At 69.1% G+C, this 56,595-nt stretch carries 49 protein-coding genes and 1 riboswitch; of the genes, 23 read left to right on the forward strand and 26 right to left on the reverse strand.

Annotation, left to right across the window (positions count from 1 at the left end; genetic code table 11):
* Window positions 1–867: 867 nt before the first annotated feature.
* The 4 genes from ACSSVZ_RS18625 to ACSSVZ_RS18640 all read right to left on the reverse strand — a co-directional run bounded on the left by ACSSVZ_RS18625 (window position 868) and on the right by ACSSVZ_RS18640 (window position 6,320).
* A complete protein-coding gene (locus tag ACSSVZ_RS18625) occupies window positions 868–1,512 on the reverse strand; it encodes a sarcosine oxidase subunit gamma (protein WP_453972230.1) in 645 nt (214 codons plus the stop codon).
* The gene (locus ACSSVZ_RS18630) at window positions 1,505–4,621 is read right to left on the reverse strand and encodes a sarcosine oxidase subunit alpha family protein (protein WP_453972231.1); all 3,117 of its coding nucleotides are present in this window, start codon (window positions 4,619–4,621) and stop codon (window positions 1,505–1,507) included. The genes ACSSVZ_RS18625 and ACSSVZ_RS18630 overlap by 8 nt, the downstream gene beginning before the upstream one ends.
* Complete coding sequence (locus tag ACSSVZ_RS18635) at window positions 4,618–4,992, reverse strand: sarcosine oxidase subunit delta (RefSeq protein ID WP_453972232.1); 375 nt, start codon at window positions 4,990–4,992, stop codon at window positions 4,618–4,620. Before ACSSVZ_RS18635 ends, ACSSVZ_RS18630 begins: the two co-directional genes overlap by 4 nt.
* A gap of 77 nt (window positions 4,993–5,069) precedes the next feature.
* Window positions 5,070–6,320, reverse strand: coding sequence for a sarcosine oxidase subunit beta family protein (locus tag ACSSVZ_RS18640; RefSeq protein ID WP_453972233.1), 1,251 nt, complete (start codon window positions 6,318–6,320; stop codon window positions 5,070–5,072).
* Between the two features lie 306 nt (window positions 6,321–6,626).
* Between ACSSVZ_RS18640 and ACSSVZ_RS18645 the strand changes: the two genes are divergently transcribed.
* Complete coding sequence (locus ACSSVZ_RS18645) at window positions 6,627–7,616, forward strand: serine hydrolase domain-containing protein (protein WP_453972234.1); 990 nt, start codon at window positions 6,627–6,629, stop codon at window positions 7,614–7,616.
* 27 nt (window positions 7,617–7,643) lie between these two features.
* On the opposite strand, the gene ACSSVZ_RS18650 is transcribed toward ACSSVZ_RS18645, so the two are convergent.
* Window positions 7,644–9,317: a formate--tetrahydrofolate ligase gene (locus ACSSVZ_RS18650; protein ID WP_453972235.1), complete on the reverse strand. Its 1,674-nt coding sequence runs from the start codon at window positions 9,315–9,317 to the stop codon at window positions 7,644–7,646.
* 264 nt (window positions 9,318–9,581) lie between these two features.
* Here ACSSVZ_RS18650 and ACSSVZ_RS18655 point away from each other — a divergent pair, with 264 nt between their 5' ends.
* The 3 genes from ACSSVZ_RS18655 to ACSSVZ_RS18665 all read left to right on the forward strand — a co-directional run bounded on the left by ACSSVZ_RS18655 (window position 9,582) and on the right by ACSSVZ_RS18665 (window position 11,636).
* Window positions 9,582–10,586 carry a GlxA family transcriptional regulator gene (locus tag ACSSVZ_RS18655; RefSeq protein WP_453972236.1) on the forward strand — a complete coding sequence of 335 codons (1,005 nt, stop codon included), beginning with the start codon at window positions 9,582–9,584 and terminating at the stop codon, window positions 10,584–10,586.
* A gap of 114 nt (window positions 10,587–10,700) precedes the next feature.
* Window positions 10,701–11,099, forward strand: a complete 399-nt coding sequence (locus ACSSVZ_RS18660; protein ID WP_453972237.1) for a hypothetical protein — start codon at window positions 10,701–10,703, stop codon at window positions 11,097–11,099.
* A gap of 45 nt (window positions 11,100–11,144) precedes the next feature.
* Complete coding sequence (locus tag ACSSVZ_RS18665) at window positions 11,145–11,636, forward strand: GFA family protein (protein WP_453972238.1); 492 nt, start codon at window positions 11,145–11,147, stop codon at window positions 11,634–11,636.
* Between the two features lie 70 nt (window positions 11,637–11,706).
* On the opposite strand, the gene ACSSVZ_RS18670 is transcribed toward ACSSVZ_RS18665, so the two are convergent.
* The 5 genes from ACSSVZ_RS18670 to ACSSVZ_RS18690 form a co-directional block, all read right to left on the reverse strand.
* On the reverse strand, window positions 11,707–12,381 hold the full coding sequence (locus tag ACSSVZ_RS18670; protein ID WP_453972239.1) for an NADPH-dependent F420 reductase: 675 nt from the start codon (window positions 12,379–12,381) through the stop codon (window positions 11,707–11,709).
* A gap of 203 nt (window positions 12,382–12,584) precedes the next feature.
* Window positions 12,585–13,391: a DUF1194 domain-containing protein gene (locus ACSSVZ_RS18675; protein ID WP_453972240.1), complete on the reverse strand. Its 807-nt coding sequence runs from the start codon at window positions 13,389–13,391 to the stop codon at window positions 12,585–12,587.
* Window positions 13,392–13,631: 240 nt separating this feature from the next.
* Window positions 13,632–16,142, reverse strand: a complete 2,511-nt coding sequence (locus tag ACSSVZ_RS18680) for a GcvT family protein (protein WP_453972241.1) — start codon at window positions 16,140–16,142, stop codon at window positions 13,632–13,634.
* Between the two features lie 209 nt (window positions 16,143–16,351).
* Window positions 16,352–16,756, reverse strand: a complete 405-nt coding sequence (locus ACSSVZ_RS18685; RefSeq protein WP_453972242.1) for a DUF1398 domain-containing protein — start codon at window positions 16,754–16,756, stop codon at window positions 16,352–16,354.
* 29 nt (window positions 16,757–16,785) lie between these two features.
* Window positions 16,786–17,247, reverse strand: coding sequence for a MarR family winged helix-turn-helix transcriptional regulator (locus ACSSVZ_RS18690; protein ID WP_453972243.1), 462 nt, complete (start codon window positions 17,245–17,247; stop codon window positions 16,786–16,788).
* A gap of 251 nt (window positions 17,248–17,498) precedes the next feature.
* Here ACSSVZ_RS18690 and ACSSVZ_RS18695 point away from each other — a divergent pair, with 251 nt between their 5' ends.
* On the forward strand, window positions 17,499–18,086 hold the full coding sequence (locus ACSSVZ_RS18695; RefSeq protein WP_453972244.1) for an NAD(P)H-dependent oxidoreductase: 588 nt from the start codon (window positions 17,499–17,501) through the stop codon (window positions 18,084–18,086).
* Between the two features lie 73 nt (window positions 18,087–18,159).
* On the opposite strand, the gene ACSSVZ_RS18700 is transcribed toward ACSSVZ_RS18695, so the two are convergent.
* From ACSSVZ_RS18700 to ACSSVZ_RS18720, 5 genes are all read right to left on the reverse strand, one after another.
* Window positions 18,160–19,551, reverse strand: coding sequence for an NAD(P)(+) transhydrogenase (Re/Si-specific) subunit beta (locus tag ACSSVZ_RS18700; protein ID WP_453972245.1), 1,392 nt, complete (start codon window positions 19,549–19,551; stop codon window positions 18,160–18,162).
* 13 nt (window positions 19,552–19,564) lie between these two features.
* On the reverse strand, window positions 19,565–20,044 hold the full coding sequence (locus ACSSVZ_RS18705; RefSeq protein WP_453972246.1) for an NAD(P) transhydrogenase subunit alpha: 480 nt from the start codon (window positions 20,042–20,044) through the stop codon (window positions 19,565–19,567).
* Complete coding sequence (locus ACSSVZ_RS18710) at window positions 20,041–21,207, reverse strand: Re/Si-specific NAD(P)(+) transhydrogenase subunit alpha (RefSeq protein ID WP_453972247.1); 1,167 nt, start codon at window positions 21,205–21,207, stop codon at window positions 20,041–20,043. The genes ACSSVZ_RS18705 and ACSSVZ_RS18710 overlap by 4 nt, the downstream gene beginning before the upstream one ends.
* 306 nt (window positions 21,208–21,513) lie before the next feature.
* On the reverse strand, window positions 21,514–21,684 hold the full coding sequence (locus tag ACSSVZ_RS18715) for an aa3-type cytochrome c oxidase subunit IV (RefSeq protein ID WP_453972248.1): 171 nt from the start codon (window positions 21,682–21,684) through the stop codon (window positions 21,514–21,516).
* A gap of 187 nt (window positions 21,685–21,871) precedes the next feature.
* Window positions 21,872–22,816, reverse strand: a complete 945-nt coding sequence (locus ACSSVZ_RS18720; protein WP_453972249.1) for a LysR family transcriptional regulator — start codon at window positions 22,814–22,816, stop codon at window positions 21,872–21,874.
* Window positions 22,817–23,034: 218 nt separating this feature from the next.
* On the opposite strand from ACSSVZ_RS18720, the gene ACSSVZ_RS18725 reads away from it, so the two are divergent.
* The 12 genes from ACSSVZ_RS18725 to ACSSVZ_RS18780 all read left to right on the forward strand — a co-directional run bounded on the left by ACSSVZ_RS18725 (window position 23,035) and on the right by ACSSVZ_RS18780 (window position 37,597).
* Window positions 23,035–24,531 (forward strand): FAD-linked oxidase C-terminal domain-containing protein, encoded by a 1,497-nt coding sequence (locus ACSSVZ_RS18725; RefSeq protein ID WP_453972250.1) that lies wholly within the window; start codon window positions 23,035–23,037, stop codon window positions 24,529–24,531.
* 7 nt (window positions 24,532–24,538) lie between these two features.
* Entirely contained in the window at window positions 24,539–25,759 is a 1,221-nt protein-coding gene (gene glcE, locus ACSSVZ_RS18730) for a glycolate oxidase subunit GlcE (protein WP_453972252.1), read from the forward strand.
* A gap of 87 nt (window positions 25,760–25,846) precedes the next feature.
* A complete protein-coding gene (locus tag ACSSVZ_RS18735) occupies window positions 25,847–26,221 on the forward strand; it encodes a DUF4870 family protein (protein WP_453972254.1) in 375 nt (124 codons plus the stop codon).
* A gap of 66 nt (window positions 26,222–26,287) precedes the next feature.
* Window positions 26,288–27,682: a glycolate oxidase subunit GlcF gene (gene glcF / locus ACSSVZ_RS18740; RefSeq protein ID WP_453972255.1), complete on the forward strand. Its 1,395-nt coding sequence runs from the start codon at window positions 26,288–26,290 to the stop codon at window positions 27,680–27,682.
* 61 nt (window positions 27,683–27,743) lie between these two features.
* Complete coding sequence (locus ACSSVZ_RS18745; RefSeq protein ID WP_453972256.1) at window positions 27,744–28,901, forward strand: lytic transglycosylase domain-containing protein; 1,158 nt, start codon at window positions 27,744–27,746, stop codon at window positions 28,899–28,901.
* A gap of 209 nt (window positions 28,902–29,110) precedes the next feature.
* Window positions 29,111–30,412, forward strand: a complete 1,302-nt coding sequence (locus ACSSVZ_RS18750; RefSeq protein WP_453972258.1) for a M24 family metallopeptidase — start codon at window positions 29,111–29,113, stop codon at window positions 30,410–30,412.
* A gap of 35 nt (window positions 30,413–30,447) precedes the next feature.
* Complete coding sequence (locus ACSSVZ_RS18755) at window positions 30,448–31,485, forward strand: thiamine pyrophosphate-dependent dehydrogenase E1 component subunit alpha (protein WP_453972259.1); 1,038 nt, start codon at window positions 30,448–30,450, stop codon at window positions 31,483–31,485.
* Complete coding sequence (locus ACSSVZ_RS18760) at window positions 31,473–32,450, forward strand: alpha-ketoacid dehydrogenase subunit beta (protein WP_453972260.1); 978 nt, start codon at window positions 31,473–31,475, stop codon at window positions 32,448–32,450. The genes ACSSVZ_RS18755 and ACSSVZ_RS18760 overlap by 13 nt, the downstream gene beginning before the upstream one ends.
* Before the next feature lie 94 nt (window positions 32,451–32,544).
* Entirely contained in the window at window positions 32,545–33,996 is a 1,452-nt protein-coding gene (locus ACSSVZ_RS18765; protein WP_453972262.1) for an NAD-dependent succinate-semialdehyde dehydrogenase, read from the forward strand.
* A 31-nt stretch (window positions 33,997–34,027) separates the two neighbouring features.
* A complete protein-coding gene (locus ACSSVZ_RS18770) occupies window positions 34,028–35,413 on the forward strand; it encodes a dihydrolipoamide acetyltransferase family protein (protein WP_453972264.1) in 1,386 nt (461 codons plus the stop codon).
* 10 nt (window positions 35,414–35,423) lie between these two features.
* Window positions 35,424–37,001, forward strand: a complete 1,578-nt coding sequence (locus ACSSVZ_RS18775; RefSeq protein ID WP_453972266.1) for a phytoene desaturase family protein — start codon at window positions 35,424–35,426, stop codon at window positions 36,999–37,001.
* A gap of 158 nt (window positions 37,002–37,159) precedes the next feature.
* Entirely contained in the window at window positions 37,160–37,597 is a 438-nt protein-coding gene (locus ACSSVZ_RS18780; RefSeq protein WP_453972268.1) for a GFA family protein, read from the forward strand.
* 18 nt (window positions 37,598–37,615) lie between these two features.
* On the opposite strand, the gene ACSSVZ_RS18785 is transcribed toward ACSSVZ_RS18780, so the two are convergent.
* Window positions 37,616–38,749: a LacI family DNA-binding transcriptional regulator gene (locus tag ACSSVZ_RS18785; RefSeq protein ID WP_453972269.1), complete on the reverse strand. Its 1,134-nt coding sequence runs from the start codon at window positions 38,747–38,749 to the stop codon at window positions 37,616–37,618.
* Window positions 38,750–39,200: 451 nt separating this feature from the next.
* On the opposite strand from ACSSVZ_RS18785, the gene ACSSVZ_RS18790 reads away from it, so the two are divergent.
* A complete protein-coding gene (locus ACSSVZ_RS18790) occupies window positions 39,201–40,175 on the forward strand; it encodes an NAD(P)-dependent oxidoreductase (RefSeq protein WP_453972390.1) in 975 nt (324 codons plus the stop codon).
* 97 nt (window positions 40,176–40,272) lie between these two features.
* On the opposite strand, the gene ACSSVZ_RS18795 is transcribed toward ACSSVZ_RS18790, so the two are convergent.
* Window positions 40,273–41,094 carry an alpha/beta fold hydrolase gene (locus ACSSVZ_RS18795; protein ID WP_453972271.1) on the reverse strand — a complete coding sequence of 274 codons (822 nt, stop codon included), beginning with the start codon at window positions 41,092–41,094 and terminating at the stop codon, window positions 40,273–40,275.
* Window positions 41,095–41,339: 245 nt separating this feature from the next.
* Between ACSSVZ_RS18795 and ACSSVZ_RS18800 the strand changes: the two genes are divergently transcribed.
* A complete protein-coding gene (locus tag ACSSVZ_RS18800; protein ID WP_453972272.1) occupies window positions 41,340–41,798 on the forward strand; it encodes a MarR family winged helix-turn-helix transcriptional regulator in 459 nt (152 codons plus the stop codon).
* Window positions 41,799–41,955: 157 nt separating this feature from the next.
* Here the strand turns inward: ACSSVZ_RS18800 and ACSSVZ_RS18805 are convergent, their stop codons facing one another.
* The 6 genes from ACSSVZ_RS18805 to ACSSVZ_RS18830 all read right to left on the reverse strand — a co-directional run bounded on the left by ACSSVZ_RS18805 (window position 41,956) and on the right by ACSSVZ_RS18830 (window position 47,661).
* Complete coding sequence (locus ACSSVZ_RS18805; protein ID WP_453972273.1) at window positions 41,956–42,738, reverse strand: glutathione S-transferase family protein; 783 nt, start codon at window positions 42,736–42,738, stop codon at window positions 41,956–41,958.
* 9 nt (window positions 42,739–42,747) lie between these two features.
* On the reverse strand, window positions 42,748–43,797 hold the full coding sequence (locus tag ACSSVZ_RS18810; RefSeq protein WP_453972274.1) for a branched-chain amino acid ABC transporter permease: 1,050 nt from the start codon (window positions 43,795–43,797) through the stop codon (window positions 42,748–42,750).
* A complete protein-coding gene (locus ACSSVZ_RS18815; RefSeq protein ID WP_453972275.1) occupies window positions 43,790–44,668 on the reverse strand; it encodes a branched-chain amino acid ABC transporter permease in 879 nt (292 codons plus the stop codon). The genes ACSSVZ_RS18810 and ACSSVZ_RS18815 overlap by 8 nt, the downstream gene beginning before the upstream one ends.
* A gap of 10 nt (window positions 44,669–44,678) precedes the next feature.
* Entirely contained in the window at window positions 44,679–45,410 is a 732-nt protein-coding gene (locus tag ACSSVZ_RS18820) for an ABC transporter ATP-binding protein (protein ID WP_453972276.1), read from the reverse strand.
* Window positions 45,403–46,170 (reverse strand): ABC transporter ATP-binding protein, encoded by a 768-nt coding sequence (locus ACSSVZ_RS18825; RefSeq protein ID WP_453972277.1) that lies wholly within the window; start codon window positions 46,168–46,170, stop codon window positions 45,403–45,405. Before ACSSVZ_RS18825 ends, ACSSVZ_RS18820 begins: the two co-directional genes overlap by 8 nt.
* A 219-nt stretch (window positions 46,171–46,389) precedes the next feature.
* Window positions 46,390–47,661, reverse strand: coding sequence for an amino acid ABC transporter substrate-binding protein (locus ACSSVZ_RS18830; protein WP_453972278.1), 1,272 nt, complete (start codon window positions 47,659–47,661; stop codon window positions 46,390–46,392).
* 303 nt (window positions 47,662–47,964) lie between these two features.
* Here ACSSVZ_RS18830 and ACSSVZ_RS18835 point away from each other — a divergent pair, with 303 nt between their 5' ends.
* From ACSSVZ_RS18835 to ACSSVZ_RS18845, 3 genes are all read left to right on the forward strand, one after another.
* Window positions 47,965–49,038 (forward strand): alpha/beta hydrolase family protein, encoded by a 1,074-nt coding sequence (locus ACSSVZ_RS18835; protein WP_453972279.1) that lies wholly within the window; start codon window positions 47,965–47,967, stop codon window positions 49,036–49,038.
* On the forward strand, window positions 49,031–50,095 hold the full coding sequence (locus tag ACSSVZ_RS18840) for an alpha/beta hydrolase family protein (RefSeq protein WP_453972280.1): 1,065 nt from the start codon (window positions 49,031–49,033) through the stop codon (window positions 50,093–50,095). The genes ACSSVZ_RS18835 and ACSSVZ_RS18840 overlap by 8 nt, the downstream gene beginning before the upstream one ends.
* Window positions 50,096–50,150: 55 nt before the next feature.
* Window positions 50,151–50,255, forward strand: a riboswitch (SAM-I-IV-variant riboswitch).
* Window positions 50,256–50,293: 38 nt separating this feature from the next.
* Window positions 50,294–51,223, forward strand: a complete 930-nt coding sequence (locus tag ACSSVZ_RS18845) for a homoserine O-succinyltransferase (protein ID WP_453972281.1) — start codon at window positions 50,294–50,296, stop codon at window positions 51,221–51,223.
* A 90-nt stretch (window positions 51,224–51,313) separates the two neighbouring features.
* On the opposite strand, the gene hemA is transcribed toward ACSSVZ_RS18845, so the two are convergent.
* On the reverse strand, window positions 51,314–52,528 hold the full coding sequence (gene hemA / locus ACSSVZ_RS18850; RefSeq protein ID WP_453972391.1) for a 5-aminolevulinate synthase: 1,215 nt from the start codon (window positions 52,526–52,528) through the stop codon (window positions 51,314–51,316).
* A 308-nt stretch (window positions 52,529–52,836) separates the two neighbouring features.
* Window positions 52,837–53,619, reverse strand: a complete 783-nt coding sequence (locus ACSSVZ_RS18855) for an enoyl-CoA hydratase-related protein (protein ID WP_453972282.1) — start codon at window positions 53,617–53,619, stop codon at window positions 52,837–52,839.
* A 165-nt stretch (window positions 53,620–53,784) separates the two neighbouring features.
* On the opposite strand from ACSSVZ_RS18855, the gene ACSSVZ_RS18860 reads away from it, so the two are divergent.
* A complete protein-coding gene (locus ACSSVZ_RS18860; RefSeq protein WP_453972283.1) occupies window positions 53,785–55,305 on the forward strand; it encodes a 3-hydroxyacyl-CoA dehydrogenase in 1,521 nt (506 codons plus the stop codon).
* A gap of 147 nt (window positions 55,306–55,452) precedes the next feature.
* Here the strand turns inward: ACSSVZ_RS18860 and ACSSVZ_RS18865 are convergent, their stop codons facing one another.
* Entirely contained in the window at window positions 55,453–56,526 is a 1,074-nt protein-coding gene (locus tag ACSSVZ_RS18865) for a hypothetical protein (RefSeq protein WP_453972284.1), read from the reverse strand.
* Window positions 56,527–56,595: the final 69 nt, after the last annotated feature.

Here is a 56,595-nt window from a genome sequence, read left to right on the forward strand (position 1 = left end):
CGGGGTCCGACTGCTTTGGCTGCCTGCTCCGAGGTCCGAGTTTTCTCCGCTCATTCCAGCGAAGGCTGGAATCCAGTTGCTGAGTTGCAGCAGGCTGGAGGCGGGTTGATGCGCGGGGCGGGGCTGCGCGCGCCAGCCGGCTTATTGATCTGGAGCTTCCGCCGTTTCTGGATTCCAGCCTTCGCTGGAATGAGCGGAGGTTGGGGTGGGGCTTTGGGGGATTTCGGCAGGTCTTGGACCGGCGGAGATTGGGCTGCTCCCGAGAAACCTCTCATACCTCCTGAGCCATCTGGCCGGCCCTATGGATCCCCGCTTTCGCGGGGATGAGCGGAGTAAAAGGCACGCAGGGAGCAAACTGGCTCTATCCGCATTGCGCCACCAGCGCGCGACGGCGCGCCGCCCGATCAGGGCGCCCTCGCGGAGCCGATGCGCGCGAGCGCATTCGGCGTGAGCGGACCAAAATCCGGCTGCGGCCTGAGGCCCTGGATCCCCGCTTTCGCGGGGATGAGCGGAGTTTGGCGGTACTCCCGCGAGCACGTCAGAGGCCTGTCTGGATCCCACCACCAGCGCGCGACGGCGCGCCGCCCGGTCAGGGCGCCCTCGCGGTGCCGGTGCGCGTAGCGCACTCGGCGTGAGGTGACGAAAATCCGGCTGCGGTCTGCTGCCCTGGATCCCCGCCTTCGCGGGGATGAGCGGAGGATGGGGTGGACGGGCGAGGAGCAATACACGTCCGAGGATGGGGAGAGCCCCGGGCAGGCCTCGCCGCATCACGCCCACCAGCACGCGACGGCGCGCCGCCCGGTCAGGGCGCCCTCGCGGAGCCGATGCGCGCGAGCGCATTCGGCGTGAGCGGACCAAATCAACACCTCAGGCAGCGCTGCTTTCCAGGGCGCCGCGCAGGCGCTCGCCGGCGCGGGGCTGTTGCGGCGGGCAGCCGAACTCGCGGCCGGATTCGGCCAGCAGGCACCAGAGATAGTCCGCCATCGACCAGCGGACGATCAGGTCGAACACCGGCCCGGCCGCCGCACTCTCGTCGCGCAGCCAGATGAGGATGTTCGCCGATGCGGCCAGCGTGCCGACGACGCGACCCTTCGCGAAGTGCCGGGGGTGGAGGTCGATGGTGACGAGCCTGGCGAGCACGTCGCGGCCGCGCGGCCCCGTCAGGGTGATGACGGTGTAGTAGTCCGAGACGTCGACCGCCTGGGTGTGCGGGCCGGTGAGCCCGTCGGTGAGGGCTGCTTCCAGCGCGACCGCCTCGCCGTCGGGGGCGATCAGCATCCACTCGTCCGGCCCGAGCCAGAGCAGAGAGCGCTCGCCGGCGGTGGCGCTGCTGCAGGCCTCGGTGGGGAGCGCCACCCCGGTCGCGCCTTCCACGGCGCCGGCATCGCGGCCGGCCTGGCAGCGCAGGATCAGCTTGGCGAGGAACGGCCATTCGGCGAGGCTGACGGCGCCGCTGTCGGCGCGGATCGGCATCCGGTGGGCGAGCGGCGAGCGGCGGCGCGGGTCAAGCATGGCCGGTCTCCTTCAGGGAGAGGAAGTCGATCTCGGTGACCGTGGCGCCGATCGGCGCGCCGCCGCCGAGCCGGGTGACGTACACGGTGTCGCCCATGCGGCTGCCGCCGTCCTTGATGAGCGCCATGGCGATCGAGCGGCCGAGGGTCGGCGAGAAGTAGCTGGAGGTGACGTGGCCGAGCATCGGCACCGGCGGGGCGGGCTCGTTCGGCGTTTCGATGACGTGGGCGCCCTCGGTCAGCACCGTCTGCGGGTCCTGTGTCAGCAGGCCGATCAGCTGGCGGCGGCCGGGGCGGTCGGTGTCGGAGCGGGCGAGCGAGCGCTTGCCGATGAAGTCGCCCTTCGCCTGGGAGATCATCTTGTCCATGCGCAGGTCGACCGGCGTAGCCGTGCCGTCGGTGTCCTGGCCGACGATGATGAAACCGGCTTCGGCGCGCAAAAGGTGCATGGCCTCGGTGCCGTAGGGGGTGATCCCGAAGGGGGCGCCGGCCGCCATGATCTTCTCCCAGAGCCACGCGCCATAGCTGGCCGCCACGTTGATCTCGTAGGAGACGCCGCCGGTGAAGGAGATGCGGAAGACGCGCACCGGCACGCCGTCAATGTGGGCCGGCATCCACGACATGAACGGGAAGGTGTCCGGGTCCGGATCGAGATCGTCGAGGAGGGCGGCCATCAGCTCCGGCGTCTTCGGGCCGGAAAGCGAGGCGACCGCCCACTGCTCGGTGACCGAGGTCAGCCGCACGTCGAGGTCGGTCCATTCGGTCTGCAGGTAGTCCTCCAGCCACGACATGACGCTGGCGGCGCCGCCGGTCGTCGTCGTCATGTGGAAGTGGTCGTCGGCGATGCAGGTGGTGACGCCGTCGTCCATCACCATGCCGTCCTCGTTGAGCATCAGCCCGTAGCGGCAGCGGCCGGGGGCGAGCTTCGACCAGGCGTTGGTGTAGACGCGGTTGAGGAAGGTGCGGGCGTCGGCGCCCTGGATGTCGATCTTGCCGAGCGTCGAGGCGTCGAGGACGCCGATGGCCTGGCGCGCCGCAAGCGTCTCGCGCTGGACAGCGGCCTCCGGGGTTTCGCCCGGGCGGGGGTAGGTCCAGGCGCGCAGCCAGTCGCCGGAGGTCTCGAAGATCGCGCCGTTGGCGACCTCCCAGTCGTGCATGGGCGTGGTGCGGCGGGGGCGGAAGTGGCCGCCGGCGTGGGCGCCGGCCAGGACGCCGAAGGTGACCGGCTTGTAGGGCTGGCGGAAGGTGGTGGTGCCGACCGCCGGCAGCTTCAGCGACTGCCTGTCGGCGAGCACGGCGAAGGCGTTGAGGTTCACCGTCTTGCCCTGGTCGGTGCCCATGCCGGTGGTGGTGTAGCGCTTGGCGTGCTCGACGGAGGAATAGCCCTCCTGCACGGCGAGCCGCAGGTCCTTCACGGTGACGTCGTTCTGGAGGTCGATGAAGGTGCGGCCGGTCTTGGCCGTGGGGAGAACGGCGCGGGCATCGAGGCTGCCGGGGGCGAGCGCGTCGTCCTCGACGGCCGGGGCGGGACCGGGATCGGTGCCGAAGCCGGCGGCGGAGGCGGCCTCCGCGCCGGCCGTGGCGCCCTCGGCGAGGCAGGTTGCGAGGTCGAGCGTGCCGGCGCAGGCACCGGCCGAGCGCTCGCGCTGGACGGAGCGGCCCGGCACGAAGGCGCCGAGGGCCTCGTCGTAGCGGAGCTGGCCGCGCGACTGGGAGAACAGCGCGACGTTGGGCGAGAAGCCGCCGGCGACGGCGAGGGCGTCGCAGGCGATGGTGACGGGGCGGTCGGTGGGGGATCCGTCCGGGCCGAGCGTGCGCACGGTGACCCGCGCGATGCGCGTGCGGCCGGCGGTGGCGACGATGGCGGTGCCCCGGTGGACCGGGATGCCAGCCGCGGAGGCGCGTTCGGCCGCGCCGACGCCGGTGGCGGGGCGCTGGTCGATCACCGCGACCACCTCGGCGCCGGCGGCCTTCAGGCGGCAGGCGGCGTCATAGCCGGTGTCGTTGTTGGTGGCGACGGCGATGCGGCGGCCGACGAGGACCCCGTAGCGCTCGGCGAAGGTGAGGGCCGCCGAGGCGGTGACGATGCCGGGCCGGTCGTTGCCGGGAAACAGCAGCGGCCGCTCCAGCGCGCCGGTGGCGAGGACGACCTCGGCCGCGCGGATGCGCCAGTTGCGCTGGCGCGGCAGGGCCGGATCCCGGTCGGCGGGAAGCTGGTGGTCGGCGAGCTTTTCCCAGAGGTTCACCTGGTTCTCGGCGTAGTAGCCGTAGGCGCAGGTTCGGGTGAGGACGCGGACCTCGTCGTGGGTGCGCAGTTCCGCTTCGGCGGCGGCGATCCACGCGGCGGGCGCGAGGCCGTCGATGCGGGTGGCGGGGTCGGCCGACAAGAGCCAGCCGCCGAGCTCGGCGGTCTCCTCGCACAGCACCACACGGGCGCCGGTGCGCGCGGCGGCGAGCGCCGCCGACAGGCCGGCCGGGCCGCCGCCAACGACGAGCACCTCGCAGTGGTGGTTGACGTGGTCGTAGCGGTCGGGATCGGGCGCCTTCGGGGCGCGGCCGAGGCCGGCGGCGGCGCGGATGATCTTCTCAAAGCCCATCCACGACCCCGGCGGGCCCATGAAGGTCTTGTAGTAGAACCCCGACGGCAGGAAGCGGTGAAAGACGTCGTTGAGGACGCCGACGTCGAAGGCGAGCGACGGCCAGGCGTTCTGGCTCGTCACCTCCAGGCCCGGGTAGATCTCCTGCTCGGTGGCGCGGGTGTTGGGATCGGTCGACGCGGCGTCGCCGCCGATCTGGACGAGGCCGGCCGGATCGTCGGAGCCGGCGGTGAGGATGCCGCGCGGGCGGTGGTACTTGAAGCCGCGGGCGACGAAATGGATGCCGTTGGCGATCAGCGCCGAGGCGACGGTGTCGCCGGCGTAACCGGTCACCGGCTTGCCGTCGAAGGTGAAGTGGATCGGCTTCGAGCGGTCGATGCGGCCGCCCGCGGCGCGCCGGAGCGGCTGGCGGGAGGCGGCGCGCAGGGCGGTGCGGTCGGAGGCCGCCCCGGCACTGCCGTCGGCGCGGAAGGCGAACGATCCGCCCTCGGGGGCGCTTTCCGACAGGGTCATGGCCGTGCTCCTTGCTGCCCGGGCGCCGACACCAGCTTGACCGCATCGTTGCCTGAGCCGACGACCTCGCCCGACGGCGTCGCCGGCCGGTCGCCCTCGATGGCCGGCGGCGGCGTGCCGATCGCGTACGCCGCATAGATCCGGTCGGAGGCGGTGGAGCGCAGCACGTTGAACCAGCGCCGGCAGCCCGACGCGTGGTTCCAGCGCTCGGCGAACAGGCCCTTCGGGTTGTCGCGGAAGAACACGAACTCGGCCCACTCGGCGTCGGTGAGGGAGGCCGGATCCTTCGGCCGCGCCACGTGGGCCTGGCCGCCATAGGCGTACTCGGACTGGTCGCGGGTGCCGCAATAGGGGCAGGGGATGAGGAACATGGCTTTGCCCCTTGGATCAGGTTTTTCTGGAGCGGGGTGCGGGCGGAAAACCGGTAGCCACTTTTCCTGACCCCGCTCTAATGCGCGACGGCGGCCGCGCCGTGCTCGGCGACGAGCTTGCCGGTCACGAAACGGTCGAGGGAGAAGGGCGCGGCGATGCGGTTGGGCGCGCCGTTGGCGACGAGGTCGGCGAAGGCGTGGCCGGAGCCGGGCGTCGCCTTCCAGCCGCCGGTGCCCCAGCCGCCGTTGAGGAAGAATCCCTTCACCGGCGTTGCCGTGACGATCGGGCTGGCGTCCGGGCTGACGTCGACGATGCCGCCCCACTGGCGCAGCATGCGCAGCCGCGAGAAGATCGGGAAGACCTCCTTGATCGCCGCGATCTGGTGCTCGATCAGGCCGATCTGGCCGCGCTGGGTGTAGGAGTTGTGGTGGTCGATGCCGGCGCCGATGACCAGCTCGCCCTTGTCGGACTGGCTGCAGTAGGCGTGCACGGCGTTGGACATCACCACGCAGTCGAGGACGGGCTTGATCGGCTCGGAGACCAGCGCCTGCAGCGGGTGGCTCTGGATCGGCAGCCGCACGCCCACCATGCCGGCGATCACGGAGGAATGGCCGGCGACGACCGAGGCGACCTTCGGCGTGCGCACGGTACCGCGCGAGGTCTCCACCGCGGTGACGGCGCCGGCCTCGACGCGGATGTCCAGGACCTCGGTCTGCTCGACGATGTCGACGCCCAGCGCGCTGGCGGCGCGTGCGAAGCCCCACACCACGGCGTCGTGGCGGTTGACGCCGCCGGAGCGCTGCAGGCTGGCGCCGATGACCGGATAGCGGGCGGTGGGCGACATGTTGACCACCGGGCAGAATTCGGCGACGTCCTTCGCCTCCAGCCATTCGGCGTCGACGCCGTTCAGCCGGTTCGCCTCGACCCGGCGCTTGATCTGCCGCGCCTCGTGCTCGTCGTGGGCGAGGTTGAGCACGCCGCGGTGGCTCATCATGATGTTGAAGTTGAGCTCGCGGCCGAGCGTCTTCCACAGGCTCAGCGCGTGGTCGTAGATCGCGGCGGATTCGTCGTTCAGGTAGTTGGAGCGGATGATGGTGGTGTTGCGGCCTGAATTGCCGCCGCCGATCCAGCCCTTCTCGATGACCGCGATGTCGGTCATGCCGTGCACCTTGGCGAGATAGTAGGCGGTGGCCAGCCCGTGGCCGCCGCCGCCGATGATGACGGCGTCGTAAGCGTCCTTGAGGCTCGCCTTGCGCCAGGCGGGATCCCAGCCGGTGTGGCCGGCAAGGCCCTCGCGGACGAGACGGAGGAGAGAGTAGCGCTTCATCACGAGGCCGCCCTTCGCGGAATGGCCGGCGCCCCGCCTGCCTGGCGGATCGGCCGGTCGTCCATGGTTCGGCCCACAGTATCGCGCGAGACCGGGTGTCGTCGCCGTCCCATCAGCGCCGCACGATGTCGCAATGGGTCGTGTCCGACATGCATTTGAGATCATCTTAGCCGACACATGGTTTTCACCAGCCTGGATCGACCGACGGGGGGCTTGATGATCTCAAAGAATGCCGTTTGTTTGAGCTTGGCAATGGCCGCCGTGTTCGCTGCGGCATGCCCGCTTCGGGCACAGGAGGCTCCGCCGTTGAATGACCCGTTGAACCGCGCCTTCGCGGCTGGCGAGCTGGCCGGCCTGCACGCCGTCTATGTGAAGCATCGCGGCGAGACGCTCGCGGAGGCCTACTTCGACGGATCCGACGAGCGCTGGGGCGAGCCGTTGGGCAATCGGCTGCTTGGCCCCGGCGACCTCCACGACCTGCGGTCGGTGACGAAATCCATCGTCGGCCTGCTCTACGGGATTGCGCTGGCCGAAGGCAAAGTGCCGCCCGTCGACGCGCCGCTGATGGCGCAGTTTCCCCAATATCCCGATCTCGCCGCCGATCCGGAGCGCGCGAAGATCACCGTCGCAGACGCGCTGTCGATGACCATGGGGACGGCGTGGAACGAAGACGTGCCCTATACCAGCTCCGAAAACAGCGAAGTCGCCATGGAGATGGCCGCCGACCGGTACCGGTTCGTGCTCGATCGGCCGATGGTCGCTGCGCCCGGCGAGACCTGGACCTACAACGGGGGGGCCACCGCGATCATCGGCAAGCTGATTGCCGATGGCGTCGGCGAACCGATCGACACCTACGCCGGAAGCCATCTGTTCCGTCCGCTCGGGATCACGGAATTCGAGTGGATCGCCGGGGCAGACGGGGTCCCCTCCGCCGCCTCCGGACTGCGTCTGTCGCTCCGCGACCTCGTCAAGATCGGAGAGCTCGTGCTGGCGGGCGGTCAGGTTGATGGCAAGCAGGTGGTGCCGAAAGCGTGGCTCGAGGCGTCCTTCGCCCCCCATGCCAAGACATCGGAAGGCCTGCGCTACGGCTATTTCTGGTGGCTGGCGTCGTGGGGGGATCCGCCGGCCTGGGCCGCGGGCTTCGGCAACGGCGGCCAGCGGCTTACCGTCCAGGCGGGCCATGACCTCATCGTCGCCGTGCTGGCCGGCAACTACAACCAGCCCGACGCCTGGAAAATCCCGGTCAAGATCATCGAGGGGTTCGTGGTGCCGGCGGTGCAGGCGCGCGCGAAGTAGAACGCCGCGCCCGCATCGGACGGCGCTCTAGAACAGCCCCTCGATCCAGCCTTCTTGCGAGAGGCCGATCTTTTCGGCGGCCGGATGGCGGGGGAGGCCGGGCATGGTCATGATCTCGCCGGTCAGCGCCACCACGAAGCCGGCGCCGGCCGACAGTCGGACCTCGCGCACCGGAATGACGAAGCCGGTCGGGGCGCCGCGGGCGGCCGGATCGGTGGAGAAGGAATACTGGGTCTTCGCCATGCAGACCGGCAGGTTGCCGTAGCCGGCCGCCTCCCAGGCGGCGAGCTGGGCGAGGACGCGGCTGTCGGCGACCGCATCGTCGGCGCGGTAGATGCGCCGGGAGACGGCGCGGATCTTCTCCCACAGCGGCATCTCGTCGGGATAGATCGGCGCGAAGTCGGCGGTGCCGCCTTCCACCGCCGCGACGACGGCGTGGGCCAGCTCCTCGGTGCCCTCGGAGCCCTTCGCCCAGTGCTCGCACAGCACGGCGGTGGCGCCCATGGTCGCGCAGTAGGCCTTCACCGCGGCGATCTCGGCCTCGGTGTCGGTCAGGAAGCGGTTGACGGCGACGACGACGGGCACGCCATAGCCCTGGACGTTCTCCACGTGGCGGGCGAGGTTGGCGGCCCCCCGGGTGACCGCCTCGACGTTCTCCTTCGCGAGCTCCGTCTTGTCGACGCCGCCGTGCATCTTCAGCGCCCGGATGGTGGCGACGACGACGGCGGCGGCCGGCTTCAGCCCGCCCTTGCGGCACTTGATGTCGAAGAATTTTTCCGCACCGAGATCGGCCCCGAAGCCGGCCTCGGTGACCACGTAGTCGGCGAGCTTCAGGGCGGTCCTGGTGGCGACCAGGGAGTTGCAGCCGTGGGCGATGTTGGCGAACGGGCCTCCGTGGACGAAGGCCGGGTTGTTCTCCACCGTCTGCACGAGGTTCGGCGCGAAGGCCTGGCGCAGCAGCACCGTCATGGCGCCGTCGGCCTTGAGGTCGCGGGCGGTGACCGGGCCGCCGTCGACGGAATAGGCGACGACGATGTCGCCGAGCCGGCGTTCCAGGTCGGCGAGGCTTTCCGACAGGCAGAAGATCGCCATGATCTCCGAGGCGACGGTGATGTCGAAGCCGGATTCCCGGGTGAAGCCGTTGTTGGCGCCGAGGCCGATGACGATCTGGCGCAGCGCCCGGTCGTTCATGTCCATCGCCCGCTTCCAGACGACCCGGCGCGGGTCGATGCCGAGCGCATTGCCCCAGTAGAGGTGGTTGTCCACCATGGCGGAGAGCAGGTTGTGGGCGGTGGTGATGGCGTGCAGGTCGCCGGTGAAGTGGAGGTTGATGTCCTCCATCGGCAGCACCTGGGCATAGCCGCCGCCGGCCGCACCCCCCTTCATGCCGAAGCAGGGCCCGAGCGAAGGTTCGCGCAGGCAGATGGCGGTGCGCTTGCCGATTCGGTTGAGGCCGTCGCCGAGGCCGACGGTGGTCGTCGTCTTGCCCTCGCCGGCGGGCGTCGGGCTGATGGCGGTGACCAGCACGAGGTTGCCGTCCGGCCGGTCGGCGAGCGACGCGATGTAGTCCAGCGACACCTTGGCCTTGTCGTGACCGAAGGGGACGAGGCTTTCGTAGGGGACGTCCAGCCTGGAAGCGATCTCGGCGATCGGCTTCAGCGTGGCGGCCCTGGCGATCTCGATGTCGGATTTGGGTGTCATCGGTCCCGGAAAACGGTCGGAGGCAGGAGGGGGCCCCTTTTCTAGTCAGAGCTGATCGACGACCACAACCCCCGCCATGGCCCGGGTGGCCCGAAGTGCGGAAAAAGACGGCCAAAATGCGCCGCAAATGCCCGGCGGAAAGGCAGGCGGGGCCTGCATTCTGACATTGCGGGAACTTCGCCGGACAATTAGTCTTGCCGCTTCGAGTGCAGTGCTTCGGGGTCCGCTTTCGGGGGCGACGTCGAATGCGGAGCGGCGGCGTAGATGACCAATCAGTCGCGTCAGTCACAGACGATCGTTTTTCTGCTTCTGCCGAACTTCTCCATGATCGCCTTCGCAACGGCGATCGAACCCTTGCGGCTGGCCAACCGCCATCTCGGCCGGCCGTTCTACAAGTGGCGGCTCGCCTCCGAGCATGGCGGCACGGAGACGGCCAGCAACGGCTGCACCATGGCGGTGCAGACCTCGCTCGCCGAGGAGCGCCGGTTCACCGGCTCCGACCGGCCCGACATGGTGCTGGTCTGCTCGGGCATCGGCGTGGAGGCGCTGGACACGCGGCAGGTTCGGCCGTGGCTGCGCCAGCTGCACACCGCCGGCATCACCATCGGCGGGCTGTGCACGGCGGCCTGGGTGCTGGCCGATGCCGGCCTGCTCGACGGCAAGCGCTGCGCGATCCACTGGGAGAACCTGCCGGCCTTCTCCGAGCGTTTTCCGGAGGCCAACGTCTTCGCCGACCTGTTCGAGGTGTCCGACAACATCTACACCTGCGCCGGCGGCACTGCGGCGCTCGACATGATGTTCTCCATCATCCACGCCGACCACGGCGAGAACGTCGTCAACCGGATCTGCGAGCAGTGCCTCGCCGACCGGGTGCGCAACCCTCACGACCGCCAGCGGCTGCCGCTTCGGGCGCGCCTGGGTGTCCACAACACCAAGCTGCTGTTCATCATCGAGCTGATGGAGGCGAACATCGACGAGCCGCTGTCGCTCGTCGACATCGCCGGCTATGTCGGCCTGTCCAGGCGGCAGATCGAACGGCTGTTCCGCACCGGCCTCGGCATGTCGCCGGCGCGCTACTATCTGGAGATCCGCCTCGACCGGGCCCGCCACCTGCTGCTGCAGTCCAACATGGCCATCGTCGACGTGGCGATCGCCTGCGGGTTCGTCTCCGCCTCCCACTTCTCCAAGTGCTTCCGCGAGATGTACGGCATGTCGCCGCTGGCGGCGCGGATGGAGCGCGACGCGGCGCAGCTGGTCGCCGCAGAATAGGCGCGCGGCCGGCGATGTCGGCAGCCGCATGGGACTCGCCTTGGCTTCTCCGATCCCGTTAAGATGGCGTTAACGTTTGGGGTCTCGACGGGATCGAGATGGCGGAGGTGTGTCATGACACGTGGATGGCGTCTTGCGGCAATGGCGGCGGCGATCGCCGCGACCGGGCTGGTTTCGTCCCTGGCCCAGGCCAAGGAGTTCTATGTCGAGGACAGCAGTCCCGCCGCCCAGAAGTGCTACGTGAAGGCGTTCGTGCCGGCGAAGGTGCACGTGAACACCGAGGGCCAGCTGGTGCGGCCGCAGAAGCAGCAGTGGGTGGTCACCACGGTCGGCACGGTGGAGAAGTGGACGCTGGTCACCCAGCCGGCGGTCTACGTGGAGACCCGCGAGGTGGTCGAGGCCGCGCACTACACCCTGCGCCCCGTCGACTGCGCGGCGTACACGGCGCCGCCGAAGCCGACGCCGTCCTGCTACAAGACCGGCGGCGACCGGATCATCTGCGCGCCGTACTGAGCGGGAGCCCTCCGCAGGGCCGGACGCTGGAACGGGGGGCGACGCGTGAGCAAGCCATTCGAGCCGCTGGTCGGCAGCTGCCGCTGCGGGCGGACCGAGTTCGAGGTGAGCGCGCCGCCGCTGATCACGGCGGCCTGCCACTGCCGCGGCTGCCAGCGCATGAGCGCCAGCGCGTTCTCGCTGACCGCGATGGTGCCGAGCGCGTCGTTCCGGGTCCGCGCCGGAGAACCCGTTCCGGGCGGCGTGCAGGGCAACGGGCTTGCCCACTTCTGCTGCCCCGACTGCAAGTCGTGGATGTTCACGCGGATCGACGCGGCGCCGGAGTTCGTCAACGTGCGCCCGGCGATGATCGGCGATCCGGCGTGGTGCGACCCGTTCATGGAGACGATGACGTCGGAGAAGCTCTCCTGGGCGCGCACGCCGGCCCGGCACAGCTTCGCGACGTTCCCGACGATGGACGAGCTGCCGGGGCTGATGGAGGCGTTCGCCGCGCACCTGCAGTCGATCGGGGCGGGCGGCGCCGCGGATCCGGCTTAGGCCGGGCCGCAAACGGGGCCCGTCCCGGCCCGGGGTGAGCCGCAGGTGCCGTCGCGCCCGCGCCGCGCGCTTACGGTCCGACGCGGGGCTGGCGGCGCCACGAGCCGTGCGGCAGTTCGCTGTCGCGGTCGGCGGCGGCGAGCGCCGCGCGCAGCTCCTCGGCGTTGAAGGGAATGCAGTAGGCCGGCTTGGCGCGCTCGAAGCGCCAGCTTTCGGCCAGCCCGCCGGCGTCGACCACGTCGAACCCGATCTGGTCGTGCAGGTCGGCGGCGATCGCCTTGGCGTCGGCGTCCTCGCCGGCGATCGGCAGGGCGCGGCGGCCCGAGGTGATCGGCGACCGGCCGTCCAGCGGCAGGTCGTAGGACAGGATGGCGTTGAACGCCTTGACGATCCGGGCGCCCGGAAGACGGGCCGCGACGATCTGGCTGGTGGTGGTCTCGTGGGCGTCCATCTCGCGGATGGCGCCGTCGCGGGCCGGGTAATAGTTCATCGTGTCGAGGACGACCTTGCCGGCGAGCGGGGCCGGCGGGATCACGTCCAGCGCGTTGAAGGGCAGGGCGGCGATGACCAGCTCGCCGAACCGGCAGGCCTCGTCCACCGTGCCGGTGCGGTAGCCGCCGGCCGCGGCCGCCTCAGCCAGCGATTCGGGATGGCGCGAGCTCACCATCACGCGGTGTCCGGCGCGGGCGAACAGCCCGGCCAGCGTGCCGCCGATCTCGCCGGCGCCGAGAATGCCGATGTCCATGGGGGGTCCTTTCGGGTGAAACGCATCTCGGCGGACCCTAATTCCCCGTCGTCCGAGATTCTATGCAGCTCTTGTGATGCCGACTGGAAACGGGCGGTTTCGAATGGCCGGCCGCCTCACCGGCAGGGCGGCTTTCTGCCCGTTCTCACCGGTTGGATGGCCGGCGCGTTGGTGCGTGAGCGGCGCGCGCGGGGCGCCCGGCCTTACTCAGCGCCACCCCGCCAGCGCTGCCAGAGCTTCTCGCCGATCAGGCAGTCGATGCGCGGGGCGGCGGACTGCAGCTGGGCGGGGACGACGCGGGGGCGGGCGGCCGCGATCTCCATGATCAGCTTGCGCCGGATGGCGCCGGCGAACTCGTCGGCGTCCTTGACCACCACCATGAACGAGCCGTAGCCGCCGATCACGCAGTCCTCGTAGTAGACGTCGAGGTTGTTGATCTGGAAGAACGGGTCGTAGGACGAGCGCCGGATCATGATCGGCAGCCCGTTCACGGTGACGCCCGCCTCGATGAGCTTGTCGCGCTCGTCGGTGACCGGGCCGCCCATGTTGTTGGGGCCGTCGCCGGAGATGTCGATGACGCGGCGGAAGCCCTCGAAACCGTTGCCGTCGAACAGCGTGCCGGAAAAGGCGAGCGCGCTCGAGATCGAGGTGCGCCGCAGCCTGGCCATCGGCGCGGCGGCGAGCTTCGCGGCGAACGCCTGCGCCGTGTCGGGGCCGTCCACGACGGTCCACGGCACCTGCACCATCTGCAGGCCGGAGCCGGCCCATTCGACATAGGTGACCGCGATGCGGCCCCAGTCGCCGCTCTCGATGGCGGCGATCACGTCGGGATGCAGGAAGGCGCCCGCATAGCCCTGACGCTGCAGGAGCTGCTCGTCGTGGTCCATGGACCACGACACGTCGACGGCAAGCACCAGCTCGATGTCGACCACGTCGTCGACCTGCGCCGCACCCGCCTGCAGGGGGACAAGGGCCAAACACGTCGAGATCGCCAGCACCAACCACCGCATCGCGCTAGTTCCTTCCGCCATCCCCCTGTGCCGCCGGGCCGCCCGAAGAGAGCGCTCCTTTTGGAAAGGTAGGGCGGGCAACCCGCGGTGGCGAGATCAAAGCATGGGCATCGAAGGGCGCAATGCTGGGCAGGCCGGGAAAGGCTGGCGCGACCGGACGGACCGCCGGATCACTTCTTGTCGATCAGGCGGCGCTGCCTGATCGACGAGGCGCTTCGGGTGAGGCTGGCACACCCGCGATCAGGCCCTGAGGCGGAGGTTGTCGGCGTCGAACGGCGATTCCGGCACGACGGTCGCCATGTGGCGCTTGCCGAGGATGGAAATCTCCAGCTCCGTGCCGATCTCGGCGAAGTCTGGCCGGACCATGCCGAGCGCCAGGCTCTTGTCGGTCCGCCAGCCGAAGCCGCCGGAGGTGGCGCGGCCGATCAGCCGGCCGTTCACGTACAGCGGTTCGTTGCCGCGCGCATCGGCCTCGGAGACGTCGTGGACGTCGAGGGTGGCGAACGCCCAGTCGAAGCCGGCCTGCTGCTTCTCCACCAGCGCCTCGCGGCCGATGAAGCTCGCCTTGTTGAGGTGGACGAAGCGGTCGAGGCCGGATTCCAGCGCGGCGTATTCGATGGAGAGCTCCCGGGGGATGAGCCGGTAGGACTTCTCGATGCGGAGCGCGTCCATGGCGCGGATGCCGAACGGCTTCAGCCCGTGCGGGGCGCCGGCCTCCATCAGGAGATCGAAGATGGTGTTCTGCATCTCGATCGGGTGGTGCAGTTCCCAGCCGAGCTCGCCGACGAAGTTGACCCGGAGCGCCTTGGCGGTGGCGTGGCCGACGTTGATGGTCTGGCCGGTCAGCCACGGAAAGGCGGCGGTGGAGAGGTCGGCGTCGGTCAGCTGTTCCAGGATGGCGCGCGACTGGGGCCCGGCCAGCACCAGCACGCCGTACTGGGTGGTGACCTTCTGCAGCATCACCGAGCCGTCGGTGGGCAGCAGCTTCGCGAGCGTGTCGAAGTCGTGCCGCTCATAGGCGCCGGCCGAGACCAGATAGAAGCGCTGCGGCCCCTCGCGGTAGATGGTGAACTCCGAGCGCACGCCGCCGGATTTCGTCAGCAGGTGGGCGAGGCCGATGCGGCCGATCTTCTTGGGGATGCGGTTGGCGACGAGGTGATCGAGCCAGGCCTCGGCGCCGGGCCCCCAGACCTCGAACTTGGCGAAGGCGGACAGGTCGAGCAGGCCGGCCTGCTCGTGGACATGGCGCGCCTCGCGGCCGACCTGGTCGAAATAGTTGGAGCGGCGGAACGACCAGAGTTCCTTCACCTTGCCGTCGGCGCCGACGGGCGGGTGGTTGTGGTTGAGGAGCACGTCGGGCTTGTCGAGGGCGCTCTCGTCGATGCCGAAGCCTTCCGGCGCGAACCAGTTCGGCCGCTCCCAGCCGTAGACCGAGCCGAACACGGCGCCGAGCGCCTTCATGCGGTCGTAGCAGGGGGCGCGCTTCAGCGGCCGGCCGCCGGGGCGTTCCTCGTCCGGGTAGTGGACGGTGAAGACGTTGGCGTAGGTCTCCTCGTTCTTCGCCCGGAGATAGCCGCGCGTCGCGTAGGGTCCGAAGCGGCGGGGATCGACGCCCATCATGTCGATGGACGGTTCGCCCTCGACGATCCATTCGGCGAGCTGCCAGCCGGCGCCGCCGGCGGCGGTGACGCCGAAGGAGTGGCCTTCGTTCAACCAGAAGTTCTTCAGGTCCCAGGCCGGGCCGACGATCGGCGAGCCGTCCGGAGTGTAGGCGATGGCGCCGTTGTAGACCTTCTTGATGCCGACCTCGCCGAACGCCGGGACGCGCGCGATGGCAGTCTCGATGTAGGGCATCAGCCGGTCGAGGTCCTCCTGGAAGAGCTCGTATTCGGAGCCGTCCGACGGCGCGTCGACGTAGCAGCAGGGCGCGCCGACCTCGTAGGGGCCGAGCAGCAGCCCGCCGGCCTCCTCGCGCATGTACCAGGACGAGTCCGCCTCGCGCAGCACGCCCATCTCCGGCAGGCCCTGGGCCTTGCGCGCCTTGATGGCGGGGTGGGCCTCGGTGACGATGTACTGGTGCTCGACGGGGATGACGGGGATGTCGAGGCCGACCATGGCGCCGGTCTTGCGGGCGAAGTTGCCGGTGGCCGAGATCACGTGCTCGGCGGTGATGTCGCCCTTGTCGGTCTTCACCAGCCATTCGCCGGAGGCGAGCTGCTCGATGGCGAGCACGGTGGTGTAGCGGTTGATCTCGGCGCCGCGCGCGCGGGCGCCCTTGGCCAGCGCCTGGGTCAGGTCGGCCGGCTGGACGTAGCCGTCGTCGGGATGCTGGATGGCGCCGAGCAGCCCGTCGGTCTCGCACAGCGGCCAGATCTCCTTGACCTGATGCGGCGTGAGGATGTTGACGTTGACGCCGATGGTCTCGGCGATGCCGGCGTAATATTGGAACTCGTCCCAGCGGTCGCGGGTGCGGGCGAGGCGGATGTTGGAGACCTTGCGCAGGCCAACGTCCTGGCCGGTCTCCTCCTGCAGGCGCTGGTAGAAGGCGACCGAGTATTTGTGGATCTGGCCGACCGAGTAGGAGACGTTGAACAGCGGCAGCAGGCCGGCGGCGTGCCAGGTCGAGCCGGAGGTCAGCTCCTTGCGCTCGATCAGGACGACATCGTTCCAGCCCTTGGCGGCGAGATGGTAGAGCGTCGAGACGCCGACCACACCGCCCCCGATGACGACCGCGCGCGCATGGGTTCTCATCTCGACCATCTCCCCTGAGAGCACAGCCCCGCGGATCGTCGCGATCCGGGGCTGTCCAGGGTCGAGTATGCGCCGCCGCGGGGCCGGCCGATTTCGCAGATGCGACAGCGGAGATGCCGCGCGGCGACACCGGGAGGACGTTTCTACCGATCAGTCCGACGAAAGGCGTTGGTCAGATGGTCTCAACGGCCGAGACGGCCGATCGCCGACTATGGATTGGGAAAGTGCTCGACGTGGGTTTCGGCGGTCCGGCCGATATAGAGGGCGCGGCGACCGGAGAAGGACACGATATAGCCGCCGCACCCGGCCGAAACGGCCTTCTCGCAGAAGCCCTTGTAGGTGTATCCGGGCACCAGCTGCTGCGCTTGCCGGATCGCCGCCTGCAGGCGCGCGACATCGAACGTCGGCGCGAGGGCGGCATCGACGCGGTGGGCGGGCAGTTCGATGCTTTCGCCGTCAGCCAGATAGTAGGTTGCGGTCGCCCGCCGGAAGTCGATTCCGTAGCTTTCGAACCCGGCCTCCATCAGCGTCCCGACGATCTGCGGGAAGGTCATGGTGTTGCCCTCGGCTCCTTCGAGACAGGTCCGGGCGGCGGCTTTCTGCTGGTCGTTCATATGCCCTCCACAACGTGGTTCGATCGCGTTCATGCGATCGGGGTTGCCGTCATGTGGCCTCGTTCGGCCAGGTTCTTCAGAAGACGCGCCAGCGTTTCCCGTTCGTCCCTCGTGAGACATTCGAAGAACTCGGCATCGTTGCGATCGGCGAGCGCGGCCAGATCCGGGACGAGGTCCCGGCCGCGATCCGTCAGGGCGAGCGTCTGTGCGCGCCCGTCGTTCGCGCTGGCCTTGCGCATGATCAGCGACTTCGCGATCAGCCTGTCGGCGAGCTTGGTGATCGCGCCCCTCGTCATGCCCATATCGTCCGCGAGCCGGCTGGGCGGCGTGGGCTCCTTGCCGTAGAGCGCGCGCATCAGGCTCCATTCGGCGACCGTCACCTGCTTGTCGGCGAGCTTCGCCGCGAAGGCATGGGACACGTGGTTGGACACCATGCGCATCCAGAAGCCGAGATGCGCGGTGAGGTCGGAGACGGGCTGGATCGACGACATGGAAACCCCTTTGATTGACTAGGAAACTACACCCAAGATGATTTCCTAGTCAACTGGATTTATCTCGCGCCGCGGGGGTGGGATGCCGGGGGCGTTGTCGCATAGCCCGAGGGACCCCGCTCGACGGCACGCAAGGCACCGGTTCGACGACACGCAAGACGCCCTCGTGACATCCCTCAATGCGTGCGTGTGCCGGTCCTGCGACGCTGCGGGCAGCCCCGGGCAGCCCGGGCGGCGAGGGAGGGTCCAGCATGTCGAAGGCGATCGTCGTGATCCAGGGGCATCCGGATCCGGACCCCGGCCATCTCTGTCGGGCGCTTGCCGCCGGCTATGTCGAGGGCGCGCGGGCGGCCGGGCACGTCGTGACGGTGGTCGACGTCGCCGAGCTGGATTTTCCGATCCTGCGCCGCTCGGCCGCCTTCGATTCCGAGCCGGTTCCGCAGTCGCTCGCGCCTGCCAAGGACGCGATCCTGGCGGCGGACCACATCGTCGTGGTCTTCCCGCTCTGGCTGGGCACGCTGCCGGCGCTGACCAAGGGCTTCTTCGAGCAGGTCCTGCATCGAAGCGACATGTTCGAGCAGAGCGGCGGCGGCGGGTGGCCGAGAGGGCGGCTCAAGGGCAAGTCTGCCCGGATCGTCGCGACGATGGGCATGCCGGCCGCGGTCTTCCGGATCTGGTTCCTGGGCCACGGCGTTAAGTCGCTGGAACGCAGCATTCTCGCGGTCGTCGGCGTCAAGCCCATCCGCGAAACGCTGTTCGGAAACGTCGAGGCCGTCGGCGACGCGACGCGGCAAAAATGGATCGCCCGGATGCGCCGGCTCGGCGAGCGGGCGGCCTGACCCCCAGAAAAAAGGCCCCGGGAAGCGGACTTCCCGAGGCCTTCGATCGGTTCGTGTAGCGCGCCGGTCGCGGTCAGAGCGCCTTGACGATTTCCTCGACCATCTTCTTGGCGTCGCCGAACAGCATCATCGTGTTGTCCTTGTAGAACAGCGAGTTGTCGATGCCGGCGTAGCCGGAGCCGAGCGAGCGCTTGACGAACAGGCAGGTGCCGGCCTTGTCGACGTCGAGGATCGGCATGCCGTAGATCGGCGAGGACGGATCGTCGCGCGCGGCCGGGTTGGTCACGTCGTTGGCGCCGATGACGAAGGCGACGTCGGCCTGCTGGAACTCCGAGTTGATGTCCTCCAGCTCGAAGACGTCATCGTAGGGCACCTGAGCCTCGGCGAGCAGCACGTTCATGTGCCCGGGCATGCGGCCGGCGACCGGGTGGATGGCGAACTTCACCTCCACGCCCTCTTCCTTGAGCGTGTCGGTCATCTCGCGCAGCGCGTGCTGGGCCTGGGCCACCGCCATGCCGTAGCCCGGCACGATGATGACCTTCGAGGCGTTCTTCATGATGAAGGCGGCGTCCTCGGCCGAACCCTGCTTCACCGTGCGGTCGCCGAGATCGTCGGCCGGGCCGGCGCTCTCGCCGCCGAAGCCGCCCAGGATGACGGAGATGAACGAGCGGTTCATCGCCTTGCACATGATGTAGGACAGGATCGCGCCCGACGAGCCGACGAGGGCGCCGGTGATGATCAGCGCCGTGTTGCCCAGCGTGAAGCCGATGCCGGCCGCCGCCCAGCCCGAGTAGGAGTTGAGCATCGACACGACCACCGGCATGTCGGCGCCACCGATCGGGATGATGATCAGGCCGCCCAGCACCAGCGCCAGGATGGTGATCACCCAGAACAGCCAGTGCGCCTCGGTCGTCACGAAGATGATGATGAGGATCACGATGGCGGCGGCGAGGCCGGCGTTCACCAGATGGCGGGCCGGCAGCATGATCGGCTTGCCCGACATGCGGCCGTCGAGCTTCAGGAAGGCGATCACCGATCCGGTGAAGGTGATGGCGCCGATGGCCACGCCGATCGACATTTCCACCAGGCTCGCCCCGTGGATGTCGCCGGGCACGCCGATGCCGAAGGCCTCCGGCGCATAGAGCGCGCCGGCCGCGACGAACACCGCCGCCAGACCCACCAGCGAATGGAAGGCGGCCACCAGCTGCGGCATCGCCGTCATGGCGATCTTCCTGGCGGTCACGGCGCCGATGCCGCCGCCGATGGCGATGGCGAGGATGATCCAGAACCAGCCGCTGGCCGACGGCGCCGCCACGGCGAGCGTGGTCAGCACGGCGATGCCCATGCCCACCATGCCGTAGTGGTTGCCGCGGCGCGAGCTCTCCGGATGGGAGAGGCCGCGCAGCGCCAGGATGAACAGGATGCCGGAGATCAGGTAGAGAACGGCTGCAATATTTGCGTTCATGTGTCCGTTCCCCTCACTTCTGCTTCTTCTTGTACATGGCAAGCATGCGACTGGTGACCATGAAGCCGCCGAAGATGTTCACGCTGGCCATGACGAGGGCGAGAAAGCCGAAGATGCGGGCCCAGACCGCGCCGTCGGAGGCGGACAGGTCGATGCCGACCGCCAGCAGGGCGCCGACGACGATGACGCTGGAGATCGCGTTGGTCACCGACATCAGCGGGGTGTGGAGCGCCGGGGTCACCGACCAGACCACGTAGTAGCCGACGAAGATCGCCAGCACGAAGATCGACAGGCGGAAGACGAACGGGTCGATCACGCCGCCGGAGGCGGTGTGGGCGATGGCGGCAAGGCCGTCGGCCATGCTGTCGGGCGCGGCGAAGAGCTGGGCTTCGGCGGCACGCGCGGCGGCGTCGGCGGCGTCGGCCGCCTGACGCGCGACCTCGGCTGCGTTGCGGGCCTGGTCGACGAGGTTCTGCGTTACGGGATCGCTCATTCCTGGCCCCCTTCTTCCTGCGCTTCGGCGGCTTTCGGCGCGAAGTTCGGATGCACGATGCTTCCGTCGCGGGTCAGCGCCGTCGCCTTCACGAGTTCGTCGTCCCAGTTGATGGCGAACGCCTTCGTCTCCTTGTCGACCATCACGCCGTCGACGAAGGTCAACAGGTTCTTGGCGTAGAGAAGCGAGGCGGAGGCGGCGATGCGGCCGGGCAGGTTGCGGTAGCCGATGACGCGCGCCGGACCGACATGGGCGATCTGGTCGGCCTCGGCGCCCTCGACGTTGCCGCCGCGCTCGACCGCCATGTCGACGATCACCGAGCCGGGCTTCATCGCCTCGATCATGGCGCGGGTGATGAGCCGGGGCGCCGGGCGGCCGGGGATCAGCGCCGTGGTGATGACGATGTCCTGCTTGGCGATATGCTCGGCGACGAGCTCGGCCTGCTTGCGCCGGTAGTCTTCCGACATTTCCTTGGCGTAGCCGCCGGCGGTCTCGGCCGCGCGGAACTCGTCATCCTCGACGGCGACGAACTTGGCGCCGAGCGAGGCGACCTGCTCCTTGGCGGCCGGACGCACGTCGGTGGCCGTCACCACGCCGCCGAGGCGGCGGGCGGTGGCGATCGCCTGGAGGCCGGCGACGCCGGCGCCCATGACGAAGATGCGGGCGGCGGGAACGGTGCCGGCGGCGGTCATCATCATCGGGATGGCGCGGTCGAATGTCGCCGCGGCGTCGATCACCGCCTGGTAGCCGCCGAGGTTCGCCTGGCTCGACAGCACGTCCATCGACTGGGCGCGGGTGATGCGGGGCATCAGCTCCATGGCGAAGGCGGTCAGGCCGCGGTCGGCCATGTGCTGCAGGGCGCCCTCGTTGCCGTAGGGGTCCATGATCGAGACCACGGTGGCGCCGTGCTTGATCTGCTCGATCAGCTCGCCGGCGGGCCGCTGCACGGTGAGCACCAGGTCCGCATCGCGCACCGCGTCCGCGCTGGAACCGACGATCTCCGCGCCGGCTTCCGCGAACGCGGCATCGGGAATGCGGGAGCGCTCGCCGGCGCCGCTGGCGACCACCACCGTGGCGCCGAGACCGACAAACCGTTTCACCGTGTCAGGTGTCGCCGCAACCCGCGGTTCCTGATCCCCCTCGCGCGGGACGCCTATGCGCATGCGTGTCCTCCCAATTCATGTCGGTACGTGACCGGCCGCACCGGGCGCCGCGCCGATGGCGCCGCCGCCGGGGTGCCGGTCGTGGCGTGTCGAGACCCTCATGCCGGCCGGCCGGGCCTGGCCGGTCGGCGGAGACCGTCGGGCCTTCGGCCACGTCGCTCCCCTGCGCCGTGCCGGAAGGTGCCCCCGGATCCTTTCCCGACCATCCGGTCGATGGGAAATGGCTCCGGATTCAATGCCTTGAGCAGTTTCTTGCCGTGAGCCGTTCGTTCTCGTCCAGATCGCCGGGATCCGGACGGGCAGGCTCTAGGTCAGGAAGAAGCCCATCAGCGCGAGCAGGATGGCGAGGCCGAGGATGCTCCACTTCACCAGCTTGGTGAATCCGGCATATGTCCGCTCATGCTCGGAATAGTCCATGGAGGTCATGTGACCTTCGTCATGCAGCAGGGGCGCAGTGCCAGCGGGGTGGTGAGCCATGATCTTCCTCGATGTCCAGTCGCGCGTATTCGGGGGCTTTGTAACCGTGGATCGGGCGCGGGGCAACGCGCTCCGGCGCGGATTCTGAGGGCGTGCGATCGATTGCAGGCACTTGCTGTGCGATTCGGGCGGCGCCTGCGGCGGTTGCCGGTGCGGCCGCCCGGCCTGACGGGGACGCGCCTCCGGCTCAGCGGGCGGTGCGCTCGCTGGCGAGATCGGAGAGGACGTCGATCAGGCCGTCGTCCCAGTACGGCGTCGGCGCGTAGAGATCGGCCAGGAAATCGATGAACAGCCGGACCTTCGCCGGCAGGAAGCGGCGCGTCGGATAGATCGCGTAGACGCCGACCCGGTCGGAGGCCTGGTAGGTGGGCAGCACGATCTTCAGCCGGCCGGCGGCCAGGTCCGGCCCGACATCCCAGGTCGACCGGAGCGCGATGCCGAGGCCGGCGAGCAGCGTCTCGCGCACCACCTCGCTGGAGTTGGTGGAGAGGGGGGCTGCAGGGCGCACGGTCACCGGGCCGTCGGGGCCCTCCAGGCGCCAGGGGATCTGCTGCAATGCGGCAAGGCAGGCATGGTCGGAGAGGTCGTCGATGGTGGCCGGTTCGCCGTGCCGCTCGAGATAGGCCGGGGCGGCGCACAGCACCCTGTAGACGGGCGCCAGGCGCTTGGCGACCAGGCTCGAATCGGTCAGCGCCGCGATGCGGATCGCCAGGTCGTAGCCGTCGGCGACGATGTCGACGAACTCGTCGCTGAGGACCAGGTTGATCTGCAGGTCGCCGTGGGCGTCGATGAAGCGGCCGAGATGCGGCGCGATGTGCATCCGGCCGAACGAGGTGGGGGCGCTCACCTTCAGCGTGCCGCGGGCCATGGTGGACCGGCGGGTGACGAAGGCTTCGGCTTCCTCGATCGACGCGAGAATGGCGACGACGTGCTCGTAGTAGCCCTGGCCGGCCTCGGTCAGCGCCAGCTGCCGCGTCGTCCGCTGCAGCAGCCGGGTCCCGAGCCGCGTCTCCAGCCGGCGGATCCGCTTCGAGATCACCGCCGGCGACAGGCCCATTCCCCGACCGGCAGCCGACATCGACCCGGCGCCGACCACCCGGGCGAAAATTTCCATGTCTGTGATGTCGCTCATCGAGTGTTATCAGTATGGAAAATGAGGAACGGGCTGGGCGAAGGTCGCGCACTGGTCCCGGTTGACCGGGTATCCGGGACGCAATTGCAGGTAGATGTGCGAGTGTGCGGACTAGCATGCTCGAACAGATCTGCCCAACGAATTGCGGACGGGCCGCAGCGGCGGCGGCCGCGGATTCGGACTCGCGGCGCGAGACGGCGGGCCGAACGGAGGAGCCGATGAGTGGTCTGGTCATGCCGCGCCCGAGCGAGGACACGCTCAAGCGGCGCGCGGCGATCGTCGCGGCGATGCGGGAGATCGTGCCGAACGAGGGCGTGATCGCCGACGACATCGAAATGCGCGCCTACGAATCCGACGGGCTGACCGCCTATCGCCAGATGCCGCTGGTGGTGGTGCTGCCGGAGACGGTCGAGCAGGTCAGCCGCATCCTCGCCTATTGCCATGCGCACGACGTCAAGGTGGTGCCGCGCGGCGCGGGGACGTCGCTGTCGGGCGGCGCGCTGCCGCTCGCCGACGGCGTGCTGCTGTCGATGATGAAGTTCAACCGGGTCCTCGACCTCGATTTCGACAACCGCACCGCGACCGTCCAGCCCGGCGTCACCAACCTCGCCGTGACCCAGGCCGTCCAGCACCGCGGCTTCTATTACGCCCCCGATCCCTCGTCGCAGATCGCCTGTTCCATCGGCGGCAACGTCGCGGAGAATTCCGGCGGCGTGCATTGCCTCAAGTACGGCCTCACCACCAACAACGTGCTCGGCCTGGAGATGGTGCTGGTCACCGGCGAGGTGATCCGCCTGGGCGGCAAGCACCTCGACAGCTGCGGCTACGACATGCTCGCCATGATGGTGGGCTCCGAGGGGCTGCTGGCCGTGGTCACCGAGGTGACGGTGCGGATCCTGAGAGCACCCGAGACCGCCCGCGCGCTGCTCATCGGCTTCCACACCAGCGAGGCCGCCGGCGCCTGCGTGGCGGAGATCATCGGTGCCGGCATCATCCCGGCGGGAATGGAGATGATGGACGCTCCGGCCATCCTCGCCGCCGAGGACTTCGTCCATGCCGGCTATCCGCGCGATGCGGAGGCCCTGTTGATCGTCGAACTCGATGGTCCCGGTATCGAAGTTGATCATCTCATCTCGGACATAGAGCGCCGTGCCCGAAACAACGGCGCGTTCCACATCCGCATTTCATCTTCGGAGGAGGAGCGCGCCAAGTTCTGGGCAGGCCGGAAAGCAGCCTTTCCGGCTGTCGGTCGGATCTCCCCCGACTACTATTGCATGGACGGGACCATTCCCCGCAAGTCGCTTCCGCTGGTGCTGCGCCGGATGCGGGAATTGTCTGAGGAATATGGCCTGCGCGTCGCGAACGTTTTTCACGCCGGCGACGGGAATCTTCATCCCCTGATTCTTTACGATGCCAACAAGGAGGGGGAACTTGAGCGCGCGGAAGCTTTCGGCGGGGCGATTCTCACCTTGTGCGTCGAAGTCGGCGGCTGCCTGACGGGGGAGCATGGCGTCGGCGTCGAGAAGCGCGACCTGATGCCGACGATGTTCAACGAGGACGACCTGAAGCAGCAGCAGCGCGTCAAGTGCGCCTTCGACGAGAAGCATCTCCTCAATCCCGGCAAGGTCTTCCCCGTCCTGCACCGCTGTGCCGAGCTCGGCCGGATGCACGTGCACGCAGGCGCGCTGCCGTTTCCCGACATTCCCCGATTCTGAGGGCGAGATGAGCGAACGGCTGAATCCTGCGACCGCGGACGAGGTGCGGGACTGCGTGGCCTGGGCGGTGTCGGCGCGCGAGCCGCTGGAGGTCGTGGGGCTGGGAACCAAGCGCGCCATCGGCCGGCCGGTCCAGTCCGGCCACACCCTGGACGTCTCGGCGCTGGACGGGATCCTCGTCTACGAGCCGGAGGAGCTTGTGCTCACCGTGCGGGCCGGCACGCCGCTCGCCACCATCGAGGCGGCGCTGGCCGAGGGCGGCCAGGAGTTCGCGTTCGAGCCGGTCGACTATTCGGTGCTGCTGGGCACCGGCGCCGGGGCGGGAACGGTGGGCGGGCTGCTCGCCGCGAACCTGGCGGGACCGCGCCGGATCAAGGCCGGGGCGGCGCGCGACCATATCCTGGGGCTGCACGCGGTGTCGGGCCGGGGCGAGACCTTCAAGGCCGGCGGCCGGGTGGTGAAGAACGTCACCGGCTACGATCTCGCGCGCGGCCTCGCCGGATCGTGGGGCACGCTTGCGGTGTTCACCGAGCTGACCTTCAAGGTGCTGCCGCGGGCCGAGACGACGGCGACGCTGTGTGTCCGGGGGCTGGACGATGCGGCGGCGGTTCGGGCGATGGCGGACGCGCTCGGATCGGCGTCGGACGTCTCCGGCGCGGCGCACCTGCCGGCGGCGGTGGCCGGCTCGGTCGACGGGATCGCGGCGGACGGATCGTCCGTGACCGCGGTGCGGATCGAGGGCTTCGCGCCGTCGGTGCGTGCCCGCACCGACGGCCTTTCCGCGCTCTTCGCCGGACTGGGAAGCATCGAGACGCTCGGCGCGGAGGCCTCCGGGGTGTTCTGGCGCGACGTGCGGGACTGCCGGCCGTTCGCGGACGGCGCCGCAAAGGCCGTCTGGCGCGTGTCGGTCGCACCGACCGCCGGTGCCGCCGTGGTCGCGGCGCTCTCCGCGACCCGGCCGCTCAGGGCCTTCTACGACTGGGGCGGCGGCCTGGTGTGGATCGAGACGGCCGCCGAGGAAGATGCCGGCGCGGCCGAGCTGCGGCGGACGATCGCGGCAAACGGCGGCGGCCACGCGACGCTTGTTCGCGCCGGCGCGGCGCTACGCTCGTCGGTGCCGGTGTTCGAGCCGGAGGAGGCGGGCCTGGCGGCGCTGTCGCGGCGCCTCAAGGCGCAGTTCGATCCGGAGGCGGTGCTCAACCCGGGACGAATGGTCATCGGGCTTTGATCGTGGCGCGAGATGAGCGATGGTCGGCCGATCGGACGGAACGAGGCGCCGTGAGCCACGCGGCCGCAGAGCGAAAGGGAACGACGCATGAGTGATCCCACCCTGTCGGGCGGACCGGCCGAGCCGGGCATCTTCGATCCCGGCCGTGCCAACGTGCAACTGGTCTACGGCCTGTATCTGGCGAGCTTCGTGACCGGCCTCACGGCGATCGTCGGGATCATCTTCGCCCATATCAACCGCGGCAAGGCGACCGGCTGGATCGAGAGCCACTACGTCTATGCGATCCGCACGTTCTGGATCGGCGTGGTCTACGGCATCATCGCCGCCGTGCTGGCGATCGTCGTCATCGGCGTGTTCATCGGTGTCGCCGCTGCCGTCTGGTTCATCGTGCGGTGCGTGAAGGGCCTGATCGCCGCCGGCAATCGCGAAGCCATTCCGAACCCGACGACGTGGTGGATCTGAGCTGAGCGCCCCGTAGCCGCTGCCGTCCGCGCCTCGTGGAGCGGGCGGCCGCGTGGAAGAGCCGAGATGCAGACCCATTTTTCGCCGGCCCAGCTTGCCGATCCGGCAACCGCGCATTCCGAGCAGATCCTGCGCAAGTGCGTCCATTGCGGGTTCTGCACCGCCACCTGTCCGACCTTCGTGCTGCTCGGCGACGAACTCGACAGCCCGCGCGGCCGCATCTACCTGATCAAGGACATGCTGGAGGCGGGACGGCCGGCGACGGAGCAGGTGGTCAAGCACATCGACCGTTGCCTGTCGTGCCTGTCCTGCATGACCACATGCCCGTCCAGCGTGAACTACATGCACCTGGTCGACCACGCGCGCGCGTACATCGAAGAGACTTACGAGCGCCCCTGGCACGACCGCGCGCTGCGGCGGGTTCTGGCCGCGATCCTGCCCTATCCCGACCGTTTCCGCTGGGCGGTGCGGCTGTCGGCGCTGGGCCGTCCGGTCGCGCCCCTTCTCACTAAGGGGCCGTTCGCGCGCCTGGGCGCGATGCTGCGGCTGGCGCCGGCGTCGATCCCGGCGACGGAGCGGATCGGGCGTCCGCATGTGGTTGCGGCGGCGGGGCCGCGCACCCGGCGCGTCGCGCTGATGACCGGCTGCGTCCAGTCGGTGATCGCCCCGGACATCAACGCGGCGGCGATCCGCCTGCTCACCCGCGCCGGCGTCGAGGTGGTGCTGCCGAAGGGTGAGGGCTGCTGCGGCGCGCTGGTCCATCACATGGGCCGCGAAGACGACGCCAAAGCCGCCGCCAGGGCCAACATCGACGCCTGGTGGCACGAGATCGAGCGGGGCGGGCTGGACGCCATCGCGATCACCGCATCGGGCTGCGGCACAACGGTCAAGGACTACGCCCACATGCTGGCCGGCGATCCCGACTACGCCGAGCGGGCAAACGAGGTGGCGGCGCGCGCCAGGGACATTTCGGAGGTGCTGGCCGACCTCGATCTGGGCCCGCCGAAGCGGCAGAGCGGAGCCGTCGTCGCCTACCATTCGGCGTGCTCGATGCAGCACGGCCAGCAGATCAAGACCGAGCCGCGGGCGCTGCTGGCGGATGCCGGATTTCGGGTGTCGGAGGTGCCGGAAGGCCATATCTGCTGTGGCTCGGCCGGCGTCTACAACATCCTGCAGCCGGAGATCGCCGGCCGGCTGAAGGCGCGCAAGGTCGCCAACATCGACCGCACCGGCGCCGACCTAGTGGCCACCGGCAACATCGGCTGCATCACCCAGATCGGATCCGGCAGCGAGCGGCCGATCCTGCACACGGTGGAACTTCTCGACTGGGCCTACGGCGGCCCGCTGCCGCGCGCCTTTGCCGGGCGGGCCGACCGCCTGAAGGAAACGACGCCGACCCCGGGCGTGGTCGAGGGCGCCGATCCGTCCCGCCAGGGTGTCGACGTCATCGCCACGCCCTGAGGCTCGGATAGATCGGGTGTCCCGGGCCGCTCCGACCCGATGCAGGACCAACGACCGACCCATGCGCGCTGCCGTCCTCCTCCTTGTCCTGCTCGCGGTTTCCGGTGCGCCGTTCCGGGCGGGGCCTGCCGCTGCGGCCGAGGACGGTCCGGCGCCGCTGCTGCGTGCCGACGACGGCCTCACGCCGCCGCCGCCGCCCGCCGTCACCGCCGGGACACCGGAGGCCGGGGACGGGGAGGAGGAGGACGATGCGGCCGCCGAGCTGGCGCGACTGTGCGACCTTCTGGTCACCGCGGCGGACACGCATGCCGTGCCGCCGGAGTTCTTCATCCGCCTGATCTGGAAGGAGAGCCGTTTCAATCCCAACGCGGTCAGCCCGAAGGGGGCCCAGGGGATCGCCCAGTTCATGCCGGGCACGGCGCGGGCGCGGGGTCTGGAGAAGCCGTTCGATCCGGCGCAGGCGCTGCCGGCGTCCGCCTCGTTCCTGAAGGCGCTGTTCGACCGCTTCGGCCACTGGGGGCTGGCGGCGATGGCCTACAACGCCGGCGAGACCCGGGTGGACGGCTATCTCGGCGGCGGCTTTCTGCCCTACGAGACCCGCGACTACGTCTACGCGATCACCGGCCGGTCGGCCGAATACTGGCGGACACGGCGGGCGCGGGAGATCGAGCGCGCGGCCCGCGAGGAAACGCTCAACCCGCATCCGCCGACTGCCCCGGCCGCGCCCGCGGTGGCGAAGCCCGACGACCCGCCGCCGGCGGAAGGCGGGGCGATCATGCTCGTGGCCTTCGCCGGCGGGGTAGTGCCCCACGCGGGGGCGGCGGCGGATATCGACGATCTCGAACCCGTGCTGCCGCCGCGGCCGCGGCCGGAGGACCTGGAGGGCCGACCGGTCGATTGCACGGCGCTGGTGACCACCCTCGGCAAGGCCCGCACCTCGCCGCGACCCCCGGGGGGAGGAGGCTGGGCGCCCTGGGGGGCGCAGCTGGCGGGCCACATGAACCCCTCGGTGGCGATGCGCCAGTTCGAGCGTGTGCGGGCGCGCATTCCCGGCGATCTGCGCGCCACCCCGCCGGTCGTCATCGCCAGGCGGGTCCCCGGCATGGGGCGCCGGGCGATCCATGCGGTGCAGCTCGGCGCCCCCTCGCGCGCCGGCGCCGCGGCGCTTTGCCGGCGCATCGGAGCGGCCGGCGTGCCCTGCGTGGTGGTGCGCAACTGAGGCTCTTTCCGCGCTGGTCCTTCCGGGCGTGCGGCAGCCCCGCGCCGGGATTGACACCTCCGGCGCGGGCAAGTAACCATCTCTGCAATCGATTGCACTTCGGGCTGCGAATTGTCGAGAATGGACATCCGCGGCCTTGCGCGCCCCGCGCCCGCGGGACGACACTGATCACATGGGCCGCCCAGAGCCCGAGCGTATCGGAGGAGACCATGACCAACATCATCACCCCGGCCCGCGGCGCCGGCATCGATTCCCTCGATCCGCACTGGAACTGGAAGCGGGCGATTCCGTCGCCCGGCCACACGAGCGTGGATTTCGAGCGCCGCGTCGATTTCGATCGGCTGCGCGACTACCGGCTGACCCGGGCGCGCCAAGCGCTGAAGGAATCCGGCTGCGGCGCGCTGCTGCTCTTCGACGTCAACAACATCCGCTACGTGTCCGGCACCAAGATCGGCGAGTGGGAGCGCGACAAGCTCTGCCGCTTCGCGCTGCTGGCCGGCGACAACGATCCGATCGTCTGGGACTTCGGCTCCGCCGCCGTTCACCACAAGATGTATTGCGACTGGTTCCCGGAAGACAACTGGCGCGCCGGCGTGCTCGGCATGCGCGGGACGATCCCGCCGTCGTTCGGACTGATGAAGATGCACTCGGAGGAGATCATGGATCTCCTGCGCCAGGCCGGCGTGGCCGACCAGCCGGTGGGCGTCGACCTCGCCGAGACGGCGATGATGTTCGAGCTGCAGAACGCCGGCATGAAGATCGTCGACGGCCAGCAGATCATGCTCGGCGCCCGCGAGATCAAGAACATCGACGAGATCGTGCTGCTGAACCAGGCGGCCGCCATGGTCGATGGCGTCTACCACATGATCTACGAGGAGCTGAAGCCGGGCGTCCGCGAGAACGACATCGTCGCGAAGGCCAACAAGATGCTCTACGAGATGGGCTCGGACGACGTCGAGGCGATCAACGCGATCTCCGGCGAGCGCTGCAACCCGCACCCGCACAACTTCACCGACCGTCTGCTGCGGCCGGGCGACCAGGCCTTCTTCGACATCCTGCAGTCCTACCAGGGTTACCGCACCTGCTACTACCGGACCTTCAACGTGGGCCGGGCGACGGACGTCCAGTACGATGCCTACAAGAAGTGCCGCGAGTGGCTCGACAAGGCGATCGCGATGATCAAGCCGGGCGTGTCGACCGACAAGGTCGCCGAGGTCTGGCCGAAGGCCGAGGAGTTCGGCTTCCCGAGCGAGCTGGCCGCGTTCGGCCTGCAGTTCGGCCACGGTCTCGGCCTGGCGCTGCACGAGCGGCCGATCATTTCGCGCCTCGTCTCCCTGGAGAACCCCATGGAGATCAAGACCGGCATGGTGTTCGCGCTGGAAACCTACTGCCCGGCGACCGACGGCTTCTCCGCCGCGCGGATCGAGGAAGAGGTGGTGGTCACCGACACCGGGTGCCGCGTCATCACCCACTTCCCGTCGGAAGAGCTGCCGATCGCCAACCGCTACTGAGCGGGATCATCCGCACAATCGAGGGAGGATCCGTGGTGAACGCACGGACCAGACGTTCGGCAAAGTCCGCGCCAGCGGCGGCCAGGAACGACGACATCGGCGAGGACGTGCGCCTCGCTCTGTATCGGAGCCAGGTGGAGATCCGCGACTGCGAGCAGCGGGCCTACGATCTCTTCCTGCAGAACCTGGTGAAGGGCACCAGCCACCTGGCGCTCGGCCAGGAGGCGATCGCCGCCGGCTTCGCCACCGCCATGAAGCCCGGCGACAAGAGCCTGTGCACCTACCGCGGCCATCACCACACGCTGGCCCGCGGCGTGCCGATGGAGAAGATGCTCGGCGAGCTGATGCAGCGCGACAACGGGCTGATGCGCGGCAAGGGCGGCTCGATGCACCTCGGTTCCGAGGAGCACGGGGTGCTCGGCTCCTACGCCATCATCGGCGCGCACCTGCCGATCGCCTGCGGTTCGGCGCTGCGGGCCCAGTACAACGGCGACGACGACGTCACCGTCTGCTTCTTCGGCGACGGCACCACCAACATCGGCGCCTTCCACGAGGCGCTGAACTTCGCGGTGGTCTGGAAGCTGCCGGTGGTCTTCGTGTGCGAGAACAATCTCTACATGGAGTACACGCCGATCGGCGACGTGACGGCGGTCGAACATCCCGCCGCCGACCGGGCCGCAGCCTACGGCCTGCCGTCGATCATCGTCGACGGCAACGATGCCGACGCGGTCTACCGGGTGGCCCAGGAGGCGTTCGCCAAGGCGCGCGCCGGCGACGGCCCGTCGCTCATCGAGTGCAAGACGTACCGCCACTCCGGCCACTCGCGCGCCGACCCGGCCAAGTACCGGCCGGAGGGCGAGCTGGAGAAGTGGAAGGAGCACGATCCGATCAAGCTCTACCGGCAGCGCCTCACAGAGTTCGGCGTGTCGGAAGACGCCATCAAGGCGATCGAAGCGGAGTCCAAGGCGAAGGTCGATGAGGCCACCGAGCTCTGCAAGGCGGCCCCGTTGCCGCCGGAAGAGCTCCTGTTCACCGACGTGTATGCGGATGGGAAGTGGTCATGGCGGAACTGACTTATCGCGACGCGGTCGCGCGCGGCATCGCCCAGGAACTCGAACGGGACGAGCGGGTCATCTTCTTCGGCGAGGACGTCGCCAAGGCGGGCGGCGTGTTCAAGGCGACCGTCGGGCTCTACGACAGGTTCGGCCCGAAGCGGGTGCGGGACTGTCCGATCTCCGAGCAGGCCATCCTCGGCGCGGCCATGGGCGCGGCGATGACCGGCATGCGGCCGATCGCCGAGATCATGTTCTCGGACTTCCTGGCCGTCTGCTTCGACTACGTGGCCAACGAGTTCCCGAAGGTGCGCTACATGTCGGCCGGTCAGTTCGGCTGCCCGCTGGTGGTGCGCACGGCGAACGGCGCGGGCTCGCGCTTCGGGGCGCAGCATTCCCAGTCGATCGAGAACTGGGCGATGATGATCCCCGGCCTCAAGGTGGTGGCGCCGTCGACGCCGGTGGACGTGGTGGGCCTGCTGGCCGCCGCCGTCCGCGATCCTGACCCGGTGATCTTCTTCGAGCACAAGTCGCTCTACGCCACCAAGGGCGAGGTGCCCGACGGCGAGATCATCGACACGCTCGGAACCGCGAAGATCGTCCGGCCCGGCAAGGATGCGACCATCCTGGCGCTGGCGCTGATGGTGCCGCGGGCGCTGGCGGCGGCCGAGGAGCTGGCCGAGAAGCACGGCATCGACGCGGAGGTCATCGACCTGCGCTCGCTGGTGCCGCTCGATACCCAGGCGATCCTCGCCTCGGTGGAGAAGACCGGCCGGCTGTTCACGGTGGAGGAAAACCCGCGGCTGTGCGGATGGGGGGCGGAGATCGCCTCGATCGTCGCCGACGAGGCGTTCTGGGACCTCGACGGGCCGATCGTGCGCATCACCACGCCGCACATTCCGCTGCCGGCCGCCGACAATCTCGAGGACATCGTTTTGCCGACGGTGCCGCGCATCGTCGAGACGGTCCGCACCTCGCTCGGCTGAGCGCGGTCGGGGCGACGGGGCAGCAGCACAGGATCCGACCGGGCGAGCCGGGCTCTCAGCCGGCGCCTGCGGATCGAACAAGGGAAGGTATCCCGTGGACAAGAACCTGATGGTTGATGTGGCGACCGACATGTACATCGGCGGCACCTGGCGCGAGGCCTCCGACGGCGGCCGCTTCGACGTCTACAACCCGGCCACCGAGACGGTGATCGCCTCGGTCGCCAGCGGCACCGTCGAGGATGCCAAGGCGGCGGTCGACGCGGCCGACGCGGCGTTCGCCGACTGGGCCGGCCGCAAGCCGCGCGAGCGCGCTGAAATCCTGCGCCGCGCCTTCGATCTGATCATGGCCGACAAGGACCGGCTCGCCCGGCTGATCACGCTGGAGAACGGCAAGGCGCTGCCGGATTCCCAGAGCGAGATCGCCTACGCGGCCGAGTTCTTCCGCTGGTATGCCGAGGAGGCCGTCCGCAACATCGGCGACGTGATGCGCTCGCCGACCACCGGCGCGCGGATCCTCGTCCACCACAAGCCGGCCGGCATCGGCGTTCTGGTGACGCCGTGGAACTACCCGGCCGCCATGGGCACCCGCAAGATCGGCCCGGCGCTCGCCGCCGGCTGCCCCGTCATCATCAAGCCGGCGTCGGAAACGCCGCTGACGATGCTGGCGCTGATGCCGATCCTGGAGGAGGCCGGCGTGCCCAAGGGCGTCGTCAACGTGCTGCCGTCGCGGCGCTCCGGCGCCGTCGCCGACGCCATGCTGGGCGATCCGCGGGTGCGGGTGGTGTCGTTCACCGGCTCCACCGAGGTCGGCCGGACGCTGCTGGAGAGCGCGGCCCGCAACATCGTCAATCCGGCGATGGAGCTCGGCGGCAACGCGCCGTTCATCGTCCGCCAGGACGCCGACATCGACGCCGCGGTCGAGGGCGCCATTCTCGCCAAGATGCGCAATCTCGGCGAGGCGTGCACCGCCGCCAACCGCTTCCTCGTCCATGACGACGTGTTCGACGCGTTCGCGGAGAAGCTCACCGCGAAGATGGGCGCCATGAAGATGGGCAACGGGCTGGAGGACGGCGTCGTCGTCGGCTCGCTGGTCAACAAGTCGACGCTGGAGAAGGTCGTGTCGCTGGTCGAGGACGCCACCTCGAAGGGCGCCAAGGCGACGACCGGCGGCAAGGCGCTGGGTGGCACCGGCTACTTCTATCCGCCGACCGTGCTGACCGACGTCAGCGACGACGCGGACCTTCTGAAGGAAGAGATCTTCGGGCCGGTGGCGGCGCTGCAGCGCTACTCCGACGACGAGGACCTGGTGCGCCGCGCTAACGACACCGAGTACGGCCTCGTCGCCTATCTGTTCACCCGCGACGTCACCAAGGGTCTGGCGATCGCCGAGCGGCTGGACTTCGGCATGGTCGGCCTCAACCGCGGCCTGGTCTCCGATCCGGCGGCGCCGTTCGGCGGCATGAAGCAGTCGGGCATCGGCCGCGAGGGCGGCCACGAAGGGCTGATGGAGTTCCTCGAGACCCAGTACGTCTCGCTGGAATGGTGAGCCCAAGAAGACCAAGGACCGGGAGTTCGCCATGGATGTCTTGATGCCCCAGATTGGCGAGACGGTGACCGAGGGCACCATCTCGACCTGGTTCAAATCGGTCGGCGACCAGGTGGCGCCCGGCGACAACCTGTTCGAGATCGAGACCGACAAGGTCGCGATGGAGGTCCAGGCGACCGAGGGCGGCGTGCTGCTGGCGATCCACGTGGGCGACGGCGAGACCGCACCGGTCGGCGCCGTGCTCGGGGTGATCGGCGAGGCCGGGACCAAGGTCGAGCCGCCGGCCAAGAAGGCCGAGGCTCCCGCCAAGGAGGACAAGAAGGTCGAGGCGAAGGCCGAACCGGAGGCGAAGCCCGCGCCGGCTGCGGCAAAGGCGGCGAACGGTGCGACCCCGCCCAAGAGGAGCGCGCCGACCGGTCCGGCCGAGGAGCGGCTCGACCCGTTCCGTCCGGTGCGGGCGCCGGAGGCCTCCTACGGTCCGGTCGACGGTCCCGACGGCGTCAAGCTGACGCCGCTTGCCCGCCGGCTGATCCAGCAGAACGGTATCGACCTGTCGGCCATCGCCGGCCGTGCCCAGGGCAAGCGCATCTCCAAGAAGGACGTGCTGGCCGCCATGGAGCAGGGCGTCGGCAAGGCGCAGGGGCCGCGTGGCGCGGAGACGCGCGGACCGGCGCCGGTGCAGGCCCCCCCGGTGTCCCGCCAGGAGGGCGACGAGGTGGTGCCGTTCAATCGCATCCGCCGGACGACCGCCAAGGCGCTGGGTGGCGTCTGGCAGTCGATGCCGCACGTCAGCCAGGGCATCGAGATCGACTTCACCGCCGTCGACAAGGCACGCAAGGCCGCCAAGGCGTCGTTTTCCGAGCGCCACGGCATCTCGCTCACCTTCCTGCCGTTCCTGGTCCGCGCCGTGGCGCTGGCGCTGGCGGAGTTCCCCAAGGTCAACTCCGCCTACTCCGACGACGGGCTGATCGTGCGGCGGTCGATCAATCTCGGCATCGCCATCGATCTCGCCCACGACGGTCTCGTGGTGCCGGTGCTACGCAACGTCGACGATCTGTCGCTGACGGGGATCGCCAAGCAGATCGACAAGCTAGTGAGCAAGGCCCGGTCGGGTGCGCTCGCCCCCGACGACTTCGAGGGCGCCACCTACGCCATCACCAACAACGGCTCGTTCGGCACCACCTTCACGACGCCGATCATCAACCCGGGCAACGCGGCCATCCTGTCGATGGACGCCATCGCCAAGAAACCGGTGGTGATGACGGTCGACGGGTTCGACGTTATCGTGCCGCGGCCGGTGGGCATGCTGGTGCAGAGCTTCGACCACCGGGCCTTCGACGGTGCCTACTCCGCGGCCTACCTGTCGCGGCTGAAGGAGCTCCTCGAGGGTCGCGACTGGTCGGCGGAACTCGGATAGGACCCGCGACATGGCCGACACCGGAACGTTCGACGTCGTCGTTGCCGGTGCCGGCCACAACAGCCTGATTGCGGCGGCCTATCTGGCGAAGGCGGGACTCTCCTGCCTCGTGCTGGAAGGCCGAGACGTCGTTGGCGGCAACACCGCCACCGACGAGATCACCCTGCCGGGCTTCCGCCACGACACCTGCTCGACGGCCCACAATCTCATCCAGTCGAGCCCGATCCTGCGCGATCACGAGCTGCCGCTCGCCGACTACGGGCTCAGCTACATCCTGCCCGACCCGGTCGTGCACATGCCGTTTCCCGACGGCAGCTCGATCACCCAGTGGCGCGACATCGAGCGCACCGCCGCAGAGTTCGCGCGCTTCTCCGAAGACGACGCCGCCGCCTACCGCCGGCTGATCGCCGACTATGCAGAGGTCGCGCCGGTCTTCTCGGCCGCAAGCTACACGCCGATCGGCTTCGGGCCCTCGCTGGCCGAGCGCCTCGCCGACCATCCGGACGGCGCGGTCTGGCAGCGGCGCATCGCGCTGTCGGCCTGGGACATCATCCGGGGCAATTTCGAGCACGAACGCACCCGCGCCTTCCTCCTCTGGATGGCGATGATGACGATGGTGCCGCCCGAGCAGGCAATGTCGGGGCGCCTCGCCTATTCGCTGGTGGCCGGCCGCCAGAAATGGAGCTGGACGCTGCCGAAGGGCGGTTCGGCGGCGCTGCCGGATGCGCTCGCCGGCTACATCGAGGCCAACGGCGGCGCCATCCGCACGGGATCGTGGGTGAAACGGCTGGTGGTGGAGGACGGCCGCTGCGTCGGGGTCGAATGCGCCGACGGGTCCGTGCACCGCGCCCGCAAGGCCGTCGTCTCGACGATCCACGTGAAGGACCTCGTCGGCATGGCGGCCGAAGATGCCTGGCCCGTGCCTTTTAAGGAAGCGGTCGACGGCTGGCAGAGCGGCATCGCCATGTTCGCCGCCCACTATGCGACGCGCGCGCCGCTGTCGTTCGCGGCGCACGGCGACACCCTGACGCCGTCGGCCGTCGGCATCATGCCGAGCGTCGACCGGGCGCTGCAGGTGGGTTCAGACGTGGCCCGTGGGCGGGTCAACCTCGACGATCCGCCGCTGCTGGTGATGTGTTCGAGCAGCGTCGATCCCTCGCGGGCGCCTGCCGGGCACCACACCGTCAAGGTGGTCGGCTTCCACCCCTACGACATCGACGGCGGCGCGGCGCGCTGGGACGGGCTCAAGGAGGAGGTCGCGGCCGCCAACCTGCGGCAGCTCCAGCGGTTCGTGCCCGGACTGACGGACGACGCGATCCTCGCCCACCACGTGAAGAGCCCGCTCGACCTGGAGCGGCTCAACCCCCACAACTGGCACGGCTCCTGCCATGGCGGGGCGCAGATCCCGGCGCAGGCGGGTGGGCTGCGCCCGGCGGCGGGCTGGGCCCAGCATCGCATGCCGATCCCGGGCCTCTACCAGACCGGCGCCACCACCCACCCCGGCGGATCCGTCTCCGGCGGGCCGGGCCGCAACGCGGCGATGGTGCTTTTGTCCGATCTCGATATTCCGTTCCCTGCCGGCGGCTGATCCGCCGGTGCGGAGCGCGAAATCGGCATCGCAACCGGCCGCCTGCGAAGAAATCGATCGCCTTTTTTCCCGGAGCATCCGATAGCATGAAGACGATCCCTTCGTCGGGGATCGGGGCGGTTCGGCCTTGCGTGCGCAAGGTGGTTCGGGAGATCTCAATGATTGAAGGGTTTACCGGCGGGTGCGCCTGCGGCGACGTGCGCTACGCGTGCGGCGAGGCGCCGAGGCTCGTCGGTCATTGTCACTGCGAGGACTGCCGGCGATCGAGCGGCACCGGTCACACCACCCATGTGATCGTCGACGAAGCGGCGTTTCAGCTGACCGGCGCCGTCGCGACCTACGAACGGGTCGGTGACAGCGGCGAGACGGTGACCCGCACCTTCTGCCCGCGCTGCGGCTCGCAGATCTTCGCGCGCTATGCGATCCGCCAGGGGACCATCCACGTCCGCGCCTCCAGCCTCGACGATGCCGCGCTGCTTTCGCCCGGGCTGATCGTCTACGCGAGCCGTCAGCTGGGCTGGGACGTGATGGACCCGTCGCTGCCCGCGTTCCCCGAAATGGCCTCCGACAGCGCGCGTGCGCTGCTGGAAGCCTGAGGCCGGTCCGGCGATCCTCTATCCGTCCGTGTCGGCGCTCTTGCGTCCGGGCCCGTCCTCGATCGGCGGCAGGGCGGGGCGGGGCGCGCCCGCCTGCGCCACGAAGGCATCGGTTCGCGGTGTCGCCGGCGGCGCCACGGTGCTGCCGCGCGGCACCAGCTCCACGTCCAGCACCTCGTGGACGGCCGGCAGCGCGCCGCGATCGGCGCCGAGGCGCTCCAGGATGATTTCCGCGGCCCGGCGGCCGGCTTCGTAGGTCTGGATGCGCACGGTGGTCAGCGGCGGCGTCAGCAGGTCGGTGAACGGCATGTCGTTGTAGCCGGTGACCGACACGTCCTCCGGCACCCGCAGACCGCGGCTCGCCAGCGCCCGCATGGCGCCGATCGCCAGCCGGTCGTTGGCGGTGATGACGGCGGTGAACGGGATGCCGCGGTCGATCAGGTCGAGGCACGCATCCTGGCCCTCGTCCTCGTTGAAGGCGCTCGCGAAGGCGATCAGGTCGCGCCAGTGGCGCAGCCGGTGCTTCTTGGCGGCGCGGCAGAAGCCGTAGTAGCGGAACAGGCCGGTCGACAGGCGCTGCGGGCCCGCCAGGTGCGCGATGGTGCGGTGGCCGAGGTCGACGACGTGCTGAACCGCGAGCGCGATGCCGCCGGTCTCGTCGTTGACGACATAGGACACCCGCTCGTCGTCGATCATGCGGTTGACGGTGACGACCGGCGCCCCGTCCTGCATCACCTGCACGATGGCGGCGTCCTGGCGCTGGGCGCTGGCGAGAATCAGCCCGTCGACGCCGCGCGCGCGCATCACGTCGATGAGGGCGCTCTCCTTGGCCGGATCGCTGTCGGTGTTGGCGATGATCGCCACGTAGCCCTGTTCGGCGAGCGTGTCCTCGATGCCGCGCAGGATCGGCGGGAAGATCATGTTGGTGATGTCGGGAACGAGCACGCCGATGGTCATCGACTGCTGGGTCCGGAGGCTCGAGGCGATCGAGTTCGGCCGGTACTGGAGTTCGTTGGCGATCCGGGTGATGCGCTCGGCGAGGGAATCGGTGATGAGATGGCGCGATTTCGGGTCGAGCGCGCGCGACACCGTCGAGGCGTGCACCCCGGCGGCGGCGGCCACGTCCTTCAGTTTCACCCTGACCTTCGCCATCGTTTGTCCTCGCCCCCGCCGTGCGGCGATGCGCTGTCGACATGTCCTGCATGAATAGCATGCCGGCTGCCTCCGCGGAATCGCTTGGAAAACGATTTCGGCAAGGGGTTGGGAGGCGAACGATGGGCCGAAGTCGGCTTGACCCGGTTGCAATCCCGCTCCCGATATGGCACCCATATGCAAACGATTGCATGACCGGTGCGCCGCCCTTTGCAGCCTGCTGCGACGGCAAGCCGGCAAATGGTTTCGGCCGCCAGGGAGCTCCCCGGCGGCCGCACCGCGGCAACGAAGGAGGAAACGATGAGAGTGGAGGCGACGGCGCAGGCGCGCGCCCGGCTTTCGAAGGCGTGGCGGGGCTCAAAGAGCCTGGCTGCTCCCCCCTCATCGGTGCGCCGCTCCCCGCTGCCCGCCCCCCCGACCATCCAACATCCTGCGAAAGGACCCGCTCATGATGGACAATAAGCACTCGCTCGGCTGGATCGGCATGGGCCGGATGGGCTACCCGATGGCGGAACGGCTGGTGAAGGCCGGCAACTCCGTCCACATCTGGAACCGCACGCGCGCGAAGGCGGAGCCGCTGGCCCAGAAGGGTGCCACCCTCGTCGACCGCCCGGCCGATCTCGCCGGCGTCGATGTGCTGTTCACCATGGTCTCCACCGGCTCCGACCTCGAGCACGTCTATTTCGGTCCGGACGGTGTGGTGTCCGGGGCCAACGGGAAGATGCCGAAGATCTTCGTCGACTGCTCGTCGATCGCGGTGGAGGAATCGGAGGACATCCGCGCCCGCCTCGCCGAGCACGGCTCGGAGTTCATCGCCGCGCCGGTCTCCGGCAACGGCAAATGCGTGAAGGCGGGCAAGCTCAGCGTGGTGGCGTCCGGCCCCGAGGACGCGTTCGCCACGGTGAAGCCCTATCTCGACGCGCTGGCCGGCCGCGGCGTCTCCTACGTGGGCGACGGCGAACTCGCCCGCATCTGCAAGATCGCCCACAACGTGATGCTCGGCGTGGTGACGCAGAATCTCATCGAGATCACGTTGATGGCGGAGAAGGCGGGCGTGCCGCGCCACGCCTTCCTCGATTTCATGAACAACAGCGTGATGGGGTCGGTGTTCACCCGCTACAAGTCGAACGCGCTGGTCAACCTCGACTGGACGACGACGTTCACGCCCTACCTGCTGCGCAAGGATCTCGACCTTGGCCTGTCGTCGGGACAGGAGCTCGGCGTGCCGATGCCGGTCACCGCGGCCACCCGCGAGGCGCTGCAGAACCACTTCGGGATGGCGCACCTGAAGGGCGACGCGGAAGCCTATCTCGCCAAGGACTTCACCACGCTGCTGGAGACCCATGCCCAGTATTCCGGCATGACGCTGCAGAGCGAGAACGTTCCGGTCCCGACCGGCCTCGAGGTCGAGGACAGCAAGGGCTGATACGCGGTTCGCGCCGGTGCGCGCGCGGACCCGATGAAACGGACCGGGGCGCCAGATGGGCGCCCCGGCCTGTCTCGCCGTTTCGGACGGGCTGTCCTCAGCCCTCGATGAAGGCGAGCACGTCGTTGTTGAAGCGGTCGGCCTCGATCTGGGCGAGCCCGTGGGAGCTCCCCTCGTAGATCTTGAGCTCGGCGCCCTCGACGATCCTGGCCGTCTTCAGCGCCGACGCCGCGATGGGGACGATCTGGTCGTCGTCGCCATGGACCACCAGCGTCGGCCGGTCGAACGCCTTCAGATCTTCGGTGTAGTCGACCTCCGAGAACTCGTGGATGCAGTCGTACTGGCCCTTGATGCCGCCCTGCATGCCCATCCGCCAGAAGCTGTGGCGCAGGCCGTCGTTGTCCTCCACGCCGTCCCGGTTGAAGCCGTAGAACGGCGTCGTCAGACCCAGATAGAAGTTCGAGCGGTCGAGGGCGGTGCCCTGGCGGATCCCGTCGAAGGCGTCGATCGGCGTGCCTTCCGGGTTGCCCTCGGTCTTCAGCATCAGCGGCGGCACCGCCCCGACGAGGACGACCTTGGCCACCCGCGCCGTGCCGTGCCGTCCGATGTAGCGGGCGACCTCGCCGCCGCCGGTCGAATGGCCGATCATCACCATGTCGGTGAGGTCCAGATGGTCGATCAGTTCGGCCAGATCGTCGGCGTACTGATCCATCGTGTTGCCGGCCCATGGCTGCGCGGAGCGGCCGTGACCGCGGCGGTCGTGGGCGATGACCCGGTAGCCGTTCTGGCCGAAGAACAGCATCTGCGCGTCCCAGGCATCGCCGCTGAGCGGCCAGCCGTGGGAAAAGACGATCGGCTGACCGGCTCCCCAGTCCTTGTAGAAGATCTCCGTGCCGTCGCTGGTGGTGAAAGTCGCCATCGTTGGTCTCCATGTCGGGCCGCCCGGGATCGAGGGCGGCGGATCGGTTGATCCGTGAGGGGCGCTGCGGCTTGCCGAACGCGGGGTCGACTGCTCGTCTCGGAGCCGCGTGCCGGTTGGCGGTCTTTTAAGTCGTACACGATTATATCGTGCACGATCTGATATGGCCAAGCCGTCCCGGGAGTCAAGCGCTTGCGATTTAATCGTGCGCGATTTAAATGAGCAGGAAAGGAGACACCATCTGGATGACGCAGCCATCGGCCCAGCCGCAGACCGGCGACATCGGGGATCTGCTCTGCTTCTCGATCTACTCCGCCCAGCACGCCTTCAACCAGTTCTACCGGCCGCTGCTCGAGCGCCTCGGGCTCACCTATCCGCAGTACCTGGTCATGATGGCGCTGTGGTTGGAGGACGGGCGGACCGTGAAGGAGCTGGGGAGCGCGCTCCGGCTGGAATCCAACACGCTCACGCCGCTTCTGAAGAGGCTGGAAGGGCAGGGCTACGTTACGCGCACCCGCGACCCGAAGGACGAGCGACAGGTGCGCGTCCGTCTCACCGGAGAGGGGCGGGCGATGAAGGCGCCGGCGGCGGAGGTGCCGCAATGCGTGTTCGACGCGGCGGGCATGGACGAGGCGGAGATGGCCGATCTGGTCAGGAAGATCTCGGCTTTGCGAGACCGGCTCGCCGAGCGCGCCGGCGGCTAGGGCGCTTTCCGCTCAGGTGGCATGGTCCGCTCGATCAGAAGTGGCTCCACGTGCGATCCCTTGAGCAATTGCTCTCCGTCCAGATCGCGTCGATCTGGACGGGAGATGCTGTGACGGATCGTCTGAGCCGAGCGGCTGGTCAACCGTCGACGATCGGTCAGGCGCTGCGCTGCCGCTCCTCGCGCAGGCTGGCGAGGTGGGGGTATTTCTCGGTGAGCAGCGAGCCCGGATAGTAGGTGACCTGGAAGGCGGGATGGGCGCGGATGGCGTCGAACCACGTCGCGATCGCCGGGCGGTCGGCCCACATTCCGTGCAGGTTGATGTCGTCCATCCGCACGATCACCGGCATCAGCGAGATGTCTGCCAGGCTGATCTTTTCGCCCAGGAAGAACGGCCCGCCGCTCGCCGAGATCCAGTCGTCCATGCGGGCGATGGTGCGGGCCAGACGGTCCATGGCCGAGGCCATTTCCTCCTCGGGAAAGCCGGTCCGGCCCATCTTCAGGAGGAACTCCTTCCGCAGCGGCTTGGAGTTCGCCAATGCCAAAAAGTCCTCCTCGCTCATCTGCTGGAAGTGCGGCAGGAAGGCGAGGTTGTAGGACGGCACCCGGATCGCCGGCGCCGGGATCTCGTCGATGTAGCGCAGCATCGAGCGCATCTTCGCGCGGTCCACCGGGTCGTCCGGCGTGAACGCACCGAGGTCCGGCACCACCTCGTCCAGATATTCCATGATGACGGCGGAATCGATGACGGTGCGGCCGTCGTGAACGAGGCTCGGCACCACCCCGTTGGGATTGATCGCCAGGTACCCCGGCTTCAGCTGATCGCCCGAGAACAGGTCGAGCTTGTGCTCCTCGAACGGCGTCCGCTTGGCGTTGAGCACGAACCTGACGCGCTGGCTGCACGTCGATTGCGGCGCATTGTAGAGAACGAAGTCGGTCATGCGCGCTCCTCAGTCCCAATCCAGAAAGCGTGGCAGCCGGCCCTTCTGGGCAAGCGTGCCGACGACACCGAGCGGAAAATACAGCAGCGCCAGCACCATGATGATCCCGGTGGCGAGAATGTTGATCTCGCTGGCGCCCATGGTGGCGGCGAAGAACTCGTTGAAGGCGACGATCAGCACGGCGCCGAGCACCGGGCCGGCGACCGTTCCCTTGCCGCCGATGATGCACATCAGCACCATGTAGGCGGCCACCAGGATGATCAGGAAGATGTTCGGCCTCAGGTAGGTGAGGTACTCGCCCCACACCGCGCCGGCCATGCCGACGAAGAAGGCGGACATCGCGAAGGCGGCGACCTTGTAGGCGGCGGTGTTGATGCCGGCGCTTTCGGCCTTCACCTCGTCCTGGGAGATGGCGCGCAGCCCCAGCCCGAACTTCGAGTGCTTGATCTTGTAGCTGGCGACAACCGCCAGCACGGCGATCACCAGCATCGCGTAGTAATACGGCACCTTGGCCCAGCGCACGTCGAGATCGGTGACGGGAAGCGTCACGCCGTTGGCGCCGCCCACATAGCCCCAGTTGTCGAACAGGATGCGGACGATCATCAAAAGCGCGATCGACGAGATGATGAAGGTCGGGCCCCGCATCCTGAGCGTGATCATGCCGACGCCGACGCCGACCGCCGCCGCGATCAGGCCGGCCAGCGGCGCGGTGACGAGCGTGCTGATGCCCATCTTGGCGAGGATCATGCCGGAGACGTAGCCGCCGATGCAGTAGAACACGTTGTGGCCGAGCGAGACGTAGCCCGTATAGCCGCCCAGGATGTTCCAGCTCGCCGCCATGGCGACGTACATCAGCGTGTAGAGCGCCATGTGCAGATAGTAGTTGTTGTTGCCGGCAAGCTGCATCGCCGGCAGGGCGATCAGCACGAGGAGCAGCGCCGCGGCGAAGATCCACGACCTGCCGCGCGCACCCTTCCGGGTCAGGCCGGCGTTGTAGGCGTTGCGGGCCGTCAGGACGTCGGCGACGGCATCCGAGCTGGTCTTGGTCGTGTCAGACATGTTCGGGCTTCTCTCCGAAGAGACCTTGCGGCCGGACCAGAAGGATGACGAACAGCGCGACGAAGAAGGTCATGGTCGACCACGTCGCGCCGGCGTAGGCGCCGACGAAGGCGGAGATCACCGCGAGCAGGAAGGCGGCGATCACCGTTCCCTGGACCGAGCCCATGCCGCCCAGCACCACCAGCGACATCAAAATCGCGATCCATTCCCAGTGCTTGGCCGGGAAGAACGAGAACACGAACGACACCAGCGAGCCCGCCGCGCCGGCCAGCCCGACGCCGATGCCGAACGAGACCAGCGACACGAAGTTGACGTTGACGCCGAGCAGTTCGGCCGCCCCCCGGTTCTGCGCGGTGGCGCGGATCGCATAGCCGAGGCGCGTGTAGCGCAGGAAGGCGATCAGGCCGAGGATGATGGCGATCGAGATGATGCCGGCGTAGAGCTGGCCCTTGGGGATGAAGATGTCGCCCATGAAGAACGCGTCGGTCGCATAGCCGGGGGAGGTGACGCGCTGGGTGTTGGAGAACATCGCTCCCAGCGCCCCGTCGACCACCATCGCCACCGCGAAGGTCAAGAGCACCGTCATCTCGGAGTACTTGGCGTTGCGCGCCTCTTTCTCGAAGACGAGCTTGTACAGGATGATGCCGATCACGAAGAGGACGGCGGCCGAGATCGGCAGCGACAGGATCGGGTCGATCCCGAACAGCGTGAAGCACCAGTAGGAGATGAAGGCGCCGGCGATGACCAGCGAGGGGTGGGCGAGATTGACGATCCGCATGACGCCGAACACCAGCGACAGCCCGCACGCCATCAGCGCGTAGACGCCGCCGAGGCAGAGGCCGAGGATCAGGATCTGGAGAGTGTGTCCCATGTCGTGCTCCTCAAGCCGCCGCCGTGTGGCCGCCCAGATAGAGTTCCTGGATGCGCGGATCGGTGAGGATCTCCTTCGCCGGTCCCTCGAACAGCGTCCGGCCGAGATCCAGCACCACGCCCCAGTCGGAGTTCCTCAGCCCCATCATGGCGTTCTGCTCGACGAGCAGGATCGTGGCGCCCTCGTCGCGCAGCATCTTCATGATGTCGAACATCTCCTGGACGATCTTCGGAGCGAGCCCGAGCGACGGCTCGTCCAGCATCACGATCTTCGGCCGCAGCAGCATCGCGCGGGCCATCGACAGCGTCTGCTGCTGGCCGCCGGACATGGTGCCGGCGTGCTGGTCGGCGCGCTCCTTGAGGATCGGGAAGCGCTCGAGCACCTCGTCGATCCGCCGCTGCAGCTCCACCCGGTCGTTGAGGATGAAGCCACCCATGCGCAGGTTCTCGCGCACGCTCATCTTCGGGAAGAGGGCGCGCTCCTGGGGCACGAAGGCGATGCCCCGGCGCAGCACCTGGTCGGGCCGCAGCCCGTTCAGGGTTTCGCCCTCGAAGGTGATCTCGCCCTCGCGCGGCTTCAGGATCCCGACGATCGCCTTCAGCAGCGTCGACTTGCCGGCGCCGTTCGGGCCGATGATGCAGTGGATCTTGCCGGGTTCGACGTTGAGGTCGCTTCCGTTGAGGATGGCGGGGCCGGAGCCGTAACCGGCGACGACGCCCTTGACGCGCAGCAGCTCAGCCATGGGCCGCCTCCGCCGCCAGGTCCTCGATCGCCGTGGAGGCGCCCAGATAGGCTTCCAGAACCTCCGGGTTCGACTTGATCGCGGCGGGCGGCCCGTCGGCGATCACCCGCCCCTGGGCCATCACCACGACGTGCTCGCACAGGCTCATCACCAGTTCCATGTTGTGCTCGACGATGAGGATCGTCAGGCCGCGGGCGTGCAGGGCCCGGATGTGGTCGACGATGTCCTCCAGCAGACGCGGATTCACGCCGCCTGCCGGCTCGTCGAGGAGGATGATCTTCGGGTCGGACATCAGCAGCGCCGCGAAGTCCATCAGCTTGCGCTGGCCGAAGGAGAGGTTCCGCGCCTGCTCGTAGGCGATGCGGGTGATCCCCAGGAATTCGAGAATTTCTTCGGCCTTGGCGCGCTCGGCGGCGCTGATCGAAGGGCCGGCGAGGCGGCGCAGGCCGTGGCTCGGAACCTGCACGCAGAGGTTCTCCAGAACCGTCAGGTCTTCCAGGCTGCGGGTGATCTGGAAGGTGCGCGACAGGCCGAGCCGGGTGACCTGATGCGGCTTCAGATGGTCGATGCGCCTGCCTTCGAGCCAGACCTGGCCGGAGGTCGGCTGCATGGTCCGGCTGATGCAGTTGAAGGCGGTGGTCTTGCCGGCGCCGTTGGGGCCGATCAGCGCCGAGATCGAGCCGTCGGCGATCTCGAACGTGCACTGGTCGACGGCCCGGATGCCGCCGAAATGCTTGCAGAGGCCCTCCACACGCAACATGGGGTCGATGTCTCCCGCTCAATCTCTGGGCGTCCGCCCGCCCTTCGGCCGGTCGCCACGGTTGGGCCCGAACCGGCCTGGAAGGGATGCGGCATGCGATCGTCGCGGCCCCGGGGATCGGACGTCTGTCCGGACTGCCCGTATGCGGCCGGCGCGGCGCCCCTCCCGCCGCCCCGAAGGCCGCGGCGGGAGGGGGCCAGTGCGGTCACCCGCGTCGGGCTACCAGTTGGGCTTCGGGTAGATGAGGTCGGAGACGCCCTCGAATTCGCCCGTCGGATAGACGAACTTCAGCGCACCGTCCTGCCACTGGGCGACCAGCAGCTTGCGATCGACCGGCAGTCCGTTCTCGTGCCAGGAGAACGGGCCGAGCACCGTGCGCACCGGATCTTCCTTGGTGCGGGCGTAGAGCCATTCGCCAAGCTTGGCGTTGTCGGTGGTCTCGGCGCCGCGGATCGCCTGCTCCATGCCCTGGCAGACGGCGAACGGAATGGCCGAGTCCTCGTCCGGCGGGTTGCCGAATTCGTCGGCAAACGCCTTCTGGAAGTCCTGGTTGGTGAACTCCTCGCCAGCCAGCTCGCCGACGAAGGGCACGTCCTCATGCCAGGATGTGTGCACCATCACGCCGTTGGCGGACTCGCCGAGGCCTTCCTTGTACTCCGCCTGGGTGCCCTGGCTCAGATAGAGCATCTTGGGCTCGGCGCGGACGGTCTTCAGGGCGCGGGTCAGCTGCACGGCCTCTTCCGCCGAGGCGGTCAGGCCGACCACGAGATCGGCGTTGGCGTTCTTGATGGAGTTGGCGAGGTTGAGCCAGTCGGAGAAGCCTTCCTCCGGCCACTTCTCGGTGTAGACCACCTCCATGTTGGCGTCGGCCAGATAGCCGGGCGCGAGGTCGGCGATGACGCCGCCGCCGGGATCGGTGACTTTCTGGCCGAGCAGCCCGGCCGCGATCGCGTTGGCGAAGAAGTCGTCGGCGTGGACGATGGCGACCGTCTTCGGGCGCTCACCCTCGGGGATCCGGTCCTCGATGACGCCCTGCATCGCCTCGCCGAAATATTCGGCGGCGTTCTGCTGGAAGTAGAACAGGTTCTTGTGGCCCTGGGTGTAGATCCTGAGCGCGCCGCCGGCCGGGACCGGATGCACCATGCCGTTCTTGGCGAGAACCGCCGAGATGGGGAAGGTCAGCTTGGACGAGAACGTGCCGAAGACGAGATCGACGTCGTCGACGGTGATGAAGCGCTCGTACTGGGACATCGCCGTGCCGATGTCGGAGCGGTTGTCGGAGATGATCAGGTCGAGCGGGCGGCCGAGCACGCCGCCCTTCTCGTTGATCAGGTCGACGCAGAGCTGGTAGCCCTTCTCGTGCTTCGCCCCGCTGACGGAGAAGTTGCCGGTCAACGGAAGCGACGCGCCGATCTTGATCGGATCGGCCGCCTGGGCTGCGACCGAGAATCCGAGCGCCGCCATGGCGCACAGCGTGATCGTTCTAATCACTGGACGTTCCTCCCCTCTGGTGTTGCTGGCTTATGCTGCCACGCAATCGATTGCATAAATGCTGCGACGTTCGGGCGGTGACGTCAAGACCTAACTCGCCGATCGCAGGATTCCGGCCGGTCGAGACGCTTTCGTGCAGAAATGGAGGCGTGGAGACTGGCCGGGCTGATCTGGAACCTGTCCAATCCATCGACACTTGACGCGGTCCGGAGGCTCGATTACCGGATTGAGGTCGAAAGATGCAATCGTTTGCATATGAGAACGACCGCCGGTGGACGGCGCCGAGCGGCGCGAGGAACAGCGATGCAGCGCGATCCGGTCGTACAGTCCGCCATCGATCACTGGGCACCGCGCTTCGTGGCCAATGGCGTGCCGCTGTCCGATTTCGAGGAGGTCGCCGCCGCGGTCCTGCACTGGGACGACTGGTGCGGGCTGTGGTGCGAGCGGGGCGATCGTCATGCGGCCCTGGGCGATGCGGCGCTTGCCGAGGGCCGCCGCCTCTCCGCCGGGGAGCACCTTTCCACTGCCGCCGCCTGCTACCACTTCGGCAAGTTCCTGTTCGTCCACCGCCCGGACGAGATGCGCGCCGCCCACGCAAAGGCGGTCGCCTGCCGGACCCGGGCGCTGCCGCTGCTGCGCCCGCCCGGCGAACGCCTCGAGATCCCGTTCGAGGGCGGCGTGCTCGCCGGCAACCTGCGCCGGCCGGAGGGCGTCGACCGTCCACCGCTGGTGCTGATGGCGATGGGGCTCGATTCCGCCAAGGAGGAGATGCACAGCAACGAGGCGGCGTTTCTCGATCGCGGCATGGCGACCTTCGCCTTCGACGGGCCGGGGCAGGGGGAGGCGGAGTATGACCTGCCGATCTGCCCGGAGTTCGAGCGGCCGGTGGGGGCGATCCTCGACGTCCTGTCGGCGCGCGCCGACATCGATGCGGCGCGCATCGGCATCTGGGGCGTCAGCTTCGGCGGCTACTACGCACCCCGCGCCGCGGCGTTCGACGACCGCCTCCGCGCCTGCATCTCCCTGTCCGGGCCGTTCGACTGGGCGGACATCTTCGAGACCATTCCGGGCCTCACCCGCCGTGCCTTCGTCGCCCGCGCCCACGCCGCCAGCGACGACGAAGCGCGGGCGGTGGCGGCCCGGGTGACCCTCGCCGAGGCCGCGCCGCGGCTCGCCTGCCCGCTCTACATCGTCGTCGGCGGCCAGGACCGCATCGTCCCGCCGGAGCATGGCGACCGCCTGGCCCGGCTCGCCGGCGGCGAGGTCACGCTCAACCGCATCGAGGACGGCAATCACGTCGCCAACAACCGCGCCTTCGCCTACCGCACCCAGGCGGCGGACTGGATGGCGCACCAGCTGGGGCTCGCTCATGTCTGAGAATTCCGGACGTCTCGTCGAAGTGACCGGCCACTGGCTGCCGCGCATGGAGGTGGCCGGCATTCCCTCCGCCACCGCGCGCGCCGTCATCGAGCGCACGGGGACCTGGGAACGCTGGTGCGCCACCTGGGTCGCCGAGGGCGACCGCCACCGCGACCTCGGCGTGGCGGCCGAGGCGGTCGGGCATCCGGTCACCGCCGGCGAGGCCTACGCCCGCGCGTCGCTGTTCTACCACTTCGCCAACTTCATGTTCTTCGACGACCTCGACCAGAAGGCGCGCGCCAGCGCCGCCAAGGTGGACGTCTTCCGCCGCGCCGCGCCGCTGCTGGTGCCGCCGTCGGCCCGCGCCGAGATTCCCTTCGAAAGCGGGCACCTGCACGGCTACCTGCGGCGGCCGGGACTTGGGGAAGTCGGCGCCGTCCTGCTCATCCCGGGGTCGGATTCCACCAAGGAGGAGTTCCCGGCCCTGGAAGAGACCTTCCTGAAGCGCGGGCTCGCCACCTTCTCGCTCGATGGCCCGGGGCAGGGGGAGGGCCGCTCGGCGGGCCCGCTGCGCGCCGACATCGCGCGCGCGGTCGAGGCGGCGCTCGGCTATCTCGATGGCGTCGGCATCGGCCGCGACAAGGTCGTGCTGGTCGGCATGGCCTTCGGCGGCCATCTGGCGCTCAGGGCGGCCGCCGCGCTGCCCGGCCTCGCCGGCGTCATCTCCATCAACGGGTTCCACGATCTGGGTGCGATGATCGGCGCGTTCCCCGCGGTCTATCGCGACAACATGGGTTTCGCGCTGGGCGGCGGAAGCCCCGAGGAGACGATCGAGAGGGCGCGCGCCTTCACCCTCGATGGCGCCACGCCGCCGGATTGCCCGATGCTGCTGTTCCACGGCGGCCTCGACCGGATCTTCCCGCCTGCCGAAGCGGAGAAGACGAAGGCCTGGGCCGATGGCCGCGCCGACGTGCGGATCCTCGAAGACGGCAACCACGTCTGCAACAACGTGCCGTGGGCCTACCGGCCCGCCTCCGCCGACTGGGCGCGCGACGCGATCCTCTCGCGAAGGTGAGGCGGCAGGCGATGCGACGGCCATTGCCAACCGCCTTCTGCCTTCGTAGATAAGGCACAGACATCAAGAGTTGGGGGACGCCCAACGCCAACCTGCCGATCCGGGCAAGGTGGCACCCTGCGAGGGGGATGTGGCCGAGCTGGCAATCAAGCGGATCAGGCCACGAGCGTCGACCCTCCCAGGGAGCTGCGACGCACCGTGCCCATCAAGATTCCCGATGCCCTTCCCGCCCGCAGCACGCTCGAAGCCGAGGGCGTGATGGTCATGAGCGAGGCCGACGCGGTCCGCCAGGACATCCGCCCGATGCGGATCGGGCTGCTCAACCTGATGCCCAACAAGGTCTCCACCGAGACCCAGCTCGCCCGCCTGCTGGGCGCGACGCCGCTGCAGATCGAGCTGACGCTGGTGCGCATCACCGACCACGTGGCCCAGAACACGCCGCTCGATCACATGGAGGCGTTCTACCGGCCGTGGGCCGAGCTTGCCGACGCCCGCTTCGACGGCTTCGTCATCACCGGGGCGCCGGTGGAGCGGCTGGCTTACGAGGACGTGCGCTACTGGCCGGAACTGCAGCAGATCTTCGACTGGACCCAGAGCAACGTCCATCGGACCCTGACGATCTGCTGGGCGGCGCAGGCGGCGCTTCATCACTTCTACGGGGTGCCGAAGCACGAACTGCCGGGCAAGGCGTTCGGCGTGTTCAGCCAGCGCAACCTGGTGCCGTCGTCGCCGTTCCTGCGCGGCTTTTCCGACGATTTCGCGATCCCCGTGTCGCGCTGGACGGAGGTGCGCAAGAGCGACCTTCCCAGGGACAAGGGCCTGCGCGTGCTGGCCGAGAGCGAAGAGAGCGGCCTGTGCCTGCTGGAAGACCCCGGCCGGCGCGCCCTGCACATGTTCAACCACGTGGAATACGACACCCTCACGCTGGGCGAGGAGTATACGCGGGACGGGCAGCAGGCGCTGCCGGTCGCCTATTTCCCGGGCGACGATCCGCGCAAGGCGCCGGAGAACCGCTGGCGCAGCCACGCCCATCTGCTGTTCGGCAACTGGATCAACGTGATCTACCAGACGACGCCGTTCGACGTGGCCGCGATCGGCACGGGCGACGATTTCGGCCAGACCGGGTGAGCCGGGGGCCGCGTGGCCCGACACGAAAAGGCCGCGCTTTGCGGGAAAGCGCGGCCTGCGTTCAGCCGTCGATGTGCGTGAGCGCCAGTGTCAGGCGACGGCGCGGGCGAGCGCGCAGCGCGACCACAGGCTCTCGAGCGCCACGACCAGATGGTCGATGTCGGCGTCGGTGTGCAGCGGCGATGGCGTGATGCGCAGGCGCTCGGTGCCCTTGGCGACCGTCGGATAGTTGATCGGCTGCACGTAGACTCCGTAGCTGTCGAGCAGGATGTCGCTGATCCACTTGCACTTGACCGGATCGCCGACCATCACCGGCACGATGTGGCTCTGGTTCGGCATATAGGGAATGCCGATGGCATCGAGCCGCTGACGCACCTTGCGGACGTTCGACTGGTGCCGGTCGCGCTCGACCTGGCTCACCTTCAGGTGACGGATCGAGGCGGCGGCACCCGCCGCCACGTGGGGCGGCAGCGCGGTGGTGAAGATGAACCCCGAGGCGAACGAGCGGATGAAGTCGCAGAGCGCGGTGGAGCCCGCGACGTAGCCGCCGACGACGCCGAACGCCTTGCCCAGCGTGCCTTCGATCAGCGTCAGCCGGTCCATCAGGCCTTCGCGCTCGGCGATGCCGCCGCCGCGCGGGCCGTAGAGGCCGACGGCGTGCACCTCGTCCAGATAGGTCATCGCGCCGTGGGCGTCGGCCACGTCGCAGAGTTCCTTGATCGGCGCGATGTCGCCGTCCATCGAGTAGACGGACTCGAAGGCGACCAGCTTCGGCCGGCCCGGCTCGATCAGCGACAGCCGGCGGTCGAGATCCTCCGGGCTGTTGTGCTTGAAGATCTGCCGTTCGGCGCGGCTGTGGCGGATGCCCTCGATCATCGAGGCATGGTTCTGCTCGTCGGAGAGCACCACGCAGCCCGGCAGTTTCGAGGCGAGCGTCGTCAGGCTGGCCCAGTTGGACACGTAGCCGGAGGTGAACAGCAGCGCCGATTCCTTGCCGTGCAGGTCGGCAAGCTCGCGCTCCAGAAGCACGTGATAGTGGTTGGTGCCGGAAATGTTGCGGGTGCCGCCGGCGCCGGCGCCGCAGCGGTCGATCGCCTCGTGCATCGCGGCCAGCACGGCGGGGTTCTGCCCCATGCCGAGATAGTCGTTCGAGCACCACACGGTCACTTCCGAGGTGCCGTCGCCGTCGTGGCGGGTGGCGCGGGGGAAGCTGCCGTTCTGCCGCTCCAGGTCGGCAAACACCCGGTAGTTTCCTTCACCCATCAGGGCGCCGAGCTGGTCCCGGAAGAAGCCTTCGTAATCCATCATCACCTCGATCGGTCGAGCCGGCGGATCGGTGCCGGGCCCGCTTCGTCCAGAGTGGAGCGCTAGCCCCTCTGTCTTATTGGGAGGCGGTGACCTCCTACAATTGCGGGTCATTCCCATCCGTAAAGCCCCGGACGCGTCGTCGGTTCGGGGGCTTTCGCGGATCCGGTGGCGTCGCAATTGGCGCGAGCACGCCCGCAGGCATGCTCATGCACCTTTTATTTAGAAGGAATCCAGCAGCGATTTGCAAACCGGAATGTCGCTGCGTCGGTTGGCCACAGCCGCCCGAGGGCGATCGGCGCGGATTCCTATTCGCCGGTGAAGCTCGGGCGGCGCTTCTCGAAAAAGGCCGCCATGCCCTCGTGCTGGTCCTTGCTGGCAAACAGCACCTGCAGCGACTTGCGCTCCAGCGCCAGCCCCGCCTCCAGCGACGCGTTCTCCGAGTGCAGGATCGCCTCCTTGGTGGCCGCGATCGCCAGCGGCGGCAGGCCGGAGATCAGCCGGGCCATGCCGAGCGCCGTCTCGAACACCTCGGCGTCGGCGACCACCTGGCTCACCAGCCCGATCTGGAAGGCCTCCTGGGCCGAGATCGGCTTGCCCAGCAGGCAGATGCGCATCGCGTGATACTTGCCCACGGCGCGGGTCAGCCGCTGGGTGCCGCCGGCGCCGGGCATGATGCCGACGCGCACTTCCGGCTGGCCGAGCTGGGCGCTTTCGCCGGCGACGATGATGTCGGCCATCATGGCGAGCTCCAGCCCGCCGCCCAGCGCGAAGCCGTTGACGGCGGCGATCACCGGCTGCGGCGTGGCGGACACCGCCCCCCACAGCCGCTCGACCCGGCGCCGGGCGATCTCGACCGGGTCGGCATCGATGAACTCCTTCAGGTCGGCGCCGGCGGCAAACGATTCGTCGTTGCCGGTCAGCACGATCGCCCGCACGCCGGCGTCGTCCGACAGCGCCGTGAACGCCTCCGCCAGCGCCCGGCGGGTCGCCATGTTGAGCGCGTTGCGTGCCTTGGGACGGTTCAGGCGCACGACGGCTACCCCGTCTTCGGGGCGTTCGATCAGAACCGGTGCCTCAGTGTCGCTCATCGGGGTCTCCTTCGTTCGCAGGGTCTTGCTTGCGCGCGAAGCTACCCGGTTTGGCTCCGGGGTCCAGAGCTAACCGCGGGCCGCGGGCGCTTCGACGCGCGCTCTTCACGTTCGCCGAAAATCGGATAGGAAGGCATCCGGAACAGCCAGAGGCGAGGAAAGCAAATGCGCGACGTGACGGATCCGGACTACACCGTCGGCATCGTCGGGGCCGGCGTGATGGGCCAGGGCATCGCCCAGGTGACGCTGGCCGGCGGCATGCGGGCGATCGTGTTCGACGCCAAGGACGGGGCTGCGGATGCCGGCCGGGCCGAGGTCCACAAGCGCATCGACCGGCTCGTCGAGAAGGGCCAGCTGACGGCCGAGGCCGCCGCCGCCCAGAAGGAGCGGCTGTCGGTCGCCGCCAGCCTCGCCGACTTCGCCGGCTGCGACACCGTCGTCGAGGCGGTCGTCGAAAAGCTCGAGGTGAAGCGCCAGATCTTCGGCGACCTGGAGGCCATCGTCGCCGAGGACGCGATCCTCGCCACCAACACCTCGTCGCTGCCGATCGCCTCGATCGCGCGCACCTGCCGCGTCCCCGGCCGCGTCGCCGGCATGCATTTCTTCAACCCGGTTCCGCTGATGCGGCTGGTGGAGATCATCGAGGGACCGGCGACGGATCCGGCGGTCGCGGCGCGGCTGTCGGCGCTGGGCGAGCGGATGGGCCGCACGCCGGTCGCGGTGAAGGATTCGCCGGGCTTCCTGGTCAACCTGGGCGGCCGCGCCTACTACACCGAGGCGCTGCGGCTGCTCGACGAGGGGGTCGCCAGCCCGTCCCAGATCGACGCGATTCTCACCGATTGCTGCGGCTTCCGGATGGGTCCGTTCGCGCTCATGGACCTCACCAGCATGGACGTGAACTATCCCGTCTCGATGATCGTCTACGAGGGCTTCCTCAACGATCGCCGCCTTGCCACCACGCCCCGCCACAAGCTGCTCTACGAGGCCGGTCGCCTCGGCCGGAAGACCAAGGCGGGCCATTTCGACTACGACGAGGCGGGCAAGGTGACGACGCCGAGCGATGCCGATCACGCGCCGTCGGGTGCCCCGGCCACCAAGGTCGTCTGCGCCGAATTTCCCGACGAGCCCGACGTGCTCTCGGCGTTCTGCAAGGCGATCGGCGTCGAGATCCTCGAGGACGACGACGGTGCGAGCCCGATCGTGGGCTATCCGGTCGGCGACGACGCGACGACCTACGCGCTCGAACTCGGGGTCGATCCGAAGCGCCTGGTGGCCGTCGACCTGTCGGCGGACACGGCCAAGCGGGTGACGCTGATGACGGCGCCCGGCGCCGATCCGGCGCATCTGGATGCGGTGGCGGCGGCGGTCGTGGCGTCGGGCCGGGCGGTCACGGCGATCAAGGATTCGCCGGGCTTCGTGGCGCTGCGCATGCGGGCGGCGATCGCCAACCTGGGCTGCGCGATCGCCGAGGCGGGCCTCGCCGCGCCGTCGGACATCGACCTCGCCCTCAAGCTCGGCCTCAACTACCCGATGGGGCCGCTGGAGATGGCGGAGGAGCTGGGGCTCGAGACGACGCTTATGGTGATGGAATTGTTGCAGGAAATCACCGGCGACGACCGCTACCGGCCGTCGCTGTGGCTGCGCCGCCGGGCGCTGCTCGGCCTGCCGGTCCACACGCCGTCCTGAGCTGCGCGGCTGCGCAAAACGTGCGCACCGACGGCGTGTCAGGATCTGCGCTATTCTGCGCTATTGCGCACTTTCGGGGGCGTTTTTGGCTGCGCACGCGCGGCTGACCGGGTGCGCACGGGTGCGCACGGGTGAACGAGACATGCGCTACACGCGCATCGGGCGGCGGGCCGCCACCGCCCGGCCGAGGCCGAGCAGGATCTCGGCCGCCTCGTCCGCGCCGGTGAGCGCCGGCGGGGCGGGCGGCTCGGTCGCCATCAGGGCACGGATGGTCCGGGCGGCGTCCTCCGGCGCGGTCGCCTTGGGGATCTCCGCGGCAGAGCCATGACGATGTGCCCACGCGACGAGGGCCGGCGTTTCCGCCCACCCCGGCCGCTCCACGTGCACCAGCCGCACCCGGTTGGCGATCGCCTCGACGAAGGTGCCGTAGCCGGGCTTGGCGACCAGGATGGCGCAGGAGGCGAGGAGGTCGATGTAGGGGATCCCGGCCGCCAGGATCGGCGCGGTGTCGGCGATCCAGCCGATCTCGCCCGGCAGCGCCGACAGGAAGGCGGCGTCGACCGCCGTCGCCCAGCCGCCCCAGGTCACCAGCCCGAGCGGGGTGTCGGGGGCGAGCCCCAGCAGGACCCGGACCTCGGCGCCGCGGGCGCGGCCCCGCCGGCCGATCGGGCCGATGGCGAGCTGGTTGGCGGCGGGCGTCATCGGCATCGACGGCGCCGGCATCAGGAACGCGTCGGCGCCGGCGTAGGCGTCCCGGAACAGCGCGATCGTCTCCGGGCCGACGGTTCCCTCCGGTACCGCGTCGCGCAGCATGTCGGCCCAGTTGATCGAGCACAGCGCCACCGCGGGCAGGCCCTTGCGGCGCCCTGCCACCAGCCCCGGGGCGGCGATGTTGGCGAGGACGACGTCCGGCCGGAACCGGTCGATGGCCGCCTCGCTGTCGGCGACGGCGGCCGCGAAGCGGGCGGGGAAATCGCGATAGCTGGCGGCGGTCGCCGCGGCATCGATTCGGTCCGGCGCCGACATCGCCAGCGCCGGGTCGAGGGGGCCCGGCAGGTGCGTGACCGGGCCGCTCCAGAAGCGCGCGACGTCGCGGCCGGCGAGATCGGTGCGCAGGACGATGTCCAGGTCCGCCTCGCGGGCGGCCAGGGCCGCCAGCACGCGGGAGGTCTGCATCATGTGGCCGAAGCCATGGCACGACACGTCGGCGAGAAGGCGCATGCGGCAATCCTGTGCGGGCCTGTGCGGGGGAGAGGCGGCGGGGCCCCCTTCTTATCGGAGCGGGGATCA

It is taken from the genome of Amorphus sp. MBR-141, from assembly GCF_053628695.1.

Coding starts and splice junctions, on each gene's coding strand:
- ACSSVZ_RS18625 (WP_453972230.1), bottom strand. CDS start 1,512: ATGCTTGACCCGCGCCGCCGCTCGCCGCTCGCCCACCGGATGCCGATC.
- ACSSVZ_RS18630 (WP_453972231.1), bottom strand. CDS start 4,621: ATGACCCTGTCGGAAAGCGCCCCCGAGGGCGGATCGTTCGCCTTCCGC.
- ACSSVZ_RS18635 (WP_453972232.1), bottom strand. CDS start 4,992: ATGTTCCTCATCCCCTGCCCCTATTGCGGCACCCGCGACCAGTCCGAG.
- ACSSVZ_RS18640 (WP_453972233.1), bottom strand. CDS start 6,320: ATGAAGCGCTACTCTCTCCTCCGTCTCGTCCGCGAGGGCCTTGCCGGC.
- ACSSVZ_RS18650 (WP_453972235.1), bottom strand. CDS start 9,317: ATGACACCCAAATCCGACATCGAGATCGCCAGGGCCGCCACGCTGAAG.
- ACSSVZ_RS18655 (WP_453972236.1), top strand. CDS start 9,582: ATGACCAATCAGTCGCGTCAGTCACAGACGATCGTTTTTCTGCTTCTG.
- ACSSVZ_RS18660 (WP_453972237.1), top strand. CDS start 10,701: ATGACACGTGGATGGCGTCTTGCGGCAATGGCGGCGGCGATCGCCGCG.
- ACSSVZ_RS18670 (WP_453972239.1), bottom strand. CDS start 12,381: ATGGACATCGGCATTCTCGGCGCCGGCGAGATCGGCGGCACGCTGGCC.
- ACSSVZ_RS18675 (WP_453972240.1), bottom strand. CDS start 13,391: ATGCGGTGGTTGGTGCTGGCGATCTCGACGTGTTTGGCCCTTGTCCCC.
- ACSSVZ_RS18680 (WP_453972241.1), bottom strand. CDS start 16,142: ATGAGAACCCATGCGCGCGCGGTCGTCATCGGGGGCGGTGTGGTCGGC.
- ACSSVZ_RS18685 (WP_453972242.1), bottom strand. CDS start 16,756: ATGAACGACCAGCAGAAAGCCGCCGCCCGGACCTGTCTCGAAGGAGCC.
- ACSSVZ_RS18690 (WP_453972243.1), bottom strand. CDS start 17,247: ATGTCGTCGATCCAGCCCGTCTCCGACCTCACCGCGCATCTCGGCTTC.
- ACSSVZ_RS18695 (WP_453972244.1), top strand. CDS start 17,499: ATGTCGAAGGCGATCGTCGTGATCCAGGGGCATCCGGATCCGGACCCC.
- ACSSVZ_RS18700 (WP_453972245.1), bottom strand. CDS start 19,551: ATGAACGCAAATATTGCAGCCGTTCTCTACCTGATCTCCGGCATCCTG.
- ACSSVZ_RS18705 (WP_453972246.1), bottom strand. CDS start 20,044: ATGAGCGATCCCGTAACGCAGAACCTCGTCGACCAGGCCCGCAACGCA.
- ACSSVZ_RS18710 (WP_453972247.1), bottom strand. CDS start 21,207: ATGCGCATAGGCGTCCCGCGCGAGGGGGATCAGGAACCGCGGGTTGCG.
- ACSSVZ_RS18715 (WP_453972248.1), bottom strand. CDS start 21,684: ATGGCTCACCACCCCGCTGGCACTGCGCCCCTGCTGCATGACGAAGGT.
- ACSSVZ_RS18720 (WP_453972249.1), bottom strand. CDS start 22,816: ATGAGCGACATCACAGACATGGAAATTTTCGCCCGGGTGGTCGGCGCC.
- ACSSVZ_RS18725 (WP_453972250.1), top strand. CDS start 23,035: ATGAGTGGTCTGGTCATGCCGCGCCCGAGCGAGGACACGCTCAAGCGG.
- glcE (WP_453972252.1), top strand. CDS start 24,539: ATGAGCGAACGGCTGAATCCTGCGACCGCGGACGAGGTGCGGGACTGC.
- ACSSVZ_RS18735 (WP_453972254.1), top strand. CDS start 25,847: ATGAGTGATCCCACCCTGTCGGGCGGACCGGCCGAGCCGGGCATCTTC.
- glcF (WP_453972255.1), top strand. CDS start 26,288: ATGCAGACCCATTTTTCGCCGGCCCAGCTTGCCGATCCGGCAACCGCG.
- ACSSVZ_RS18745 (WP_453972256.1), top strand. CDS start 27,744: ATGCGCGCTGCCGTCCTCCTCCTTGTCCTGCTCGCGGTTTCCGGTGCG.
- ACSSVZ_RS18750 (WP_453972258.1), top strand. CDS start 29,111: ATGACCAACATCATCACCCCGGCCCGCGGCGCCGGCATCGATTCCCTC.
- ACSSVZ_RS18760 (WP_453972260.1), top strand. CDS start 31,473: ATGGCGGAACTGACTTATCGCGACGCGGTCGCGCGCGGCATCGCCCAG.
- ACSSVZ_RS18770 (WP_453972264.1), top strand. CDS start 34,028: ATGGATGTCTTGATGCCCCAGATTGGCGAGACGGTGACCGAGGGCACC.
- ACSSVZ_RS18775 (WP_453972266.1), top strand. CDS start 35,424: ATGGCCGACACCGGAACGTTCGACGTCGTCGTTGCCGGTGCCGGCCAC.
- ACSSVZ_RS18780 (WP_453972268.1), top strand. CDS start 37,160: ATGATTGAAGGGTTTACCGGCGGGTGCGCCTGCGGCGACGTGCGCTAC.
- ACSSVZ_RS18785 (WP_453972269.1), bottom strand. CDS start 38,749: ATGGCGAAGGTCAGGGTGAAACTGAAGGACGTGGCCGCCGCCGCCGGG.
- ACSSVZ_RS18790 (WP_453972390.1), top strand. CDS start 39,201: ATGGACAATAAGCACTCGCTCGGCTGGATCGGCATGGGCCGGATGGGC.
- ACSSVZ_RS18795 (WP_453972271.1), bottom strand. CDS start 41,094: ATGGCGACTTTCACCACCAGCGACGGCACGGAGATCTTCTACAAGGAC.
- ACSSVZ_RS18800 (WP_453972272.1), top strand. CDS start 41,340: ATGACGCAGCCATCGGCCCAGCCGCAGACCGGCGACATCGGGGATCTG.
- ACSSVZ_RS18805 (WP_453972273.1), bottom strand. CDS start 42,738: ATGACCGACTTCGTTCTCTACAATGCGCCGCAATCGACGTGCAGCCAG.
- ACSSVZ_RS18810 (WP_453972274.1), bottom strand. CDS start 43,797: ATGTCTGACACGACCAAGACCAGCTCGGATGCCGTCGCCGACGTCCTG.
- ACSSVZ_RS18815 (WP_453972275.1), bottom strand. CDS start 44,668: ATGGGACACACTCTCCAGATCCTGATCCTCGGCCTCTGCCTCGGCGGC.
- ACSSVZ_RS18820 (WP_453972276.1), bottom strand. CDS start 45,410: ATGGCTGAGCTGCTGCGCGTCAAGGGCGTCGTCGCCGGTTACGGCTCC.
- ACSSVZ_RS18825 (WP_453972277.1), bottom strand. CDS start 46,170: ATGTTGCGTGTGGAGGGCCTCTGCAAGCATTTCGGCGGCATCCGGGCC.
- ACSSVZ_RS18835 (WP_453972279.1), top strand. CDS start 47,965: ATGCAGCGCGATCCGGTCGTACAGTCCGCCATCGATCACTGGGCACCG.
- ACSSVZ_RS18840 (WP_453972280.1), top strand. CDS start 49,031: ATGTCTGAGAATTCCGGACGTCTCGTCGAAGTGACCGGCCACTGGCTG.
- hemA (WP_453972391.1), bottom strand. CDS start 52,528: ATGGATTACGAAGGCTTCTTCCGGGACCAGCTCGGCGCCCTGATGGGT.
- ACSSVZ_RS18855 (WP_453972282.1), bottom strand. CDS start 53,619: ATGAGCGACACTGAGGCACCGGTTCTGATCGAACGCCCCGAAGACGGG.
- ACSSVZ_RS18860 (WP_453972283.1), top strand. CDS start 53,785: ATGCGCGACGTGACGGATCCGGACTACACCGTCGGCATCGTCGGGGCC.
- ACSSVZ_RS18865 (WP_453972284.1), bottom strand. CDS start 56,526: ATGCGCCTTCTCGCCGACGTGTCGTGCCATGGCTTCGGCCACATGATG.